Source organism: Micromonospora sp. NPDC057141, from assembly GCF_042670805.1.
Lineage (GTDB): Bacteria > Actinomycetota > Actinomycetes > Mycobacteriales > Micromonosporaceae > Micromonospora.
In genome coordinates this window covers 1-47,082 of sequence record NZ_JBHUVA010000050.1, presented here as the reverse complement: position 1 = coordinate 47,082, position 47,082 = coordinate 1, and the positions used below count along the sequence as shown (strand labels likewise).

2 protein-coding genes and 1 pseudogene are annotated in these 47,082 nt (G+C 75.8%); 1 reads left to right on the top strand and 2 read right to left on the bottom strand.

The window, feature by feature from the left end; all coding sequences use genetic code 11:
- Nucleotides 1-223: 223 nt before the first annotated feature.
- Nucleotides 224-394 (top strand): annotated as a pseudogene (locus ACFT41_RS22240) (DUF397 domain-containing protein); the annotation flags it as partial.
- 503 nt (nucleotides 395-897) lie between these two features.
- Here ACFT41_RS22240 and ACFT41_RS22235 read toward each other — a convergent pair.
- Complete coding sequence (locus tag ACFT41_RS22235; RefSeq protein ID WP_377613966.1) at nucleotides 898-30,960, bottom strand: type I polyketide synthase; 30,063 nt, start codon at nucleotides 30,958-30,960, stop codon at nucleotides 898-900.
- A gap of 26 nt (nucleotides 30,961-30,986) precedes the next feature.
- Nucleotides 30,987-47,082 (bottom strand): type I polyketide synthase (locus ACFT41_RS22230; RefSeq protein WP_377613965.1); only part of this gene is annotated, 16,096 nt, incomplete at its 5' end.

Below are 47,082 nucleotides of genomic sequence, written 5' to 3'. Positions count from 1 at the left end.
AACGACCGACCCCGTAAGATCCATGATTGGAAGAAGCCCTCCGAGATATTCGCCGAACTCGTAGAGGCAAATGCTTCGACCGCCTGAATTCGCCGTGGCCAACTGGCCCGAGTGATGCCGTGCTTTCCCTGATCGAGCGTGATCTGTTTCTCGATCACCTGCGGCAAACCAGGTAAGCCGAATCCGGCACAGGCTCCCAGAAGGAGGCAGCGCAGACGTGGACATGACCGACGCCAAGTGGCGCAAGAGCAGCGGCAGCAACGGCGGTTCGTGCGTGGAGGTTGCCGACAACTTGCCGGGCACCGTCCTGGTCCGAGACACGAAGGACCGCGAAGGCGGCACCCTCGACTTCACGCCGGGCAACTGGCAGTCGTTCGTCAACCTGGCCAAGCAGTTCGGGCCAGCCGCCTCACCAGCACGCCGAGAAACCCAGGCCACCCAGCAAAGGCGGCCAGGGGTTCCTCTTCAGTCCTCACCCGCAGTCATCCGGGGCGCGAGACTGTCTGACGGAGCGCAGGTACGATCGCCGCCAAGTGCGTCGAGGCATCAACCGAAAACAACGGCGAGCTGCACAGGTTAGACATTCCTTCCAACCACCACGCGCCCACGACAACCGCGCTAGCTCCTTCCTCTTGAGTGCCGCCACAATCGGAATACCTGCACCAGCGCATTAACTACGAGAACCGTCGTCAGCAAGGGCAGCAGGTCGATTATCCAGTCCAACTTTCGCCATTCGCCCGGCTCGAATGCAAGCGTCACAAGAAAGGCGAAAACGATTACCACTCCAGCGACTTGCAGAGTGGCAATTGCCAGGAATCGGAAAGCTGATCGCATGTTGGACCCTTTGCTGCCTAACGTCATGCATCGCGGAACGGCTCAACAGGCAGTCGACCTGGTTCAGAATACCCTCCCGATATTGCCGTCGGGCCCGCCCAGCTCCCGGTGGATGAAGTCGAACAGCTCGGCGTCGCTGGCTCCGTCGAGCGTCGGCACCACGGGCGCGTCGGCCGGCGCGGGCCGGTCGTCGCCCCAGCGGGCCAGGAACGCCTGCATCTGCACCAGCAGCTTCTGCCGGGTGAGCTGGTCGGGCGCGCTGGCGGCGAAGAGCCCGTCCAGCTTCTCCAGCTCCGACAGCAGCCCCTCGGTGGCCGTCGCCCCGTCGGCCACGACGAGCGTACGCAGGTGGCGGGCCAGGGCCAGCGGCGTCGGGTAGTCGAAGACCACGCTGGCCGGCAGGGTCGCCCCGGTGGCCGCCCGGAGCCGGTTGCGCAGCTCCACGGCGGTCATCGAGTCGAAGCCGACCTCCCGGAACGCCCGCCCCGGGCCGAGGTCACCGGCGTCGGGCAGGCCGAGCACCGCCGCCGCCTGGGCGGCCACGAGTTCGACGAGCACGGCGTCGCGTTCGGCGTCGGTGAGGGGGCGCAGCCGGTCCCGCAGCGCGTCGGCGGCCCCGTCGTCGGCCGGTTCGGCGCTGTGCAGGCCGCGCAGCGCCTCCCGGGCCTCGGGGATCTCGCCGAACAGCGGCCGGGCCCGCACGGCGGCGATGGCCGGCACGAACCGGTCCCACCGTACGTCGGCCACCACGACCTGCGCGCCGTCGGCGACGGCCTGCCGCAGCGCGGCGGTGGCCAGGTCGGGGGCCATGCCGGGCAGGCCGCGGCGGCTGAGCTGGTCGAGGTCGGCGTCGGCGAGCCCGTCGGCCCAGGGGCCGAACGCCACCGACGTCACCGGCAGCCCGGCCCGCCGCCGGTTCTCGGCGAGCACCTGGAGCAGGACGTCGCCGGCCGCCTGACCGGCCCGCCCGCCGGAGCCCCACACGCCGGAGGTGGAGGAGCAGAGCACCAACGCGCCGAGGGCCGCGCCCTCCAGCTCGTCGGCGTAGCGGGGGATGTCGCCGACGGTGGCGACGAGGTCGGCGGCGAGGCCGGCGAGGGTCAGCTCCGCCAGCGGCACGGTGCCGGTGTCGGCGGGCACGTGCAGCAGCGCGGTCACCGGCCGCCCGTCGGCGGCGAGCTGCGCCATCCGGTCGGTGAGCTTTGCGCCTGCCGGCTGGTCCAGCGGCACCACGGCCGCGCCCTGCCGGCCCAGCCACGCCGTGGCGTGCCCGGCGACCACGCCCGCCCCGCCGGTGACGAGGACGGTGCCGTGCGGCGTCCAGCCGCCGCCCGTACCGTCGGCCGGGTCGGTGGCCCGGACCAACCGCCGCGCGTACGCGCCCGAGGCGCGAACGGCGAGCTGGTCCTCCCCCTCGGTGTTGGTGAGCGCGGCGACCAGCGCGGCGGCGAGCTCCCCGGTCACCGTGCCGGGCAGGTCGACGAGGCCGCCGACGTGCCGGGGGTGTTCCAGGGCGGCGGCCAGGCCGAGGCCCCAGGTGGTGGCCTGCCACGGCCGGGCGGCCGGCGCGTCGGCGGTGGCGACGGCCCCGGCGGTGGCCAGCCACAGCGGCGGCGCTTCGCCCTCGCGGCCGGTGTGCGCCTGGAGGAGCAGCAGGTTCGCCGCGAGGCCGGCGGGCAGGGCGTCCTGCCCGGGGTGCGGGGCCTCGTCGAGGGCGAGCAGGGACAGCAGCCCGGTCGGCTGGTGCGTCGCGCAGGCAAGCGCCAGGTCGGCGGCGAGTCCGTCCCGGTCGACGGTCGCCGGGTCCACGGTGAGCAGGTGCACGGCCGCCCCGCCGGCGCGCAGCGCGTCGGCGACGGCACCGGCGGCCTCCCGGGGCGGCGCGACGACCAGCCACGTGCCCGGCTCGCTGGCGGTGAGCCGCTGGGGCCGCCAGGTGACCCGGTAGCGCCAGCCGGCGATCGTGTCGTCCTCGTGCTGGCGGCGCCGCCACGACTCCAGCTCCGGCAGGAGGTCCCGCAGGGGCTGGCTGGTGTCGATGCCGAGCCGGTCCAGGTCGCCGTCGGTGACCGCCCGCCAGAACGCGGCGTCGGCCCGGTCCGCCCCGCCGGTCGGCGACGCGGTGAGGGTGGGCCAGTAGCGCTGCGGCTGGAACGCGTACGTGGGCAGCTCCGGCAGGTCGCGCGGGGCGGGCCGGGGGCCGGCGAGCGGGGCGAGCAGCGCCGCCCAGTCGAGGTCCCGGCCGGTCGCGTAGCGGGTGGCGAGGGCGGCGAGCAGCGCCGCCGGCTCCGGCACGCCGGCCCGCAGGGCGGCCACGGCAGTGGCGTCGTCGGGCAGCAGCTCCGCGTTCATCGCGGTGAGCACGGCGGCGGGGCCGATCTCCAGGTACGTGTCGACGCCCGCCCCGCGCAGCGCGGCGATCCCGTCGGCGTAGCGGACGGCCTCGCGCACGTGCCGCACCCAGTAGCCGACGGTGCGGATCTCGTCGGCGTCGGCGAGGGCCCCGGTCAGGTTGGACACCACCGGCACCAGCGGCGCGGCGAACGTCAGCGTCTCCAGGGTTGCCCGGAACTCGGCCAGCATCGGCTCCATCAGCGGGCTGTGGAACGCATGACTGACGGTCAGCCGACGGGTCCGAACACCCCGCTCCCGCCACGCTCCCTCGATCTCGTCCAGGGCCTCGACGGCCCCGGAGACCACCACGGCCGACGGGCCGTTGACGGCGGCGATCCCGACATCGGCGCGACCGGCGATCGACCCCGCCACCTCGGCCTCGGCCGCGTTGACCGCGAGCATCCCGCCCCCGGCCGGCAACGCCTTCATCAGGCGACCCCGGGCGGCCACGAGCTGACACGCGTCGGCCAGGGACAACACCCCCGCCACATGCGCCGCCGCGATCTCCCCGACCGAGTGCCCCCCGACGAAGTCCGGCACCATCCCGAACGACTCGACCAGGCGGAACAACGCCACCTCGACCGCGAACAGACCCGCCTGCGTGAACACCGTCTGACCCAGCAGTTCGGCCTCGGCGGAACCCTCCGCAGCGAACAGCACCTCCCGCAACGGCTGCGGCAGCAACGGATCGAGCTGGACGCACACCTCGTCCAACACCGACGCGAACACCGGGAACGCGGCGTACAGCTCCCGGCCCATGCCGGCGCGCTGCGCGCCCTGACCGGAGAACAGGACGGCGGTGCCGCCCGTCGCCGTCGGGGCGGGCGCCACGAGGGCGGGGTGGGTGCCGCCGGTGGCGAGGGCACGCAGCGCCGCGAGGCGGGCCTGCGGGTCGGCGGCGACGACCGTCGCCCGGTGGGCCAGGTGCGCGCGGCCTTCGGCCAGCGCCCAGGCCACCGCCCCGGCGTCGATCGCATCGGCGTCGACCGTGCCGCCGTCGGCCGTACCGTCGCTCGGGGTTGCCGGGCCGGCGAGCCGGCGGGCCAGCCGGTCGGCCTGGTCGCGCAGTCCGGCGGCCGTGGCGGCGGAGAGCGGCCAGGGCAGCGCCGCGCCGCCCGACGCCGGCCTGCCGTCCAGCTCGGTGGAATCGGGCAGCCCAGCGGAATCGACCAGATCCTCCGCCGGTGCCTGTTCGAGGATCACGTGGGCGTTGGTGCCGGAGATCCCGAAGGACGACACCCCGCCCCGGCGGGTGCGGCCGTCGGCGTCCCACGGGCGGGCCTCGGTGAGCAGCGCCAGCGGGCCCGCCGCCCAGTCCACGTGCGGCGACGGCTCGCCGGCGTGCAGGGTAGCCGGCAGGGTCCCGTGCCGCAGCGCGAGCACCATCTTGATCAGGCTGGCCGCGCCGGCCGCCGCCTGCGTGTGCCCGATGTTCGACTTGATCGAGCCCAGCCACAGGGGACGGTCGGCGGGCCGGTCCGGCCCGTACGCGGCCGTCAGCGCCTGCGCCTCGATCGGATCGCCGAGGGTGGTGCCGGTGCCGTGCGCCTCGATGGCGTCGACGTCGGCCGGGGTGAGGCCGGCGTTGGCGAGGGCCTGCCGGATGACCCGCTGCTGGGCGGGCCCGTTCGGGGCGGTCAGCCCGTTGGACGCGCCGTCCTGGTTGACGGCGCTGCCGGCCACCACGGCCAGGACGCGCCGGCCGTCGCGGCGGGCGTCGGAGAGGCGTTGCAGGAGCAGGACGCCGACGCCCTCGCCCCAGCCGGTGCCGTCGGCGTCCGCGCCGAACGCCTTGACCCGCCCGTCGGCGGCGAGGCCGCGCTGCCGGGAGAACTCCAGGAACGCCCCCGGCGTCGACATGACGGTCACGCCGCCGGCCAGGGCCAGGTCGCACTCGCCGGAGCGCAGCGCCTGCGCGGCCAGGTGCAGCGCGACGAGCGACGACGAGCACGCCGTGTCGACGGTGACCGCCGGCCCGTGCAGCCCGAACGAGTACGCCAGCCGGCCGGACACCACCGACGCGCCGTTGCCGGTGGCCTGGTAGCCCTCCACCTCGGAGCGGGCGCCCAGCAGCAGGGTCGCGTAGTCCTGCCCGTTGGTGCCCATGAAGACGCCGGTGGCGGAGCCGCGTACCCGGTGCGGGTCGATGCCGGCCCGCTCGAACGTCTCCCAGGTGGTGTGCAGCAGCAGCCGCTGCTGCGGGTCCATGGCCAGGGCCTCGCGGGGGTTGATGCCGAAGAACGCGGCGTCGAAGTCGGCCACGCCGTCGAGGAAGCCGCCGCTGCGGGCGTAGCTGGTGCCCACCCGGTCCGGGTCGGAGTCGAACAGGGCGGCGAGGTCCCAGCCCCGGTCGGTGGGCATCGGCCCGATCGCGTCCCCGCCGTCGAGCAGCAGCCGCCACAGCTCCTGCGGCGAGGACACCCCGCCGGGGAAGCGGCAGGCCATGGAGACGATGGCGATCGGCTCGTCGGCCGGCGGCCGGGCCGCGACCACCCCGACCGCCGGGCCGCCGTCGGCCGCGCCGGCCACCAGTCCGGTACGCAGGAACCGCGCCAGCTCTGCCGCCGACGGATGGTCGAAGACGACGGTCGACGGCAGGGTCAGCCCGGTGGCCCGGCCCAGCCGGTCCCGCAGTTGCACGGCGGCGAGGGAGTCGAAGCCGAGTTCCCGGAACGCCCGGCCGGCCGGCACCTGGTCGGTGCTGTCGTGCCCGAGCACCGCCGCCGCCTCGGCGCGTACCAGGTCGACCAGGAGGTTCTCCTGGCCGGTCGCCGGCAGCACGGCGAGCCGCGCCCGCAGCCCGCTGGTGGCGGCGTCGGCCTCCGGCCGCTGCGCCTCGGGGGCGGGGGCCGGGGCGACCCGGTCGAACAGGTGGCTCGGCCGCGCCGCGGTGAACGCGGCGACGAACCGGGACCAGTCCACGTCGGCGATCACCGGCGCGGCCTCGGGGGCGTTGACCCAGCGGCCCAGCGCGGCGACGGCGGCGTCAGGATTGAGGGGGGCAAAGCCTCGGCGGCGCAGGCCCTCGGCGGTCTCCCCGGCGGCCATGCCGTCGGCCGCCCACGGCCCGTAGGCGAGGGCGGTGGCGGGCAGCCCGGCGGCCCGGCGGGCGGCGACGAGGGCGTCGAGCAGGGCGTTGCCGGCCGCGTAGCCGGCCTGGCCGCCGCCGCCCCAGACGCCGGCCACGGACGAGAACACGACGAACGCGTCGAGGTCCCGGCCCCGGCAGGTGGCGTCCAGGTGCAGGGCCCCGAGCACCTTCCCGGCGAGGGTCGCCGACAGGTCGGCGGCGGTCACCTCGTGCGCCGGCGCGGTCCCGCCGGACGCGCCGGCAGTGTGCACGACGGCGGTGAGCGCCGGCAGGTCGGCGACGAGCGCGGCGACCGCCTCGCGGTCGGCGACGTCGCAGGCGACGACCCGGGCCGCCCCGGTCCCGTTCAGCTCGGTGAGCAGTTCGGCGACGCCGGGGGCGTCCGGGCCCCGCCGGGACGCGAGCACCACCTCGGCCGCGCCGTTGGCCAGCAGCCACCGGGCCGTGTGCCGACCCAACGCCCCCGTGCCACCGGTGACCAGCACCGTCCCCGACGGACGCCAACCCGACCCGACCGGCGCGGCGGCGGGCACCAGCCGCCGGCCGAAGACGCCGTTGCGGCGGATCGCCACCTGGTCCAGGGTGCCGTCGGCGAGCACCGCGACGAGCGCGGCGCGGGTGCTGCGGTCGGCGCGGGCGGGCAGGTCGACCAGCCCGCCCCAACGGTCGGGCTGTTCCAGGGCGACGGCGCGGCCGAGGCCCCAGGCGAGCGCCGGCCAGGTGTCGGCGGCCCGCTCGCCGGCAGTGACCGGCATGGCGGCGCGGCTGAGCGCCCACACCCTGCCGGGCAGGCCCGTGTCGGTCAGCGCCCGGGTGAGCGCGAGCAGCGCCGCCGCGCCGGCCGGCACGCCCGGCGCGTCCGGGAGGGCCTCGTCCTGCCGGGGCAGCACGCACAGCACGCCCGCCCAGCCCTCGACGCCGGTGCGGCGCAGCCGCCCGCCCAGCTCCGCCCGGTCGAGGGCCGGCGGGGCGGTCAGCGTGTCGACGGTCGCGCCGGCCTCCGCGAGGGTCTTCGCGACGCCCGCGTCGGCACCGCCGCCGACGGTGACAACGAGCCACCGGCCGGTCAGCCCGGCCGCCGGGGCGGGCCGCACGGGCTCCCACCCGATGCGGTACGACCATCCGTCGAGCGCGGTGTCGCGGGTGCGCGCCTGCCGCCAGTGTGACAGCGCGGGCAGGGCCGAGCTGAGGGCGTCCAGGGCGGCGGCGTCGCCGAGTTGGGCGGCGAGGCCGGTCAGGTCGCCGCGTTCGACGGCGGCCCAGAACTCGGCGTCCCCGCCATCGGTGTCCTTCCGCACCACCGGCGCGGCCTCGGGCCAGAACCGCTGGTGCTGGAACGCGTACGTCGGCAGGTCGAGTCGCTGCGGGCTCGCCCCGGCGAACCACTGCCGCCACGACACCGGCACCCCGGCCACGTGCAACTCCGCCAGGGCGGCCAGCAGTCCGGCAGCCTCGGAGCGGTCGCGGCGCTGCGCCGCCACGGCGAGCACACCCTCGTCACCGGGCAGGACATCCGCGGCCATGGCGGTCAGCACGCTCTGCGGCCCGACCTCCAGGAACGTGTCGACGCCGGCCGCCCGCAGCGCGGCGACTCCGTCGCCGAAGCGGACGGCCTCCCGCACGTGCCGCACCCAGTAGTCGACCGTACGGATCTCCTCACCATCGGCCAGCGCCCCGGTCAGGTTCGACACCACCGGCAGCAACGGCACGGCGAACGACAGCCTCTCCAGGGTCGCCCGGAACTCGGCGAGCATCGGCTCCATCAGCGGACTGTGGAACGCGTGACTGACGGTGAGCCGACGGGTGCGGACGCCCCGGTCCCGCCAGGTCTGCTCGATCTCGGCCAGGGCCTCGACCGCGCCGGAGACCACCACGGCCGACGGGCCGTTCACGGCGGCGATCCCGACGTCGACCCGACCGGCGATCGACTCCGCCACAGCCTCCTCGGCGGCGGCCACCGCGAGCATCCCCCCGCCGGCCGGCAACGCCTGCATCAACCGACCCCGGGCGGCCACCAGCACACACGCGTCAGCCAGGGACAACACCCCGGCCACATGCGCGGCGACGATCTCCCCGACCGAGTGGCCCCCGACGTAGTCCGGCACCACCCCGAACGACTCGACGAGACGGAACAACGCCACCTCGACCGCGAACAGGCCCGCCTGGGTGAACACCGTCTGATCGAGCAGCGCCGCCTCGGGCGTGCCCGCCTCCGCGAACAGCACCGGCTTGAGCGGCTGCGGCAGCAACGGATCCAGCCCGGCGCACACCTCGTCCAGCCCGGACGCGAACACCGGGAACGCCTCCGACAACTCCCGACCCATGCCCACACGCTGCGCGCCCTGACCGGAGAAAAGGACCGCGAGCTGGCCACGCTCGGCGGCCGTGCCGGTGACGATCGCGCCGGAGGGGTCACCGCCGTCGAGCGCCCGGAGCGCGGCGAGCAGGCCATCCCGGTCGGCGACCAGGGCGACGGCCCGCTGCTCCAGCGCGGGTCGGGTCGTCACCGACGACCACGCCATATCCCACACGCCAACGGACTCGTCACCGGCCAACCACCGCGCCCACCGACCCGCCTGCCCCGCGAGGGCGGCATCCGTCCGGGCGGACAGCAGCACCGGCACCACCCGCTCCACCACCACACCCTCGACGACCTCCGCCGGAGGCTGCTCGATGATCACATGCGCGTTCGTCCCGGAAATCCCGAACGACGACACCGCCGCCCGACGCGCCCGGTCGACAGCCGGCCACGCCGTCGCCTCCGTTGCCAACGACACCGCCCCAGTCGTCCAGTCCACATGCGGCGACGGCTCATCCACGTGCAGGGTCGGCGGCACCACACCATGCCGCATCGCCATGACCATCTTGATCACACCAGCCACACCCGCAGCCGCCTGCGTGTGCCCGATGTTCGACTTGATCGACCCGAGCAGCAGCGGATGGTCGGCGGGCCGGTCCTGCCCGTACGTCGCCAGCAACGCCTGCGCCTCGATCGGATCACCCAACGTCGTGCCCGTGCCGTGCGCCTCCACCGCGTCCACATCCGCCGTGGACAACCGCGCGTTCGCCAGGGCCTGCCGGATCACCCGCTGCTGCGACGGACCATTCGGCGCAGTCAACCCGTTCGACGCCCCATCCTGATTCACCGCCGTGCCCCGCACCACGGCAAGGATCCGCCGACCCTCCCGCCGCGCGTCGGAGAGCCGCTGCACCAGCAACATCCCGACGCCCTCCGACCAACCCGTCCCGTCCGCCGACGCCGCGAACGACCTGCACCGCCCGTCGGCCGACAACCCACGCTGCCGGGAGAACTCCACGAACGTCCCCGGCGTCGCCATCACCGTCACACCACCGGCCAGCGCCAGATCACACTCACCCGACCGCAACGCCTGCGCCGCCAGGTGCAACGCCACCAGCGACGACGAACACGCCGTGTCCACCGTCACCGCCGGCCCCTCCAGACCGAACGTGTACGCCACCCGCCCCGACAACACACTGCCCGACGTGCCCGTGCCCACGTAGCCCTCAACCTCGGCCGGCAGGTCCATGAGACGCGTCGCCCAGTCGTGGTACATGACGCCCGCGAAGACACCGGTCCGGCTGCCCCGCAGCCGCGCTGGGTCGACCCCGGCGGACTCGAACGTCTCCCACGACGCCTCCAGCAGCAACCGCTGCTGCGGATCCATCGCCAGGGCCTCGCGGGGCGAGATACCGAAGAACCCGGGGTCGAACTCCGCCGCGTCGTAGAGGAAGCCGCCGTTGCGGGTGTACGAGGTGCCGCTGTTGTTCGGGTCGGGGTCGAAGAGGGATGCCAGGTCCCAGCCCCGGTCGGCGGGGAACTCGGAGATCCCGTCCCCGCCGGCCGCGAGCAGCGCCCACAGGTCGTCGGGGCTTTCCACCCCGCCCGGGTAGCGGCAGGCCATGCCGACGATCGCGATCGGCTCGTCGGTGCCCTTCGTCGCGCTGGCGACCAGTTCGGCCGCCGACTGGCGTACGCCGGCCAGCTCGGACCACAGGTGGTCGGCGAGCACGGCGGGGGTCGGGTAGTCGAAGACCAGCGTCGAGCCGAGTCGCAGCCCGGTGGCCGCGTTGACCCGGTTGCGCAGGTCCACCGCCGTCAACGAGTCGAAACCCAACTCCCGGAACGCCCGATCCGCCGGTACCGCCTCGGCACCACCGTGCCCGAGCACCTGCGCCACCAGGCCACGGACCAGGAGCACGAGTTGCGCCCGGCCTTCGTTCTCGGTGAGGGCGGCGAGCCGCTCGGCCCACCCCCCGCCGCCCTGCCCCGCCTGGCGGCGGCTGGTGGTCGCGCCGACGAGGGCGCGCAGCATGGGCGGCACCACGCCGCCGGAGGCGGCGGCCCGCAGGGCGGGCACGTCGATGGTCGCCGGCACCAGGGCGGGGCGTCCCGCCGCGAGGGCGGCGTCGAACAGTTCGAGACCGGTGGCGGCGCTCATCGGCGTCAGGCCGGCCCGCGCCGAGCGCGCCCGGTCGGCGTCACCGATCGAGGCGGCCATGCCGTCGGTGTCCCACATCCCCCACGCCAACGACACCGCCGGCAGACCAGCCTCCCGCCGGTACGCCGCCAGCCCGTCCAGGAACGCGTTCCCCGCCGCGTACGCACCCTGCCCCGGAGAACCCAGCACCCCGGCGATCGACGAGAACACCACGAACAGGTCCAGGTCCAGCCCGACCGTCGCCTCGTGCAGATGCCACGCCGCGTCGACCTTCGGCGCGAGCACGGCCGCCAGCCGCTCCCCGGTGAGCCCCTCGACAAGCCCGTCGTCGAGGACACCCGCCGTGTGCACCACCCCCGCGAGCCGACCGCCGTCGGCGGTGAGCCGCCCGACCAGGGCACGCACCGCCTCGGCATCGGTCACGTCACACGCCGCCACCTCGACCGACGCGCCCAGCCCCGACAGCCGCCCCACCAGCTCGTCCACGCCCGCAGCGGCCGCACCCCGACGGGACACCAACACCAGTGACCGCACCCCGTGCACCGACACCAGGTGCTCCGCGACGAGGGCGCCCAACGCACCCGTACCGCCCGTCACCAGCACGGCACCATCGCCAACAACCACCGGAGCCACCGGGGCCGACGCACGGACCAGCCGGGGCACCCGCACCCCACCCGACCGCACCGCCACCTGACCACCCACGGCGGCGTCGTCGAGGGCACCGGCCAGCACGGCCGGCAGCTCGGCTTCCCGGTCACCGCCGGCCGTCGCGTCGGACTCCACGTCCGCCAGGACGATGCGGCCGGGGTGCTCCGACTGGGCCGACCGGAGCAGGCCCCACACGGCCGCGCCCGCCAGGTCGGTCACCCGGTCGCCGTCCCGCGCGACGACCGCCCCCCGGGTCACCACGACGAGCCGCGTGCCGGCGAGCGCGTCGGCCGCCAGCCAGGTCTGCACCGTGCGCAGCACGTCCGCCGTCACCGCCCGTACCGCGTCGGGGTTGGGGTGAGGGGCGGCGACCGGCAGCACGAGGGCGCGCGGCGCGTCTGCCCCTGCCGCCACCGCCGCCAGCAGGGCCGCCACGTCGGGGTACGCCGCCAACTGGGCCCCGCCCGCGAGCGCGCGGGGGAACCCGGGCGCGGTGGTGTCCGGGTCGGCGAGCAGCGCCCAGCCGGACATGTCGCCGGCCGCAACGACGTCGGCGGCCTGCCAGACGACCTCGAACAGCGACCGGGACGCCGCACCCGCGACGCCCACCCCGGTCAACTCCCGCAACACGATCGAGTCCACCGACACCACCGGCGAACCCGACTCGTCCACCGCCACAAGACGCACACCCGAACCCGAGCGCGTCAACCGCACCCGCAACACCCGCGCACCCGACGCATGCACCTGCACACCCGAGAACACGAACGGCACCCGCGCACCCGACGACTTCTCGGCGAGCAGCAGCCCGATGGGGTGCAGAGCGGCATCCAACAGCGCCGGATGCAGCCCGAACCCGCCCACTCCCCCCGCCTCATCGGGCAGAGCCACCTCGGCGAACGCCTCACCGTCACCGGCCCACACCCGACGCAACCCACGGAACACCGGCCCATACACCAGACCAAGCCCCGCCAAACCCTCATACCACCCCGAAACATCCACCTCCGACACACCCACCGGCGGCCACACCCCCACCACCGGTTCCTCGACCGCGACCGGCTCCAACACACCCTCGGCATGCCGAACCCAGGCGGGGTCGTCGTCGCGTCGCGAGTAGATGGTCACCGCCCGCTGCGGGGCGTCGGCGGGGCCGTCGACACGTACCTGGATGCGCACGCTGCCGGCGTCCGGTACGACCAGCGGCGCGGCCATGGTCAGCTCCCGCAGCCGGGACAGCCCCGCCTCGTCGCCGGCCCGGACGGCCAGCTCCACGAGGGCGGTGCCCGGCACGAGCGTCGCGCCGGAGACCGCGTGGTCGGCCAGCCACGGGTACGCGGCGAGGGACAGCCGGCCGGTGAGCACCACCTCGTCGTTGCCGGCCAGGTCGACGGACGCGCCGAGCAGCGGGTGTCCAGCCTCGCCCAGCCCGGCCCCCGACACGTCGCCGATGCGGGGCCGGCCGGCGTTGGGCCAGTACCGTTGGTGCTGGAACGCGTACGTGGGCAGGTCGAGTCGCTGCGGGTGCGTCCCGGCGAACCACTGCCGCCACGGCACCGGCACCCCGGCCACGTGCAACTCCGCCAGGGCGGCCAGCAGCCCGGTGGCCTCGGGCCGGTCGCGGCGCTGGGCCGCAACGGTCAGCACTCTCTCGTCGCCGGGCAGGACGTCGGCGGCCATGGCGGTCAGCACGCTCTGCGGCCCGACCTCCAGGAAGGTGTCGACGCCGGCCGCCCGCAACGCGGTGACCCCGTCGGCGAACCGGACGGCCTCGCGGACGTGCCGCACCCAGTAGTCCGGGGTGCGGATCTCGTCACCGTCGGCGGGCGCGCCGGTCAGGTTCGACACCACCGGCAACAACGGCGCGCCGAACGTGAGCGTCTCCAGGGCCACGCGGAACTCGGCGAGCATCGGCTCCATCAGCGGACTGTGGAACGCGTGGCTGACCGCCAACCGGCGCGTCCGGACACCCTGCTCCCGCCACGCCTGCTCGACCTCGGCCAGGGCCTCGACCGCACCGGAGACGACCACGGCCGACGGGCCGTTCACGGCGGCGATGCCCACCCGGTCGGTCATCCCGTCCAACGAGGCCAGCACGTCTGCCTCGGGTGCGGCGACCGCGAGCATCCCGCCGCCGGCCGGCAACGCCTGCATCAACCGGCCCCGCGCGGCCACCAGCGCGCACGCGTCGGCCAGGGACAGCACCCCGGCCACGTGTGCAGCGGTGATCTCGCCGACCGAGTGCCCACCGACGAAGTCCGGCACGATCCCGAACGACTCGACGAGGCGGAACAACGCCACCTCGACCGCGAACAGCCCGGCCTGCGTGAACACGGTCTGATCCAGCAACGCCGCCTCGGCGGAACCCGCCGCCGCGAACAACACCGGCTTGAGCGGCTGCGGCAGCAACGGATCCAAGTGACCGCACACCTCGTCCAACGCGGTCGCGAACACCGGGAACACCACCGACAGTCCCCGACCCATGCCCGCACGCTGCGCACCCTGACCGGGAAACAGCAGGGCCAGGTGACCGCGTTGTTCCGGAGCCCCGACGACCACCGCCCCGGACGGCTCACCCGCCGCCAGAGCCCGCAGCCCGGCCAGCAGCTCCTCCCGACCAGCAGCCGACACCACCGCCCGCTGCTCCAACGCCGGACGCGTCGCCACCGACGACCACGCCACGTCGACGGCGGCAAGGGCCTCATCGCCGGCCAGCCAGCGGGCCCACCGACCCGCCTGCCCCGCGAGGGCGGCATCCGTCCGGGCGGACAGCAGCACCGGCACCACCGGCGGCGTCCGCTCCACCACCACACCCTCGACGACCTCCGCCGGAGGCTGCTCGATGATCACATGCGCGTTCGTCCCGGAAATCCCGAACGACGACACCGCCGCCCGACGCGCCCGACCCACCACCGGCCACGGCATCGCCTCGGTCGCCAGGGCAACCGCCCCGGCGGCCCAGTCGACGTGCGGCGACAGCTCGTCCACATGCAGCGTCGACGGCACCACACCGTGCCGCATCGCCATGACCATCTTGATCACACCAGCCACACCCGCAGCCGCCTGCGTGTGACCGATGTTCGACTTGACCGACCCGAGCAGCAGCGGACGGTCGGCGGGCCGGTCCTGCCCATACGTCGCCAGCAACGCCTGCGCCTCGATCGGATCACCCAACGTCGTGCCCGTGCCGTGCGCCTCCACCGCGTCCACATCCGCCGTGGACAACCGGGCATTCGCCAGGGCCTGCCGGATCACCCGCTGCTGCGACGGACCATTCGGCGCAGTCAACCCGTTCGACGCACCATCCTGATTCACCGCCGTGCCCCGCACCACGGCAAGGATCCGCCGACCCTCCCGCCGCGCGTCGGAGAGCCGCTGCACCAGCAGCACGCCGATGCCCTCGGACCAGCCCGTCCCGTCCGCCGACGCGGCGAACGACCTGCACCGCCCGTCGGCCGACAGCCCACGCTGCCGGGAGAACTCCACGAACGTCCCCGGCGTCGCCATCACCGTCACACCACCGGCCAGCGCCAGATCACACTCACCCGACCGCAACGCCTGCGCCGCCAGATGCAACGCCACCAGCGACGACGAGCACGCCGTGTCCACCGTCACCGCCGGCCCCTCCAGACCGAACGTGTAAGCCACCCGCCCCGACAGCACACTGCCCGACGTGCCGGTGCCCACGTAGCCCTCGGTGTCCGGCGGCAGGTCGGCCAGCCGGGAGGCGTAGTCGTGGTACATGACGCCCGCGAACACGCCCGTGCGGCTGCCGCGCAGCCGGTGCGGGTCGACCCCGGCGGACTCGAACGTCTCCCACGACGCCTCCAGCAGCAACCGCTGCTGCGGGTCCATGGCGACCGCCTCGCGGGGCGAGATGCCGAAGAACGCCGGGTCGAAGTCCGCGGCGTCGCGCAGGAAGCCGCCGTGCCGGGTGTACGAGGTGCCGCTGCGGTCGGGGTCCGGGTCGAACAGGGTGTCGAGGTCCCAGCCCCGGTCGGCCGGGAACTCGGAGATGCCGTCCCCACCGGCCGCGAGGAGGGCCCACAGGTCGTCGGGGCTTTCCACCCCGCCCGGGTAGCGGCAGGCCATGCCGACGATCGCGATCGGCTCGTCGGTGCCGGTGACGGCGCGGGCCACCGACCGGCGGGCGGTGAGCTGACCGGACACCTGCTCGTAGAGGTGCCCGGCGAGCACGGCGGGGGTCGGGTAGTCGAACACCAGCGTCGAACCGAGCCGCAGCCCTGTCGCCGCGTTGACCCGGTTGCGCAGGTCCACCGCCGTCAACGAGTCGAAACCCAACTCCCGGAACGCCCGATCCGCCGGCACCGCCTCCGCACCACCATGCCCCAACACCTGCGCCACCAGGCCCCGCACCAGCACGTCGATCTGGGCGCGGGCATCGTCGGAGGCCAGGCCCGCGAGCTGGTCGGCCCAGGCCCCGCCGCCCTGCCCGGCCTGCCGGCGGGCGGTGGTCGCCCCGACGAGGGCACGCAGCATCGCCGGGACCGGGCCGCCCCCGCCGAGGGCGGCCCGCATGGCCGCTACGTCGAGCACGGCCGGCACCAGCGCGGGCTGTCCCGCCTCGAGGGCGGCGTCGAACAGTTCGAGACCGGTGGCGGCGCTCATCGCCGAGATGCCCGCGCGAGCGGACCGGGCGCGGTCGGCGTCGCTGACCGTCGCGGCCATCCCGTCGGTGTCCCACATCCCCCACGCCAGCGACACCGCCGGCAGACCGGCCCGCCGCCGATACGCCGCCAGCCCGTCCAGGAACGCGTTCCCCGCCGCGTACGCACCCTGCCCCGGAGAGCCCAGCACCCCCGCGATCGACGAGAACACCACGAACAGATCCAGGTCCAGCCCAGCCGTCGCCTCGTGCAGATGCCACGCCGCGTCCACCTTCGGGGCGAGGACCCGGGCCAGCCGACCGGCGTCGATGCCGGTGACCACCGCGTCGTCGAGCACCCCGGCGGTGTGCACCACCCCGGCGAGGCGACCGCCGTCGGCGGTGAGCCGCCCGATCAGGGCACGCACGGCGTCGGCGTCCGTCACGTCACAGGCCGACACCGCCACCGACGCGCCCAGCCCCGACAGCCGCTCGACCACGGCGTCCGCGCCGGCGGCAGCCCCGCCCCGGCGCGACACGAGCACCAACGACCGCACCCCGTGCACCGACACCAGATGCTCCGCGACCAGAGCACCCAACGCACCCGTACCACCGGTCACGAGCACCGCGCCGTCGCCGACGGTCACCGGAGTGTCCGACGCCGACGCACGCACCAGGCGCGGCACCCACACCGCACCCGCACGCACCGCCACCTGACCACCCACGACGGCGTCGTCGGCCGCCTGGGTGAGCAGGCCCAGGGCGTGCGCGTCGACGTCGCCGTCGACGTCGGCGAGGACGATCCGGCCCGGGTGTTCGGTCTGCGCCGAGCGGAGCAGGCCCCACACGGCCGAGCCCGCAAGGTCCACGACCGGATCGTCCGGCCCGGCGGCCACTGCGCCCCGGGTGACGACGACGAGACGCGTGTCGGCGAGCGCGTCGGCGGCCAGCCACGCCTGGGTGGCCGCGAGGACGCCGGAGGTGACCGCCCGCACCGCGTCGGGGACGGCGGCGTCGGGGACGGCGGCGTCGGGGACGGCGGCGGGCAGCAGCAGGCGCCGGGGCGCGGTGGCGCGGCCGGCGGTGACGGCCTCGGCCAGCGTCGCCACGTCGGCGTACGCCGGCAGGCCGGGCAGCGTGGCCGGCAGGTCCTCGTCGGTGAGCAGCGCCCAGCCGGACAGCTCACCGGCCGGGGCGATGTCGGCGGCCTGCCAGGTCACCTCGAACAGCGACCGGGACGCCGCACCCGCGACGCCCACCCCGGTCAACTCCCGCAACACGATCGAGTCCACCGACACCACCGGCGCACCCGACTCGTCCGCCGCCACCAACCGCACATCCGAACCCACCCGACTCAACCGCACCCGCAACACCCGCGCACCCGACGCATGCACCTGCACACCCGAGAACACGAACGGCACCCGCGCCCCTGCCGGCCCCTCGTCGGCCAGCAACAACCCGATCGGATGCAACGCCGCGTCCAACAACGCCGGATGCACCCCGAACTCCGCCGCACCCTCCACCCCGTCAGGCAGAGCCACCTCGGCGAACACCTCACCGCCACCAGCCCACACCCGACGCAACCCACGGAACGCCGGCCCATACACCAGACCAAGCCCCGCCAAACCCTCATACCACCCCGAAACATCCACCTCCGACACACCCACCGGCGGCCACACCCCCACCACCGGCTCCCCCGACGACACCCCCTCCACCACACCCTCGGCATGCCGAACCCACTCGGATTCACCGTCGGGCTGGGCGTGTACCGCGACGGGCCGGGCTCCGGTCGGGTCGGGCGCGCCGACGCGCACCTGGACCCGTACGCCGCCGGTGGCGGGCAGGACGAGCGGCGCGGCGATGGTGAGTTCCCGGAGGCGGGAGACGCCGGCCTCGTCGCCGGCCCGGACGGCCAACTCCACGAGGGCGGTGCCGGGGACGACGACCGCGCCGGAGACGGTGTGCTCGGCGAGCCACGGGTGGGTGGCGACGGAGAGGCGGCCGGTGAGCACCACCATGTCCTCACCGGCGACGGTGACGGCCGCGCCGAGCAGCGGGTGCCCGGCCGCGCCGAGGCCGGCGCCGGTGACGTCGCCCGCGCGGGCCCGGCCGATGCCGAGCCAGTACCGCTGGTGCTGGAACGCGTACGTGGGCAGGTCGATGCGCTGCGGGTCGGTGCCGGCGTACCACTGGGTCCAGGTGACCGGCACGCCGTGGACGTGCAGTTCGGCCAGGGCGGCGAGCAGCGCCCGCGCGGCGGGCCGGTCACGGCGCTGCGTGGCGACGGTCAGCACGTCCTCGTCGCCGGGCAGGTTGTCGGCGGCCATGGCCGTGAGGACGCTCTGCGGGCCGACCTCCAGGAACGTGCCCACCCCGGCGGCGCGCAGCGCGGCGACCCCGTCGCCGAACCGCACGGCCTCCCGCACGTGCCGCACCCAGTAGTCCGGGGTGCGGATGTCGTCACCGTCGGCCAACGCCCCGGTCAGGTTCGACACGACCGGCACCAACGGCGTCCGGAACGCCAGCCCGTCGAGGACGGCCCGGAACTCGGCCAGCATCGGCTCCATCAACGGGCTGTGGAACGCATGGCTGACGGCGAGCCGGCGGGTGCGGACGCCCCGGTCCCGCCACGCCCGCTCGACCTCGTCGAAGGTCTCGACGGCACCGGAGACCACCACGGCCGACGGGCCGTTGACGGCCGCGATCCCGATCCGGCCGGTCAGCCCGTCCAGCGAGGCCAGCGCGTCGAGGGAGGAGAGCACGTCTGCCTCGGGCGCGGCCACCGCGAGCATCCCGCCGCCGGCCGGCAACGCCTGCATCAACCGACCCCGCGCCGCGACGAGGGCGCACGCGTCCGCCAGGGACAGCACGCCGGCCACGTGCGCGGCGGTGATCTCCCCCACCGAGTGCCCGCCGACGAAGTCCGGCACCACCCCGAACGACTCGACGAGGCGGAACAACGCCACCTCGACCGCGAACAGGCCCGCCTGCGTGAACTCGGTCTGATCCAGCAGCGCCGCCTCGCCGGAACCCTCCGGAGCGAACAGCACCTCCCGCAGAGGCCGGGGCAGCAACGGGTCCAGGTGACCGCACACCTCGTCCAACGCGGCGGCGAACACCGGGAACGCCTCCGACAGCTCCCGACCCATCCCGGCGCGCTGCGCGCCCTGACCCGAGAAGAGGACGGCGAGCTGACCCTTGGGGGCTCCGGTGGCGGTGACGACGGTGCCGGTCGGCTCACCGGCGGCGAGGGCGCGCAGCCCGGCGAGCAGCTCGTCGCGGTCCGCCGCGGCGAGCACGGCGCGGTGTTCCAGGGCGGCCCGGGTGACGACGGACGACCAGCCCACGTCGGCGGGGCGGGGGGTCGGGCCGGCGGCGAGCCAGCGGGCCCAGCGGTCGGCCTGGGCGGCGAGGGCCGCCTCGGAGCGGGCCGACAGCAGCACGGCCGCAGGTGCCGTCGGGTCGGGCGCGCCACCGGGGCTGGTGGGCGCGCCGCCTCGGCGGTCGGACGCGCCGCCGGGGCGGGCGGGCCGGTTCTCGGCGGGCGGTTGCTCGATGACGACGTGGGCGTTGGTGCCGCTGACCCCGAACGAGGAGATGGCGGCGCGGCGGGGGCGGCCCGTCTCGGGCCAGGGCCGGGCCTCGGTGACCAGTTCGACCGCGCCGGCCGTCCAGTCGATGTGCGGGGACGGCTCGTCGACGTGCAGCGTCGCCGGTGCCACGCCGTGCCGCATCGCCATGATCATCTTGATGATGCCGGCGACCCCGGCGGCGGCCTGGGTGTGGCCGATGTTCGACTTGATCGACCCGAGCAGCAGCGGACGGTCGGCGGGCCGGTCCTGCCCATACGTCGCCAGCAACGCCTGCGCCTCGATCGGATCACCCAGGGTCGTGCCCGTGCCGTGCGCCTCCACGGCGTCCACGTCCGCCGTGGTCAGCCGCGCATTCGCCAGGGCCTGCCGGATCACCCGCTGCTGCGACGGACCATTCGGCGCCGTCAACCCGTTCGACGCACCATCCTGATTCACCGCCGTGCCCCGCACCACGGCAAGGATCCGCCGACCCTCCCGCCGCGCGTCGGAGAGCCGCTGCACCAGCAACATCCCGACGCCCTCCGACCAACCCGTCCCGTCCGCCGACGCCGCGAACGACCTGCACCGCCCGTCGGCCGACAGCCCACGCTGCCGGGAGAACTCCACGAACGTCCCCGGCGTCGCCATCACCGTCACACCACCGGCCAGCGCCAGATCACACTCACCCGACCGCAACGCCTGCGCCGCCAAGTGCAACGCCACCAGCGACGACGAGCACGCCGTGTCCACGGTCACCGCCGGCCCCTCCAGGCCGAACGTGTAGGCGACCCGGCCGGAGACGACGCTGCCGGAGTTGCCGGTGCCGATATAGCCCTCGAGACCCTCCGGCAGCTCCTGCACCTGGGAGGCGTAGTCGTGGTACATCAGGCCGGCGAACACGCCGGTGCGGCTGCCCCGCACCCGGGCCGGGTCGAGGCCGGCGGACTCGAACGTCTCCCACGACGCCTCCAGCAGCAACCGCTGCTGCGGATCCATGGCGACCGCCTCGCGGGGCGAGATGCCGAAGAAGGCGGGGTCGAACTCGGCGGCCCCGGGGAGGAAGCCGCCGTGCCGGGCGTACGAGGTGCCGGGGTGGTCGGGGTCGGGGTGGAACAGGGACTCCAGGTCCCAACCCCGGTCGACGGGAAACTCGGAGATCCCGTCCCCGCCGGCCGCCAGCAGCGCCCACAGGTCGTCGGGGCTGGCCACCCCGCCCGGGTAACGGCAGGCCATGCCGACGATCGCGATCGGCTCGTCGCCGCCGGTGGCGGCGGCGACCGGGTCGGGCCGGTCGACGGTGGCACCGGTGAGCTGCTCGTGCACGTGCGCGGCGAGGGCGGCCGGCGTCGGGTAGTCGAACACCAGCGTGGACGCCAGCCGCAGCCCCGTCGCCGCGTTCACCCGGTTGCGCAGGTCCACCGCCGTCAACGAGTCGAAACCCAACTCCCGGAACGCCCGATCCGCCGGCACCGCCTCCACACCACCATGCCCCAACACCTGCGCCACCAGGCCCCGCACCAGCACGTCGACCTGGACGCGCGCCTCGTCGGGGGCGAGTGCGACGAGGCGCTGCGCCCAGCCGCCGGCCGCGCCGCCGCCAGCCTGCCGCCGGGCGGTCGCGGTGCCGACGAGGGCGCGCAGCATCGGCGGTACGCCGGTGGCGGTGGCCGCCGCCCGCAGCGCGGGCACGTCGACGACGGCGGGGACGAGCGCGGCGGCGTCGGTGGCGACGGCCGCGTCGAACAGGGCGACGCCGACGGGCCCGGTGATCAGGCCGAGGCCGGAGCGGGTGACCCGGGACCGGTCGGCGGCGCCGAGGGTGGCGGCCATGCCATCGGTGTCCCACATGCCCCAGGCCAGGGAGTGCGCGGGCAGGCCACGGCTGCGGCGGTGGGCGGCGAGGGCGTCGAGGAAGTGGTTGGCGGCGGCGTACGCGCCCTGACCCGGGGAACCGAGGACCCCGGCGATGGAGGAGAACACCACGAACAGGTCGAGGTCGAGGCCGGCGGTGGCCTCGTGCAGGTGCCACGCGGCGTCGACCTTCGGGGCGAGCACCCGGGCCAGCCGATCGGCGTCGATGCCGGTGACCACCGCGTCGTCGAGCACCCCGGCGGTGTGCACCACCCCGGCCAGCCGACCGCCGTCGGTGAGCCGCCCGACGAGGGCGCGCACGACGTCGGGGTCGGTGACGTCGCAGGCGAGCACGTCGACCCGCGCGCCGAGGGCGGTCAGCTCGGCGGCGAGGTCGGCCGCCCCGTCGGCGGCGGGGCCGCGCCGGCTGACCAGGGCGAGGGAGTCCACGCCCCAGCCGGTGACGAGGTGCCGGGCGAGCAGCGCGCCGAGGGCACCGGTGCCACCGGTGACCAGGACGGTGCCGCCGGGGGAACGCCGGGCGGGCGCGGGTGGGATGTCGGCGCGTACCAGACGGGGGATGTAGGTCGTGTCGGCGCGGACGGCGAGCTGCGCCCGCCCCACATCGTCGGCGGCGGCGGCGAGCAGCGCGACGGCGGGCGCGTCGAGGGCCCGGTCGAGGTCGGCCAGGACGATGCGGCCGGGGTGCTCGGACTGGGCGGAGCGCAGCAGGCCCCACACGGCCGCGCCGGTCAGCTCGTCGGCGGGGTCGGCGTCGGTGGCCCGCACCGCGCCCCGGGTGACCACCGCGAGGCGGGTGTCGGCGAGGGTGTCGGCGGCGAGCCACGCCTGGACGGCGGCGAGCACGGCGGCGGTGCCGGCCCGCACGGCGGCGGGCAGCTCGTCGGCGGGCAGGCCGACGGGCGTCGCGGGCACGGGCAGCAGGACCAGCGCGGGTACGTCGGCGGCGGCGGCCAGCTCGGCGACGCCCGGGTGGGCGGGGACGCCGGGCAGCGCGGGCGCGGCGGGGCCGAGGAGGGCGGCGCGGGGGGCGTCGGCGGGGGTGAGCGGCTCGGCCCGCCAGTCGACGCGGAACAGCGACCGGGCGGCGAGGGTGGCCGCCGACGGGTCGACGCCGGTCATCTCGCGCAGGACGAGGGAGTCGACGGTGACCACGGGCCGGTCGGTGTCGTCGACGGCGAGCAGCCGCACGGCGGTTCCGGCGCGGGTGAGCCGGACGCGGAGGGTGTCCGCGCCGACGGCGTGCACCTGGACGCCCGCGAACGCGAACGGGGCCTTGGGGCCGGTGGTGCCGTCGCCGGGCAGCAGGGCGGTGGGGTGCAGGGCGGCGTCGAGCAGCGCGGGGTGCACGCCGAAGCCGGCGCCGCCGTCGGCGGTGGCGGTGGCGGCGGCGGCGGCGGGCAGGGTCACCTCGGCGTAGACGGTGTCGTCGCCGGCCGTCCAGGCGCGGCGCAAACCCTGGAACACCGGCCCGTACGTCATGCCGTGGCCGGCGAGGGCGTCGTACCAGCCGGCGAGGTCGGCCTCGACGGCGTCGGCGGGGGGCCACGCGCCGAGGCCGGCGTCGGCGGTGGGGTCGACGGCGGTGAGCAGGCCCTCGGCGTGCCGCACCCAGTCGCCGTCGGGGTCGTGGTCGGGCTGGGAGTGCACGGCGACGGCCCGCCAGCCGGTGCCGTCGCGCGGGCCGACGCGGACCTGGACGCGCACCGCGCCCTGGGCGGGGAGCACGAGCGGGGCGGCGATGGTCAGCTCCCCCACCCGGCAGGGGCCGAACTCGTCGCCGGCCCGCAACGCCAGCTCGACGAGCGCGGTGCCGGGGACGACGACCGCGCCGGCGACCACGTGGTCGGCCAGCCACGGCTGGGCGGCGACGGAGAGCCGGCCGGTGAGCACGGCCGCGTCCTCGCCGGCGAGCCGGACGGCGGCGGCGAGCAGGGGGTGCCCGGCGGCGCCGAGGCCCGCGCCGGAGACGTCGGAGGCGCGGCCGGCGGGCCGCAGCCAGAACCGTTCCCGCGCGAACGCGTACGTGGGCAGGTCGACCCGGGTCGGGGCGGCGTCGGCGAGCAGCGGGGTCCAGTCGACGGTGGCCCCGGCGGCGTACAGCTCGGCGAGGGCGGTGAGCAGGGCGCGGGGCTCGGCGCGGTCGCGGCGCTGGGCCGGCACGGCGAGGAGGTCGTCGCCGTCGCCGTCGCCGGTCAGGGTCTCGCGGACCAGGGCGGTGAGCACCGCGCCGGGGCCGATCTCGACGAACGTGTCCGCCCCGGCGGCGCGTAGCGCGGCGACCCCGTCGGCGAAGCGGACGGCCTCGCGGACGTGTCGCACCCAGTAGTCGGCGGTGCGGATCTCGTCGCCGACGGCGAGCGCCCCGGTCACGTTCGACACCACCGGCACCAGCGGCGCGGCGAACGACAGCGACTCCAACACGGCCCGGAACTCGGCCAGCATCGGCTCCATCAACGGGCTGTGGAACGCGTGGCTGACGGTCAGCCGACGGGTCCGGACGCCCCGCCCCCGCCACGCCCGCTCGACCTCGGCCAGGGCCTCGACCGCCCCGGAGACGACCACGGCCGACGGCCCGTTCACGGCGGCGATGCCGACGTCGGCGCGGCCGGCGACGGACTCGGCCACCTCGGCCTCGGCGGCGTTGACGGCGAGCATCCCGCCGCCGGCCGGCAGCGCCTGCATGAGCCGACCCCGGGCGGCGACCAGCGCGCACGCGTCGGCGAGGGACAGCACGCCGGCCACGTGCGCCGCCGCGATCTCCCCCACCGAGTGGCCGCCGACGAAGTCCGGCACCACCCCGAACGACTCGACGAGGCGGAACAGCGCCACCTCGACGGCGAACAGGCCGGCCTGGGTGAACGCCGTCTGGTCCAGCAGCGCCGCCTCGGCGGAACCCTCGTCCGCGAACAGCACCGGCTGCAACGGCTGCGGCAGCAGCGGATCGAGCTGCCCGCACACCTCGTCCAGCGCCGCCGCGAACGCCGGGAACGCGGCGTACAGCTCCCGGCCCATGCCGGCGCGCTGCGCGCCCTGGCCGGAGAAGAGCAGGGCGACGGGGCCCCGCTCGGTGGCGCGGCCGGTGACGGCGGCGTCGGTGGGTTCGCCGGCGGCGAGGGCGGTCAGGGCGGCGGTCAGCTCGGCGTGGTCGGCGGCGAGCAGCACCGCGCGGTGCTCCAGGGCGGTGCGGGCGGCCAGCGACGTCCAGCCGACGTCGACCAGCCGGGGCAGGTCGCCGCCGGTGAACCGGTCGGCCCAGCGGCGGGCCCAGCGGGTGGCCTGGCGGACCAGGCCGCCCTCGCCCCGGGCGGAGAGCAGCACCGGCACCAGCGCCGGGGCAGGCCGCTCGGCGGTCGCGCCGTGCGCCTGCTTCACGGTCGCGCCGTGCGGTTGCTCCCTGGCCTCGCCGTCGGCCGGCGGTGCGGGCGGCTGCTCGATGATGATGTGCGCGTTGGTGCCGCTGACCCCGAACGACGACACGGCGGCCCGGCGCGGCCGGTCCACCTGCGGCCACGGCCGGGCCTCGGTGAGCAGCTCCACCGCGCCGGCCGACCAGTCGACGTGCGGGGTGGGCTCGTCGACGTGCAGGGTCGGCGGCAGGGTGCCGTGGCTCAGGGCCTGCACCATCTTGATCACCCCGGCGACGCCGGCGGCGGCCTGGGTGTGCCCGATGTTCGACTTGATCGAGCCCAGCCACAGGGGACGGTCGGCGGGCCGGTCCTGCCCGTACGTCGCCAGCAGCGCCTGCGCCTCGATCGGGTCGCCGAGGGTGGTGGCGGTGCCGTGGGCCTCGACGGCGTCCACGTCGGCGGTGGTCAGCCGCGCGTTGGCGAGGGCCTGCCGGATGACGCGCTGCTGCGCCGGCCCGTTGGGGGCGGTCAGCCCGTTGGACGCGCCGTCCTGGTTGACGGCGGAGCCGCGTACGACGGCGAGGATCCGGTGGCCGCGACGTTGGGCGTCGCTGAGTCGTTCGACGAGGAGCACGCCGACGCCCTCGCCCCAGCCGGTGCCGTCGGCGGCGGCGGCGAACGAGCGGCACCGCCCGTCGGCGGCGAGGCCGCCCTGCCGGGTGAACTCGACGAACGCGCCGGGGGTGACCATGACGGTCACGCCGCCGGCCACGGCGAGGTCGCACTCGCCCTGCCGCAGCGACTGCACGGCCAGGTGCAGGGCGACCAGCGACGACGAGCAGGCGGTGTCGACGGTGACGGCCGGCCCCTCCAGGCCGAACGTGTAGGAGACGCGGCCGGAGATGACGCTGTGCGCGCCGCCGGTGAGCCGGTAGCCGTCCAGGTCGGGGGTCTCGTCGCCGTTGCCGTAGCCGGACGGGGACGCGCCGACGAACACGCCGGTCGGGGTGCCGTGCAGGCTGTCGGGGGCGACGCCGGCCTGCTCGAACGCCTCCCAGGTGGCCTCCAGCAGCAGCCGCTGCTGCGGGTCCATCGCGAGGGCCTCGCGGGGGGAGATGCCGAAGAAGACGGGGTCGAAGTCGGCGGCCCGGTCGACGAACCCGCCGTGCCGGGTGTACGAGCGTCCGGGCGCGTCGGGGTCGGCGGCGAGGAGCCGGTCGAGGTCCCAGTGCCGGTCGGGGGCGAACTCGGTGACGCCGTCGCGGCCGGCGGCGACGAGGTCCCACAGCCCGTCGGGGTCGCTGACGCCGCCCGGGTAGCGGCAGCTCATGCCGACGATGGCGATGGGTTCGTCGGCGGCGGCCGGGCCGGTGCCGACCCCCGGGTTCCCGGCGGCGGGCGCGGTGTCGTCGAGCCGCAGCAGGGCGGCCAGATGCCCGGCGAGGGCGGCCGGGTTGGGGTAGTCGAAGATGAGGGTGGTGGGCAGGGCCAGCCCGGTCGCGGCGGTGAGCTGGTTGCGCAGCTCCACGGCGGTCAGCGAGTCGAAGCCCAGCTCCTTGAACGCCCGCTTCGGCTTGACCGCGTCGGTGCCGGGGTGGCCGAGGACGGCGGCGGCGTGGCCGCGCACCAGGTCGGTGAGCTGCCGGTCCCGTTCGGCGCGGGTCACGGCGGCCAGGTCGCGGCGCAGGGCGGCGGCGTGGTCGGTGATGCCGTCGGCGGGGCGGGCGGCGAGGGCGTCGCGGGCCTCGGCGATGTCGTCGAGCAGCGGGCGGGGCCGGGCGGAGGCGTACGCGGGGGCGAAGTGCTCCCAGGCGACGTCGGCGACGACGAGGCAGGTCTCGCCGTGCTCGACGGCGCGGCGCAGGGCGAGCAGCGCGGCGGCCGGCTGCATCGGGTTGAGGCCGCGCCGGCTGAGCAGCCGCTGCGCCTCCTCTGTGGTGGCCATGCCGCCGTCGGCCCAGGCGCCCCAGGAGACGGAGGTGGCGGCGAGCCCCCGGGCACGGCGCTGCTCGGCGAGCGCGTCGAGGTACGCGTTCGCCGCCGCGTACGCGCCCTGGCCGCCACTGCCCCACACGCCGGAGATGGAGGCGAACGTGACGAACGCGTCGAGCTGCCGGTCGCCGAGCAGCTCGTCGAGGTGCACCGCCCCGGCGACCTTCCCGGCCATGACGTGGTCGAGCACGTCGAGGTCGGTGTCGACGAGCGCGGTGAGCTGGGTGATGCCGGCGGCGTGCAGCACGGCGGTGAGCGGGGCGACGTCGTCGAGGCCGGCGACGAGGGCGGCGACCTGGTCGCGGTCGGCCATGTCGCAGGCGGCGACGGTGACCCGTACGCCGGTTTCGGTCAGCTCGTCGGCCAGCTCGGCCGCGCCGGCGGCGGCGCGGCCCCGGCGGCTGGTGAGCACCAGGTGTTCGGCGCCGTTGGCGGCGAGCCAGCGGGCGGCCTGCGCGCCGATCGCTCCGGTGCCGCCGGTGACGAGGATGGTGCCGCGCGGCTGCCACGACGTGACCCGCCCGGCGGTGCGGGCGGTGGCGCGGGCGAGGCGGCGCACGAACGTGCCGTAGGGGCGGACGGCGAACTGGTCCTCGTCGCCGCCGCCGACCAGGATGCGGGCGACCTCGGCCCAGCAGGCGGCGTCGGGAGCGGCGGGCAGGTCGACGAGGCCGCCCCACTGGCCGGGGTGTTCCAGGCCGACGACCCGGGCGAGGCCCCACAGGGCGTGCTGGGCGGCGCTGGCCACCGGCTCGGCCGGGTCGGTGCCGACGCCGCCGACGGTGAGGCACCACAGCGGGGCGGGCACGTCGGCGTCCCGCAGCGCCTGCACGAGGCGGGTGCTGGCGACCAGGCCGGTGGGGACGCCGGGGTGGCCCGGGTACTGGTCGTCGGCGAGGCCGAGCAGCGACACCACGCCGGCCAGGGGCGCGTCCCGGTGCCCGGCGAGCGCGGCGGCCAGCTCCTCGCGGGTGGCCCCTGCGGGGTCGACGGCGACGCGCCGCACCCGCCGGCCGCCGGTAGCGGTCGGCCCCGTCGCGGCGGCGGGCCCGTCGGCCGGGCCGACGGCGGCGGCTTCGAGGGCGTCCACCCAGGCGGCCACGGTGGCGTCGCCGGCCGGCAGGACCACGAGCAGGTCGCCGGCCACGGTCGGGCCGGCGGGCGGCCCGGCCGGCTTCCAGCCGATCCGGTACGACCAGCCGTCGAGCACGGCCCGCTGCAACCGGGCCCTGCGCCACGACGACAGCACGGGCAGCGCCGGGGCGAGCGCCTCCAGGTCGGCGGGCGGGCCGTCGAGCTGGGCGGCGAGGGCGGCCACGTCGGAGCGTTCCACGGCCGACCAGAACTCGACGTCAACGACGTCGGGGCTGACCGGCCCGGCGGCGGTGCCGGCGGCCAGCCGCTCGGGCCAGTAGCGCTGCCGCTGGAAGGCGTACGTGGGCAGGTCGGTGAGGACGTCGGCGGGGGCGAGAACGCGGCGCAGGTCGACGGCCAGGCCGTGGGCGTGGGCGGCGGCGAGGCTGGTGAGCAGCCGCGCGGCGGCGTCCTCGCCGCGGCGCAGGGTGGCCAGGGCCCGGCCGGCGGTGCCGGTGTCGTCGAGGATCGCGGTCAGCGACATGCTCAGCACCGGGTGCGGGGAGACCTCGACGAAGTCGGTGTGCCCGGCGTCGATCGCGGTGCGCACGGCGGTGTCGAACAGCACCGGCCGGCGCAGGTTCTCCGCCCAGTAGTCGGCGTCGAGGGCGGCGCCGTCGATCCAGGTGCCGGTGACGGTGGAGACGATCCGCACGTCGGCGTCGCGGGGGACGACGCCGGCCAGGTCGGCGCGCATCCGGTCGGCGACGGGCTGCACGGCCGGGGAGTGGGAGGCGTAGTCGATGTCGATGACCCGGGCGCGCACGCCCTCGGCGGCGTACGCGGCGGCCAGGTCGACGACGGCCTGCGGCGGGCCGGAGACGACGGTGGTGCCGGGGCCGTTGACGACGGAGACGCTCAACCCGTCGGGGAGCCGGTCGGCGACCTCGGCGGCCGGCAGGTCGATCGCGACCATCGCGCCGGTGCCGGCGACGCCCGCGAGGGCGCGGGCCCGCAGTGCGAGGATCTTGACGGCGTCGGCGAGGGAGAGTGCCCCGGCGACGTGGGCGGCGACGATCTCGCCCTGGGAGTGGCCGACGACCGCGCGGGGGGTGACGCCGGCGTGCCGCCACACCCGGGCCAAGCCGACGCCGACGGCGAACAGGGCCGGCTGGACGACCTCGGTGCGGGTCAGCCACGACTCGTCGGTGCCGGTGAGGACCGCGACCAGGTCGACGTCGAGCCAGCGGTCGAACTCGGCCTGGCACTCGGCGAGGGCCTCGTCGAAGACGGGGCAGGTGCCGACGAGGCCGGCGGCCATCGAGACGTGCTGGGCGCCCTGGCCGGGGAAGACCCAGACCGGTCCCTCGCCGGGTTCGCCGGCCACGCCGGTGACGACGGTCCCGGCGGGGGTGCCGGCGGCGAGGGCGTCGAGGCCGGCGAGGAACTGCGCCGGGTCTGCCGCGACGACGGCGGCCCGGTGCTCGAACTCGGAGCGGGTGGTGGCGAGGGACCAGGCGAGCCGGGCCGGGTCGAGGCCGGCGCGGGCGCGGGCGTGGCGGGCGAGGCGGGCGGCCTGCGCGCGCAGGGCCGCCGTGGACCGGGCCGACAGCGCCCACACGGTGGCGGCGGGCCCGGCGAGCAGGCCGGGCCGGTCCTGGGGTACGCCGGGGGCGGGCGCGGCGTCGGCCTGTTCGAGGATGACGTGGGCGTTGGTGCCGGAGATGCCGAACGACGACACGGCGGCGCGGCGGGGCCGGTCCACCTCGGGCCAGGGGCGGGGCTCGGTGAGCAGCGACACCGCCCCGGCCGCCCAGTCGATGTGCGGTGACGGGGTGTCGACGTGCAGGGTGGCCGGCAGCAGCCCGTGCCGCATCGCCATGACCATCTTGATGATCCCGGCGATGCCGGCGGCGGACTGGCTGTGCCCGATGTTCGACTTGATCGAGCCCAACCACAGCGGTTCGTGCCCGTCGCGGTCCCGCCCGTACGTGGCGAGCAGCGCCTGCGCCTCGATGGGGTCGCCGAGGGTGGTGCCGGTGCCGTGCGCCTCGACGGCGTCCACGTCGGCGGTGGTGAGCCGGGCGTTGCTCAGCGCCTGCCGGATGACCCGCTGCTGGGCGGGCCCGTTGGGGGCGGTCAGCCCGTTGGACGCGCCGTCCTGGTTTGTCGCGGAGCCGCGCACCACGGCGAGGACGCGGTGACCGTTGCGCTGGGCGTCGGAGAGCCGTTCGACGAGGAGCAGGCCGACGCCCTCGGCCCAGCCGGTGCCGTCGGCGGCGGCGGCGAACGACTTGCACCGCCCGTCGGAGGCGAGGCCGCGCTGCCGGGAGAACCCGACGAACGCGCTGGGGGTGGCCATCACGGTCACGCCGCCCGCGAGGGCCAGGTCGAACTCGCCGGACCGTAGCGCCTGGCAGGCCAGGTGCAGGGCGACCAGCGACGACGAGCAGGCGGTGTCCACGGTGACGGCCGGCCCCTCCAGGCCGAGCGCGTACGCGATGCGACCGGAGACGACACTGGTGGCGGTGCCGGTGAGCAGGTAGCCCTCGTCGGCGCCGACCGCGCCGCCGTCCTGGCCGACGCCGTAGCCGTTGGCGGCGGTGCCGACGAACACGCCGACCTTCTGCCCGCGCACCGACGACGGGGCGATTCCGGCGCTCTCGAACGCCTCCCACGACGTCTCCAGCAGCAGCCGCTGCTGCGGGTCCATGGCCAGCGCCTCGCGGGGGCTGATGCCGAAGAAGTCGGCGTCGAACTCGGCCGCCCCGTAGAGGAAGCCGCCCTGCTGCGTGGTGGAGCGGCCGGCCCGGCCGGCCTCCGGGTCGTACAGGTTGTCCAGGTCCCAGCCCCGGTCGGCGGGGAAGCCGCCGACGGCGTCGCCGCCTGCGGCCACCAGGTCCCACAGCTCGTCGGGGGACGACACCCCGCCCGGGTAGCGGCAGGACATCGCCACGATGGCGATCGGCTCCCGGGCCGCCGCCGTCAGCTGCTGGTTGAGCTGCTTGAGCCGGCTGGTCTCCTTGAGCGAAGCCCGAAGCGCCTCGACGACCTTATCTGCAGACGTGGACATCAGTTACTCCGTACGTGGGGCAAGGGTCAGGACTCGGAGCCGTCGAGCGCCAGCCTGATGAGGGTGTCGGCGTCCATCTCGTCGATGTCGACGTCCTCGCCGGTGGGGGCGGGGTCGGTGTCGTCGCCGTCGGTGAGCTTGAGCAGCAGGTCGAGGAGCCCGGCCTCGCGGATGCGGGCCAGCGGGATGGTGGCCAGGGCCTGGCGCACCGCCGTCTCGGCCGGGTCGGCAGTCTCCTCCCGGTGCGCCTCGGGGAGCAGCGCGGTGAGCAGGTGGGCGGCCACGGCGGCCGGGTCGGGGTGGTCGAAGACGAGCGTGGTGGGCAGGGGCAGACCGGTGGCCCGGGTGAGCCGGTTGCGCAGCTCCACGGCGGTCAGCGAGTCGAAGCCGAGTTCCTTGAACGCCCGCCGCGGCTTGACCCGCTCCGGGCCGGGGTGGCCGAGGACGGCGGCGGCCTCGGCGCGGACCAGGTCGGTGAGGTGCCGGTCCTGCTCGTCGCGGGGCAGGGCGAGTAGCCGGTCCCGCAGGGACCGGCCGCCGTCGGCCGGCGCGGCATCGTCGTCGGGGCGCTCGGCGGGCCGGGCCTCGGGCAGGTCGGCCAGCAGCGGCCGGGGCCGCACCGACGCGTACGCCGGGGCGAACGTCGCCCAGTCGACGTCGGCGACGGTGAGGCAGGGCCGGCCGCGCCCGACGGCGACCCGCAGGGCGTGCACGGCGTCGGCCGGGGGCATCGCCCGCAGCCCGCGCCGGGCCAGTTCCCGCTGGGCGTCGCCGGTGGCCATCCCGCCGTCGGCCCACGGTCCCCACGCGACGGAGGTGGCGGCGAGTCCCCGGGCGCGGCGGCGCTCGGCGAGGGCGTCGAGGTAGGCGTTGCCGGCCGCGTAGCCGGCCTGCCCGCCGCTGCCCCAGATCCCGGCGATGGAGGCGAACAGCACGAACGCGTCGAGCGGCCGGTCGCCGAGCAGCTCGTCGAGGTGCACCGCCCCGGCGATCTTGCCGGTCAGCACGGCGGCGAACCGGCCGAGGTCGGTGTCGACGAGGGGGGCCACGTCGTTGAGGCCGGCGGCGTGCACCACGGCGGTCAGCGGGGCCGGGTCGGCGTCGACGCGGGCGAGCAGCGCGGCGACCGCGTCCCGGTCGGCCACGTCGCAGGCGGCGACGGTGACCCGTACGCCGAGGGCGGTCAGCTCGTCGCGCAGCTGCGCCACGCCCGGGGCGTCCTCGCCGCGCCGGCTGGTCAACACCAGGTGTTCGGCCCCGTTGCCGGCGGCCCAGCGGGCCACGTGCGCGCCGAGCGCGCCGGTGCCGCCGGTGACGAGCACGGTGCCGGTCGGCCGCCACCGGTCGGCCGCCGCCGCGTCGGCGGGGGTGGCCCGGGTCAGCCGGCGCGCGTACACGCCGGTGGGCCGCACGGCGAGCTGGTCCTCGTCGCCGGCGGCGGTGAGGGCCGCCGCGAGCCGGGCCGGGTCGACGCGAGCGGCGGCGTTGGCGTTGCTGGCGTTGGCTTCGGTGGCGCCGGCGGCGTTGGCGTTGGCTTCGGCGGCGGGCAGGTCGAGCAGGCAGACCCGCAGCTGCGGCAGTTCGAGGCTGGCGACGCGGCCGAGGCCCCACAGGCCGCCCTGGGCGGCGCTGCGGACGGCGTCGCCGTCGCCGGCACCGACCGCGCCCCGCGTCACGCACCACAGGGTCACGCTCACCCCGGCGTCGTGCAGGGCCTGCGCCAGCGCCAGCGTGGCGGCCGTGCCGACGGGCACGGCCGGGTGCTGCGGGTGCGGGTCGTCGGCCAGGCCGAGCAGGGAGACGACGCCGGTGGCGGGCCCGTCGGCGAGCGCGGCGGTGAGCCGCCGGGCCAGGTTGCCCCGGGTGGCGGTGGCCGGTTCGGCGGGCAGCCGCCGCACGTGTCCGCCGGCCGAGGCGAGCGCGGCGGCGATGTCGTCGGCGGTGTCGCCGTCGGGCCCGACGAGCAGCCAGTCGCCGGCCGCCGCCGGCACGTCACCGGGGTCGATCCGCAGCCACCCGACCTGGTACGACCAGCCGTTCACCGCCGCGTCGCGGGTGCGGGCCCGCCGCCAGGTGGTTAGGGCGGGCAGGGCCGGGGTGAGGGCGTCCAGGGCGGTGTCGTCGCCGAGCTGGGCAGCGAGCGCGGCCAGATCGCCGCGTTCGACGGCGGCCCAGAACTCGACGTCCCCGCCGTCGGTCTCCTTCCGCACCACCGGCTCGGGCCAGAACCGCTGGTGCTGGAACGCGTACGTCGGCAGGTCGATCCGGGCCGCGCCCGTGCCGGCGAACCACTCCCGCCACGACACGGGCACCCCGGCCACGTGCAGCTCAGCCAGCGCGGCCAGCAGGGCGGCAGCCTCGGGCCGGTCCCGGCGCTGCGCCGCGACCGTCAGCACGCCCTCGTCACCGCTCAGCGCGTCGGCGGCCAGCGCGGTCAGCACGCTCTGCGGGCCGACCTCCACGAACGTGCCCACGCCGGCCTTACGCAGGACGGTGATGCCGTCGCCGAAGCGGACGGCCTCCCGCACGTGCCGCACCCAGTAGTCCGGGGTGCGGATCTCGTCGGCGTCGGCCAGCGCCCCGGTCAGGTTCGACACCACCGGCAGCAACGGCGCGGCGAACGTGAGCCCGCCGAGGACGGCCCGGAACTCGGCGAGCATCGGCTCCATCAACGGGCTGTGGAACGCGTGACTCACCGTCAGCCGGCGGGTGCGGACGCCCCGGCCCCGCCACGACCGCTCGACCTCGTCGAGGGCCTCGACGGCACCGGAGACCACCACGGCCGACGGCCCGTTCACGGCGGCGATCCCGACGTCGACCCGACCGGCGATCGACTCCGCGACGGCCTCCTCGGCGGCGTTCACGGCGAGCATCCCACCGCCGGCCGGCAGGGCCTGCATCAGGCGGCCCCGGGCGGCAACGAGCTGACACGCGTCGGCCAGCGACAACACCCCCGCCACGTGCGCGGCGGTGATCTCGCCGACCGAGTGCCCGCCCACGAAGTCCGGCACCACCCCGAACGACTCCACCACACGGAACAGGGCCACCTCGACCGCGAACAGACCGGCCTGCGTGAACACCGTCTGATCCAACAGGTCGGCCTCCGGCGTGCCCGCCGCCGCGAACAGCACCGGCCGCAACGGCTGCGGCAGCAACGCATCCAGGTGACCGCACACCTCGTCCAGCGCGGCCGCGAACACCGGGAACGCCGCCGACAGCTCCCGGCCCATGCCCGCCCGCTGCGCGCCCTGGCCCGAGAAGACAATCGCGAGCTGACCGCGCTGCTCGGAAACCCCGACCACCACGGCACCCGACGGCTCACCCGCCGCCAGCGCCCGCAACGCGGCCAGCAACTCGTCGCGGCCAGCGGCCGACACCACCGCCCGCTGCTCCAGCCCCGGACGGGTCGTCACCGACGACCACGCCACGTCGACGACGGCAGGGGACTCGTCGCCGGCCAGCCAGCGGGCCCACCGGCCCGCCTGCCCGGCAAGGGCACCCTCGGTGCGCGCCGACAAAAGCACCGGCACCACCGGCGGCGTCGCCACCCGCCCGACCACCACACCCTCGACAACCTCCGCCGGAGGCTGCTCGACGATCACATGCGCGTTCGTCCCCGAGATCCCGAACGACGACACCGCCGCCCGACGCGGCCGGTCCACGGCCGGCCACGGCATCGCCTCGACGGCCAGCGCGATCGCACCAGCCGACCAGTCGACGTGCGGGGACGGCTCGTCCACGTGCAGGGTCGGCGGCACCACACCATGCCGCATCGCGAGGACCATCTTGATCACACCAGCCACACCCGCAGCCGCCTGCGTGTGGCCGATGTTGGACTTGATCGAGCCGAGCAGCAGCGGCCGGTCGGCGGGCCGGTCCTGCCCGTACGTCGCCAGCAGCGCCTGCGCCTCGATGGGGTCGCCGAGCGTCGTGCCGGTGCCGTGCGCCTCGACGGCGTCCACGTCCGCGGTGGTCAGCCGCGCGTTGGCCAGTGCCTGCCGGATCACCCGCTGCTGCGCCGGACCGTTCGGCGCCGTCAACCCGTTCGACGCGCCGTCCTGGTTGACGGCCGTGCCCCGCACCACGGCGAGGACCCGCCGGCCCTCGCGCCGCGCGTCCGAGAGCCGCTGCACCAGCAGCATCCCCACGCCCTCCGACCAGCCCGTCCCGTCTGCGGCGGCGGCGAACGACTTGCACCGCCCGTCGGCCGACAGGCCCCGCTGGCGGGAGAAGCCGACGAAGGCGCTCGGCGTGGCCATGACGGTCACGCCGCCGGCCAGCGCCAGGTCGCACTCCCCCGACCGCAGCGCCTGCGCCGCCAGGTGCAGCGCGACCAGCGACGACGAACAGGCGGTGTCGACGGTGACCGCCGGTCCCTCCAGGCCGAACACGTACGCGACCCGGCCGGAGGCGACGCTGCCGGCGGTGCCGTTGACGAGGTAGCCCTCCAGCTCCTCCGACGCCGCCAGGCGGCCCGCGTAGTCGTGGTGGATCAGGCCGGCGAAGACGCCGGTGGTGGCCTTCGTGTCGCGGGGGTCGATGCCGGCGTGTTCGAACGCCTCCCACGACGTCTCCAACAACAACCGCTGCTGCGGATCCATCGCCAGGGCCTCACGCGGCGAGATACCGAAGAACCCCGGGTCGAACTCCGACGCCCCATACAGGAAACCACCCTGCCGCGTCGTCGACGTCCCCACCCGATCCGCATCCGGGTCATACAGGCCCTCCAGATCCCAACCCCGATCCCCCGGAAAACCACCGATCGCATCCCCACCCGACGCCACCAGATCCCACAACTGCTCAGGACTGGACACCCCACCCGGGAACCGGCACGACATCCCGACGATCGCGACCGGGTCATCGTCGTCCCGGGCGACGGCCCGCGTGACGGCGGCCGGGGCAGCGGAATGGCCGAGCCGCTCGTACAGGTGCTCAGCAAGCCGCTCCGGCGTCGGATAGTCGAACACCAGCGTCGCGGTCAACCGCAACCCCGTCGCCGCAGCGAGCCGGTTACGCAACTCCACCGACGTCAACGAGTCAAACCCCAACTCCTTGAACGCCCGACCACCCGCAACCGCCAGCGCCGACGCATGCCCCAACACCGCCGCCGCCTGACCACACACCAGCTCCACCAGCAACCGCCGCGCCTCGTCGGACGCCAGCCCCGCCAGCCGCCCGGACCAGCCCGAGCCGGCCCCGGCCTGCGCGGCGCGCGCCTGCCGGCGGGGCCCGCTCCGGGCCAGCAGCCGGACGATCGGCGGGACCTGCCCGGCGTCCCCGGTGATCCGCAGCCGGGCGGCGACCACCGCCGCCCGGGGCCCGGCGGTCGCGGCGTCGAGCAGGGCGGCGCCCTCGGCGGCGGTGAGGCCGGTCATGCCGAGCCGGCCCAGGCGCTGCCGGTCGTCGGCGCTGAGGTGGGCGGTCATCCCGTCCGTGGCCCACATGCCCCAGCCGATGCTGGTGGCCGGCAGGCCCTGGGCGCGACGGTGCTGGGCGAGGGCGTCGAGGAACGCGTTCGCCGCCGCATAGTTGCCCTGACCCGGCGAACCCAGCGTCGCCGCGATCGACGAGAACACCACAAACGCCGACAGATCCAGATGCGCCGTCGCCTCGTGCAACGCCCACGCCCCGTCCACCTTCGGCCGCAACACCGCCGCGAGCCCGTCCGCGTCGAGGGAACCGATCGTCGCATCGGCGATCACCCCGGCCGTGTGCACCACGGCGGTCAGCGGATGCGCCGGATCCACCCCCGCCACCAACGCCGCCACCTGCCCCGCATCGGCCACGTCCACCGACACCGCCGCAACCTCAGCACCCGCCCCGGTCAGCTCCGCCACCAGCGCCGCATAGTCGGAACCCTCCACCGGCAGCCGACGCGACGCCAACACCAACCTGCGGCTCTGCCCCGTAGCGACCAGGTGCCGGGCCACCACCCCCGCCAGGGTCCCCGACGCCCCGGTCACCAGTGTCGTGCCGTCCGCGTCCACCGGGGCCGGCACCGTCAGCACGACCTTGCCCACGTGCCGGGCCTGGCTCAGATGCCGCAACGCCGCACGCGCCTGCCGCACGTCCCACACCCGCACCGGCAACGGCGACAACACACCACTCTCGAACAACGCCAACAACTCGCCCAGCATCCGCCCGATCCGCTCGCCGCCCGCCTCATTCAGGTCGAACGCCCGATAGGCCACCCCCGGATGCTCCGCCGCGACCACAGCCGCATCACGCACATCCGCCTTACCCATCTCCACGAACCGGCCACCACGCGGCAACAACCGCAACGACGCATCCACCAACTCACCCGCCAGCGCATCGAGCACCACATCCACACCCGCACCACCCGACGCGGAGGCGAACACCTGCTCGAACTCCGTCGACCGCGACGACCCGATCCGCTCCCGCGCGACCCCGAGACCCCGCAACGTCCCCCACTTGCCCGGGCTCGCCGTCGCATACACCGTCGCGCCGAAATGGTGCGCCAGCTGAATCGCCGCCATCCCCACCCCACCCGCACCCGAGTGCACCAACACCGACTCACCAGCCCGCAACCCCGCCAAATCACGCAACGCGTAGTACGCCGTCAGGAACACCACCGGCACCGACGCGGCCTCCACAAACGACCAACCCGCCGGCACCCGCCCGATCCGCTGCCGCTGCGCCACCACCTCCGGCCCGAACCCAGGCTCGAACAACCCGAACACCCGATCACCCAGATTGAGGTCATCGACACCCGGGCCGACCTCCAGCACCACACCCGCACCCTCACTACCCAGCACCGCCGCCGGATCCGGATACATCCCCAACGCGATCAACACGTCCCGGAAGTTCACCCCGGCGGCGCGGACCGCGATGCGGACCTCGCCGGGCGCGAGGGCGGCCGGCTCGGCGGCGACGATCTCGACGCCGTCGAGTGTGCCGGGGCGCGCGGCGGCCACGTGCCACGCACGGTCCGCCGGCGGGGTCAGCTCCGCGCCCGACTGGCGCACGAGCCGGGGTACGCACACCGCGTCGCCCCGGAGCGCGAGCTGACCGCCGACCGTGGACGGGTCCGCCGCGACGGTCGCCAGCACGCCGAGCGCCTGCGGGCCCATGCCCTCGTCGAGGTCGGCGAGCACGATGCGGTCGGGGTGCTCCGACTGCGCCGAACGCAGCAGACCCCACACCGCCGCACCCGCCAGATCGGCCACCCGGTCCTCGTCCCGCGCCACCACGGCACCCCGGGTCACCACCACCAGCCGCGAATCGGCAAGCAGATCGGCGGCGAGCCACGCCTGCACCACACCCAACACACCCGTCACGACCTCCCGCACCGCGTCCGGGACCGACGCCCCGGCGACGGGAACGGGCAACAACACGAAAGCCGGCGCGGCCACGCCCGTCCCGACGGCCGCCACCAGCGCCGCCACGTCCGCATACGCGGGCACGTCGTCGGGCAGCCCGGCGTCGCCGAGCGCCGCCCAGCCGGAGCCGTCGGCGGCGGGAGCGACGTCCTGCAGCTGCCAGGTCACCTGGAACAGGGAGCGGTCGGCCGCGCTGGGCGCGGCGACGCCGGTGAGTTCCCGCAGGACGAGGGAGTCGACGGAGACGACCGACCCACCGGACTCGTCGGCGGCGGCCAGCCGTACCCCGGAACCGGCCCGGCTCAGCCGCACCCGCAGCACCGACGCGCCCGCCGCGTGCACCTGCACACCGGTGAACGCGAACGGCACCCGAGGCCCGGAGGTGTCCTCGGCCAGCAACAACCCGATCGGATGCAGGGCGGCGTCCAGCAACGCCGGATGCACCCCGAACGCGGTGGCGTCGCCCGCCGCCGACTGCGGCAGGGCCACCTCGGCGTACAGCTCGGCGTCACCCGTCCACACCCGACGCAGGCCCTGGAACACCGGCCCGTACGCCAGCCCGTGCCCGACAAGCGCCTCGTACCAACCGGACAGGTCAACCTCGGCGACACCCGCCGGAGGCCACTCCCCAACCACAGGCTCCTCGACGACGGCCGCCTCCAACACACCCTCCGCGTGCCGGACCCACTCCGCCTCCGCATCGTCCTCCGGCTGGGCGTGCACGGTGACCTCACGGGCACCCGAGTCGTCGGCCCCGCCGACCCGCACCTGCACCCGTACCCCACCCGAGACCGGCAACGTCAACGGCGCGGCGATCGTCAACTCCCGCACCCGCGACGCACCCACCTCGTCACCGGCCCGCACCACCAACTCGATCAGGGCGGTGCCCGGCACCACCACCGCACCGGAGACGACGTGATCGGCCAACCAAGGATGCGTCGACACCGACAGGCGACCCGTCAACACGATCTCGTCGTCACCCGCCAGGCGCACCGCCGCACCGAGCAGCGGGTGACCGGGGGCGGCTAGGCCGGCGCCGGACACGTCGCCGGCCCGCCAGGCCGCCGCGTCGGGCCAGTACCGCTGCCGCTGGAACGGGTACGTCGGCAGGTCCACCGGGCGCACGGCCGTGCCGCCGCCGGTGAGGGTGGCCCAGTCGACGGGCACGCCGCCGGCGTACGCCTCGGCGAGGGCCGCGAGCAGCGCGGACGCCTCGGTGCGGCCCCGGCGCAGGGTCGGCACGATCACCGCCCCGGCGGCGGTGTCCGCGTCGTCGGCGAGGCAGTCGGCGATCATGCCGGCGAGCACCCCGTCCGGCCCGACCTCCAGGTACGTGCCGACGTTGCGCTGCCGCAGGTAGGCGATCCCGTCGGCGAAGCGGACGGCCTCGCGGACGTGCCGCACCCAGTATTCGGGGTCGCACAGGTCGACGGCGTCGGCGGCGACGCCGGTCAGGTTGGACACGACGGGCAGCGTCGGCGGCTGGAAGGTGAGCCCGTCGAGGACGGCCCGGAACCCGGCCAGCATCGGCTCCATGAGCGGGCTGTGGAAGGCGTGGCTGACCCGCAGGCGGCGGGTGCGGACGCCCCGATCCCGCCAGCCGGCCTCCACGGCGTCGAGGGCGTCGGCGGCACCGGAGACCACCACGGCGGACGGCCCGTTGACGGCGGCGATCCCGAGCCGGTCGGTCAGGCCCTCGATCGAGGCGCGGACGTCGGCCTCGCCGGCGGCGACGGCGAGCATGCCGCCCCCGGCGGGCAGCGCCTGCATGAGCCGGCCCCGGGCGGCGACCAGCGCGCAGGCGTCGGCGAGGGTCAGCACCCCGGCGACGTGCGCGGCGGTGATCTCGCCGATCGAGTGGCCGCCGACGAGGTCGGGGACGACCCCGAACGACTCGACGAGGCGGTACAGGGCCACTTCGACGGCGAACAGGCCGGCCTGGGTGAACACGGTCTGGTCGAGCAGCTCCGCGTCGGGGGAGCCTTCGGTGGCGAACAGCACGTCGCGCAGCGGGCGGGGCAGCAGCGGGTCGAGGTGGCCGCACGCCTCGTCGAGGGCGGCGGCGAACACGGGGAACGCCCCGTACGCCTCGCGGCCCATGCCGGGGCGTTGCGCGCCCTGGCCGGAGAAGAGGACGGCGAGCCGGCCGGGCCGGACGGTGCCCCGGACGACGACGGACGACGGCTCGTCGGCGGCGACGGCGGCCAGGCCGGCGAGGAGGCTCTGCCGGTCGCGGGGCAGCAGCACCGACCGGTGTTCGAACGCGGACCGGCCGGCGGCGAGGGCGTGGCCGAGGTCGGGCAGCCCGACGCCCGGGTTCTCCCCCAGCCAGTCGTGCAGGCGGCGGGCCTGTTCGCGCAGGGCGTCGCCGGTGCGGGCGGAGAGCACGCAGGGCGTGGTGAGGTCGCCGGTGGCGACGGCGGCCGGGACGGTCACGGTCGGCGCGGGCGTCACCTCGGGGGCCTGTTCCAGGATCGTGTGGACGTTGGTGCCGCTGATGCCGAACGACGACACGGCGGCGCGGCGCGGCCGGTCCACCTCGGGCCAGGGGCGGGGCTCGGCGAGCAGCGACACGGCCCCGGCGGTCCAGTCGATGTGCTCCGACGGGGAGTCGACGTGCAGGGTGGCCGGGAGCTGTCCGTGCCGCATCGCCATGACCATCTTGATCACACCGGCGACGCCGGCTGCCGCTTGGGCGTGGCCGATGTTCGACTTGATCGAGCCGAGCCAGAGCGGCTGGTCGGCGGGCCGGTCCTGCCCGTACGTGGCCAGCAGCGCCTGTGCCTCGATCGGGTCGCCGAGCGCCGTGCCGGTGCCGTGCGCCTCGACGGCGTCCACGTCGGTGGCGGCCAGGCGGGCGTTGGCGAGGGCCTGCCGGATCACCCGCTGCTGCGACGGCCCGTTGGGGGCGGTGAGGCCGCTGCTGGCCCCGTCCTGGTTGACGGCGCTGCCCCGGACGACGGCGAGGATCCGGTGGCCGTTGCGCTGGGCGTCGGAGAGCCGTTCCAGCAGCAGCATGCCGACGCCCTCGGCGAAGCCGGTGCCGTTGGCGCCCGCGCCGAACGCCCGGCACCGCCCGTCGGGCGACAGGCCGCGCTGGCGGGAGAACTCGGCGAGCATGCCGGGGGTCGACATGACGCTGACCCCGCCGGCCAGGGCGAGGGAGCACTCGTTCTGCCGCAGCGCCTGGGCGGCCAGGTGCAGGGCGACCAGCGACGACGAGCAGGCCGTGTCGACGGTGACGGCGGGGCCCTCGAGGCCGAACAGATACGAGATGCGACCGGAGGCGACGCTGCCGGCGCTGCCGTTGCCGACGTACCCGTCGAGTTCGTCGGAGGTGCCGAGGGCCTTGCCGGCGTAGTCGTGGTAGATCAGGCCGACGTAGACGCCGGTGCTGCTGCCCCGCGCGGTCAGCGGGTCGATGCCGGCCCGCTCGAACGCCTCCCACGAGGTCTCCAGCAGCAGCCGCTGCTGCGGGTCCATGGCCAGGGCCTCGCGGGGCGAGATGCCGAAGAATGCGGCGTCGAAGTCGGCGGCGTCGTAGAGGAACCCGCCGCGCTGCGGGGTGGCCGTGTCGTCACCGGCGTCGCCGCGCAGGTCGGCGAGGTCCCAGCCGCGGTCGGTGGGGAAGGGCGCGATGACGTCCGCGCCGGCGGTGACGAGGTCCCACAGCTGTTCGGGGGTCCGTACCTCGCCGGGGAAGCGGCAGGCCATGCCGACGATCGCGATGGGCTCGTCGACGCCGGTCGCGGCGGCAGCGGCGCGGGCCGGCGCGGGGGCGGCCCGGCCGCCGATCTCCCGGTCGAGGAAGTCGGCGAGCACGGCGGGCGTCGGGTAGTCGAAGGCGACGGTGGCGGGCAGCCGCAGCCCGGTGGCGGCGGCGAGCCGGTTGCGCAGCTCCACGGAGGTGAGCGAGTCGAAGCCGAGTTCCTTGAACGGCCGCTGCGGGTCGACGGTGTCGGCGGAGCGGTGGCCGAGCACGGCCGCCACGGCACCCGCGACGAGGTCGAGGAGTTCGCCGCGCCGTTCGGCGGGGCTGAGCGCGGCGAGCCGCTCGCCCAGCGACAGGTCGGCGGCGGCCCGGGTCGCCGCGCGCCGCCGGGTGCGGGGCGGGCGCACGAGGTCCCGCAGCAGGGCGGGGACCGGTCCGCCCGTGGCCGCCGGCACCTTCATGAGTACGACGTGCGGGCCGCCGTGCCGCTGCGCGGCGTCGAGGAGCGCGAGCCCTTCGGCGTCGGTGAGCGGGGCGCTGCCGGCGCGGATGGCGCGGCGGTGTTCGGTGGCGTCGAGGTGGGCGGTCATCGTGCTGGTGGTGGCCCAGAGGCCCCAGGCGAGGCTGGTCGCGGGCAGGCCCCGGGCGCGGCGGTGCTGGGCGAGGGCGTCGAGGAACGCGTTCGCCGCCGCATAGTTGCCCTGACCGGGCGAACCCAGGGTCGCCGCGATCGACGAGAACACCACGAACGCCGACAGATCCAGACGCGCCGTCGCCTGATGCAACGCCCACGCGCCGTCGACCTTCGGCCGCAACACCGCCGCGAGCCCGTCCGCGTCGAGGGAACCGATCGTCGCATCGGCGATCACCCCGGCCGTGTGCACCACGGCGGTCAGCGGATGCGCCGGATCCACCCCCGCCACCAACGCCGCCACCTGCCCCGCATCGGCCACGTCCACCGACACCGCCGCAACCTCAGCACCCGCCCCGGTCAGCTCCGCCACCAACGCCGCATAGCCGGAACCCTCCACCGGCAGCCGACGCGACGCCAACACCAACCGACGGGCCTGACCCGACGCGACCAGATGCCGGGCCACCACCCCCGCCAGGGTCCCCGACGCCCCGGTCACCAGTGTCGTGCCGTCCGCGTCCACCGGCACCGGCACCGTCAGCACCACCTTGCCCACGTGCCGGGCCTGGCTCAGGTGCCGCAGCGCCGCACGTGCCTGCCGCACATCCCACACCCGCACCGGCAACGGCCGCAACGCACCCTGCTCGAACAACGCCAACAACTCGCCGAGCATCTGCCCGATGCGCTCGCCACCGGCGGCGTTCAGCTCGAACGCCTGGTACGTCACGCCGGGGTGTTGGCGGGCGACCAGTTCCGGGTCGCGGACGTCGGTCTTGCCCATCTCGACGAACCGGCCGCCGCGCGGCAACAACCGCAACGACGCGTCCACGAACTCACCCGCAAGCGCATCGAGCACGACATCCACACCCGCACCACCCGACGCGGAGGCGAACACCGCCTCGAACTCCGTCGACCGCGACGACGCGATCCGCCCCTGCGCCACCCCAAGGTCCCGCAGCGTCCCCCACTTACCGGGGCTGGCGGTCGCATAGACGGTCGCGCCGAAATGGTGGGCCAGCTGGATCGCCGCCATCCCCACCCCACCCGCACCCGAGTGCACCAGCACCGACTCACCAGCCCGCAACCCCGCCAGATCCCGCAACGCGTAGTACGCCGTCAAAAACACCACCGGCACCGACGCCGCCTCGACAAACGACCACCCCGACGGCACCCGCGCCACCCGCAACCGCTGCGCCACCACCTGCGGCCCGAAACCCGGCTCGAACAACCCGAACACCCGATCACCCGGCACCAGATCGCCGACACCCGGGCCGACCTCCAGCACCACCCCCGCACCCTCACTACCCAGCACCGCCGACGGATCCGGATACATCCCCAACGCGATCAACACATCCCGGAAGTTCACCCCCGCCGCCCGCACGGCCACCCGGACCTCGCCGGGCGCGAGGGGCTGGGCGGTGCCGGGCCGCAGGTCGACGCCGTCGATCGTTCCCGGGTCGACGGCGGCCACGTGCCACAGGTCGCCCTGCGGGGTGAGCGCGTCGCCGGCGGGGCGGGTGACGCGGGGCGTGAGGACGGTGCCGGCCCGGATCGCGAGCTGGCCGCCGGTGGGGGCCGGGTCGGCGGCCACCGCCGCGAGCAGCGTCACCGCGCCGGCGTCCAGCGGACCGTCGAGGTCGGCGAGCACGATCCGGTCCGGGTGCTCCGACTGCGCCGACCGCAGCAGGCCCCACACCGCAGCACCCGCCAGGTCGTCGGCCTGGTCGCCCGGCCGGGCCGCCACGGCGTCGCGGGTCGTCACGACGAGCGTCGTGTCGGCGAGCGCGTCGGCGGCCAGCCACGCCTGGACGGTCCCCAGGACGTCGGCCGTCACCGACCGGACCACCCCGGGCAGGTCGCCGCCGGGGGTCCGATCCGGGCCGGAGCCGGCCGACAGGAGCAGGAGGCCCGGTGCGACCGAGCCCGCCTCGACGGCCGCCACCAGCGCCGCCATGTCCGCGTACGCGGGCACGTCGGGCAGCCCCGCGTCGCCGATCGTCACCGCGCCCGACATGTCGGCGGCCGGGGTCACGTCCTCGGCGTGCCAGGTCACCTCGAACAGGGAGCGATCGGCCGCGCTCGGCGTGGCCACCCCGGTCAGCTCCCGCAGGACGAGGGAGTCCACCGACACGACGGGCGCACCCGACTCGTCGGCGGCGACGAGGCGCACCCCGGAGCCGGCGCGGGTCAGCCGGACCCGCAGCACCGACGCGCCCGCCGCGTGCACCTGCACGCCGGTGAACGCGAACGGCACCCGAGGGCCGGACACGTCGTCGGCCAGCAGCAGCCCGATCGGGTGCAGGGCGGCGTCCAACAGCGCCGGGTGCACGCCGAAGGCCGTGGCGTCGCCCGCCGCCTCGTCGGGCAGCGCGACCTCGGCGTACACGTCGCCGTCGCCGGTCCACACCCGGCGCAGGCCCCGGAACACCGGCCCGTACGCCAGCCCGTGCCCGACGAGCGCGTCGTACCAGCCGCTCAGGTCCATCTCCGGAACACCGGCCGGCGGCCACACCCCGACGCCCGCCTCCTCGGCGACAGCCGGCTCCAGCACACCCTCCGCGTGCCGCGTCCACTCGGCCTCCGGGTCCTCCTCGGACTGGGCGTGCAGGGCCACATCCCGGCCACCGGAGTCGTCAGCCGCCCCGACGCGCACCTGCACCCGCACCCCACCCGAGCCAGGCAGGGTCAACGGCGCGGCGATGCTCAACTCCCGCACCCGCGACGCACCCACCTCGTCACCCGCCCGCACCACCAACTCCACCAACGCCGCACCCGGCACCACCACCACACCCGACACGACGTGATCGGCCAACCACGGATGCGTCGACACCGACAACCGACCCGTCAACACCACCTCGTCGTCACCCGCCAGCCGCACCGCCGCACCCAGCAACGGATGCCCCGCCACCCCCAGGCCAACACCCGACACGTCACCCACCCGCCACGTACCCGCCTCGGGCCAGAACCGCTCCCGCTGGAACGCATACGTCGGCAGGTCCACCCGGGACGCACCGGAGCCGGCGAGGACGGCGGCCCAGTCGACCGGTACGCCGGCCGCGTACAGGCCGCCGAGCGCGGCGAGGAGTTGGCGGGGGCCGTGTTCGTCGCGGCGCAGCGAGCCGACCACGACGCCGCCGGGCTGCCCGGTGCTGGCCCGGTCGAGCGCGTCCTGCACGACGACCTTGAGCACAGGGTGGGGGCTGAGCTCCACGAACGTGCGGTAGCCGGCGCCGATCAGCGCGTCCACGACGGGGGCGAGGCGCACCGGTTCGCGCAGGTTCCGGTACCAGTAGTCGGCGTCCAGCTCGACGGTGTCGAGGGGTTCGCCGGTGACGGTGGAGTGGAAGGCCACCTCGGTGGGGTGGGCCTCGATCGTGCCGAGCGCGGCGGCCAGGTCCTCGCGGACGGCCTCGACGTGGCCGCAGTGCGACGCGTAGTCCACGGCGATCTGCCGGGCCCGGATGCCGCGCTCCGCGCAGGTGGCGAGCAGTTCGGCGACCGGGCCGGCGTCCCCCGACACCACGGTCACGGCGGCCCCGTTGACGGCGGCGACCCAGAGGGCACCCGGCCAGGGCGCGATGAGCTGCGCGGTGTCGGCGGCGGACAGCGGCACGGACACCATGCCGCCCAGCCCGGAGATGGCCAGCAGGCCCCGGCTGCGGGCGACGACGAGCCGCATCGCGTCGGGCAGGGTGAGCGCCCCGGTGGCGCAGGCGGCGGCGATCTCGCCCTGCGAGTGGCCGATGACGGCGTCGGGCCGTACGCCGCAGGACTTCCACACCTCGGCGAGGGAGACCATGACGGAGAAGAGCAGCGGCTGGACGACGTCCACCCGGTCCATCGGCGGGGCGTCGGGCGCGCCGCGCAGGACGTCCTCGGCGTTCCAGTCGACCAGCCGGGACAGTTCCGCCGCGCACTGGGCCATCCGGTCCCGGAAGACCGGCGAGGACTCCAGCAGGTCGAGGGCCATCCCGGCCCACTGGGAGCCCTGGCCGGGGAAGACGAAGACGACCTTCGGCGTACCGTCGGGGGTGCCGGCGTGGTGGTCGGCCTCGGCGATCGCGGCGAGCCCGGCCAGCGCGGAGTCCCGGTCGGCGGCCACCGTGACCTGCCGGTACGGGTGGTGGGCGCGGCCGGTGGCGAGCGAGTATCCGAGGTCGACGAGGTCGAGGGCCGGGTCGTCGGCGAGGCGGGCCCGCAGCCGCGCCGCCTGGTCGCGCAGGGCGCGGGCGCTGCGGGCCGAGACGAGCAGCGGTACGGCGTCGGCGGCGACCAGGCCGGGTCGCGCCGCCGGGCGCTCGGGGCGGGGTGCCGGGGCGTCGGCGGGGGCCTGCTCGATGATGGCGTGGGCGTTGGTGCCGCTGATGCCGAAGGAGGAGACGGCGGCGCGGCGGGGCCGGTCGACGGCCGGCCAGGGTGCGGAGTCGGTGGTGAGGGCG

Bases quoted from the DNA above. Each gene is read 5' to 3' on its own strand.
- ACFT41_RS22235 (WP_377613966.1), bottom strand. From the start codon at position 30,960: ATGTCCACGTCTGCAGATAAGGTCGTCGAGGCGCTTCGGGCTTCGCTC.